We start from the raw sequence: 55216 nt of genomic DNA on the forward strand, positions 1-55216 counted from the left end.
GCGCCGACCCGCCAAACTCCGCGCGGACAAGGCGTACTTCTCCGCCGAACACCTGGCCTGGCTGCGCGAGCGCGGGCTCGTCGCGCGCATCGCGCGGCCCGGCATCGAGTCCGGCGAACGCCTCGGTCGGCACCGCTGGAAGATCGAACGGTCGATCGCATGGCTCTTCGGCTACCGCCGCCTCACCGTCCGATACGAACGAAAGGGCTCTCACTTCCTCGCCTTCCTCGGCCTCGCCGCCGCCCCGACCTGCTACAAGAAGCTCGCGAAACTTGCCACGTGAGACACCCTCTAAGACGGGAATCCGTCGTCCGCTGAAGATCAAACCGCCAGATGATCGAATTCCCCGTTACGGGCACCGTCCAACAGGGCAGAGATCTCGGCGCGAGTGAAAACCAGGGCCGGACCCCCCTGGTGCCGGCTGTTTCGGACCGCCACCTCACCGTTGTCCAGCGAGCGCAACTCCACGCAGGACCCGTTGCTCACGCTGCGCCTGGCCTTCTGCCATGGACTCTTGGCCTTGATGGTGTCCGCCGCCATGCCGTTGAAGATCTCCATCGTGAGCCCTATTTCATGATCGAACGACACCCCACTCCCATTGATCGCATTAATGAGAAGCCCCTGTCGGGAGGCCCGCGAAATCCCGCACGGGATTTCGCGGGCCGAGCGAGAAGAATCATTCCTCGTTGCTGGCGGAAAACGCCACTACACGATCGAGTGAATGCCGGTGAAGTTTGCACATCTATGACGGAACTATGATCGCATCCATCGGCGCTTCATCGTGGAACCCGTATGAAGGCGGCGAATCGCTAAGGCGCCCCGGCCGGCCCGCCCGGTCAGCACCACCGTCCAACCCCGGGCGGCGCACTCGCGCATCAGCGCGGCCCCACCGGGCAGCCCGGGCCGCCAGTCGGTAGAACGGAGCCGCCGAGATCACCGTCATGGCCACCGCTTCCGTCGACGGCCCACGGGCACACCGGCCCGCAGGCCCGCACCGTACGCGCCCTTCCAGATTAGGCCGCTCCCCGTCCCACCGCGCAGCCTGTCACCGGCCGGCTCGGCGGCGGGCGTAGTCCGCGATCCGCACCACCTCCGGACGGGCGCCGAGCGGGGTGCGTCCCGGGCGGTGACCGGTGTCCGCACTTACGCTGTGGTGAGACGTTGCCACACGATGGAGGCGGCCGTTGTCGGCCGCGGGTGGTCGACCACCTGCCTCCGTGGCGCGCCGCCTGGCGTCGGGGTGAAGGAACTCGCCAGAGCCTGTCGATCCACGTGACCACGACGAGCCGTGCGGGAGAAACCGATGGACGAGACCCTGTGGCCGGTCGGGCCGCCCCGGCCGAAGGGGACGGCACCGCGCGTCGCGCTCGTCAACATGCCCTTCACGTCCGCGCGCAGTCCCTCGATCCAGCTCGGGCTGCTGACAGCGGTGCTGCGACGGCACGGTGTCCCCGCGACGTCGCTTTACTTCAACCTGGACCTGGCCGCGTCGCTCGGTTGGGACCTCTACGAGGTCCTGTGCAACGACCGCACCCTCCTGCTCGGCGAGTGGCTCTTCTCCCGCGCCGCCTTCCGCGCGGACGCGCACGACGCCTCCGGCTACGTGGAGGCGCTGCGGGGTGATCTCGGCGAGCACCTGCGGGCGATGGACCGCGACGTCAACTTCCTGCTGGACCTGCGGGAGCGGGTGCTGCCGGGGTTCGTCGAGGAGTGCGTTCGGCGAGTCGACTGGTCCGCCTTCGACGTGGTCGGCTTCTCCTCGATCTTCGAGCAGAACTGCGCCGCGCTCGCGCTGGCACGGCGCCTCAAGGAGGAATTCCCCTCCCTGGTCACGGTGTTCGGCGGCGCCAACTTCGAGGACGAGATGGGCCTGGAATACGTACGGGCCCTGCCCTGGATCGACTACGCCGTCATCGGCGAGGGCGACGAGGCACTGCCCGCACTCGTCCGGGCACTCGCCGACGACGGCGACCCGACGACCGTACCCGGCGTCGCCACCCGAGACCCGGACGGCACCGTCCGCTTCGCCGGACGAGCACCACAGGTCACCAACCTCGACGTCCTGCCCGAACCCGACTACGACACCTACTTCACCACCGCCCAGCAACTCGGACTGCCCGCCGGCACGAACGGCCACCGGGTCAGCCTGCCCTTCGAGACGGCGCGAGGCTGCTGGTGGGGGGCCAAGCACCACTGCACCTTCTGCGGACTCAACGGCCTCGGCATGGCCTTCCGCAGCAAATCCCCCGAACGGGCCCTGCGCGGCATCGACGAACTCGCCGAACGCTACGCGGTCTACCAACTCGTCGCCGTGGACAACATCGTCGACCTGCACTACATCGAGGGGGTCTTCGACCGGCTCGCCGAACTCCGGCGCGACTACACCTTCTTCTACGAGACCAAGGCGAACCTCTCCCACGAGCAGATCCGGCGACTGGCCCGGGGCGGCGTCCGCCACCTGCAGCCCGGCATCGAGAGCCTGAGCACGCACGTGTTGCAGCTGATGCGCAAGGGCACCACGGCCGTCCAGAACGTGCGCGCCCTCAAGTGGGGCCGCTATCACGGGGTCAGCATGCACTGGAACATCCTGGTGGGGTTCCCGGGCGAGCGGCCCGAGGACTACGAACAGCAGCTGGCGACGGCCCGGTTGGTCCCGCACCTGCAGCCACCCGAGTCGCTCGGCAGGATCTGGCTGGAGCGGTTCAGCCCCAACTTCACGCAGCGAGCCGAGCTGGGCATCGTCAACGTCCGGCCCGAGCAGGCTTACGCCTTCGTCTATCCGGACGCCGTCGAGCTCGACCGCATCGCCTACTTCTTCTCCTACGACGCGGTCGAAACCGTGCCAGCGGCTGCGCACGAGGAGTTGGCGAGCTACCTTGAAGATTGGCAGCAGCGGTGGGCGAGCGACCAGCCGCCCTACCTGGTCTACCAGCGAGGTGCCGGCCGGCTGACCGTCACCGACGGTCGCGGATCCGGTCCCGCGCAGGTCCTCTCGTTCGATGAACTCGCGGCCGCGGTCTACGAGTGCTGCACGCCCGCCGAACACAGCGCGTCCCGGATCGTCGACCTGGTCGGCGAGGCGTCGGACGTCGAGGCCGACCGGGGCGCCGTGCAGGCGGCACTGGACGAGTTCACCGCACTCGGCCTGATGCTGCGCGAGAACGACCGGTACCTGAGTCTGGCGCTGCCGATCAATCCCAACTGGTGAACGGACCGGCGTCCGCTCGGTACCGACCCCCAGCCGGAACCGAACAACCCATCACCCACCTACATCGTCCGTAGAGAGGCCCGTCGAAGGAGGAACCCGTGTCCGATCCGAATGTCCGCCAAGTCAAGGTCACGGCGGAAGACATCGACGCCGTCAGCCAGAAGCTCGAGTCCTTTGCGAAGGGGCTGCCGCCGGGCGAGCAGAACGTCCTGCAGTGGCTCCTCGGCCGGGCCGCGTCCGCCGGTACGCAGAGCGCGAACGCGGACCCGGCGGAACTCACACCGGCGGCGCAGCCGGGATTCCGCGCGCAGCTCGACGACTCGCTCGGCATCGCGCAGTTCGACCGGCTGAGGCCCGGCTCGGCCTTCGCCGGCAGCACCATCGGCGTGACCGGCACCGTGATGTTCTGACAATCGACCGGCCTTGCCCCGTGCGGTCCGTCGACCGGCGCGCCGCACGGGGCAGGGTTGCGCGCGACCACCGACCCCGGCCCCTCGCCCAGGCCCGGGCCGGACGGGCGGGAGAGGAGTCCCGATGGCCCAACTGACGCATTCCGGCCTCGCGATGACCGACATCGGCCGGGTTCTCGGCAAGCTGCGCGCCCTGCAGACCGACCTTCCGGCGGGCGAACGGCAGGCGATCGAGTCGCTGCTGCGGGCCGCCGGGGTGGTCGAGCGGACACCACTGCAGTACAACCCGTTCCTGCCCGGGGTCCACGAGGATCCGTACCCGCACTACCACCGGCTGCAGGCCGAGCATCCGGTGCACTGGAGCGAGACCATGCAGTCCTGGGTGGTCTGTCGGTACGCGGACATCGTGACCGCGCTGCGCGACCCGCGGTTGTCCCACCGGACCGGCTACCGAACCGTCCTGGCCAACGTCCCGCCGGCCGAGCACGCCGGCATCGCGCAGGTCACCCGGTTCCTCGGCCGGCTGCTGAACGAGATCGATCCGCCCGAGCACACCCGCCTGCGCCGCGCGATGATGCGGGCGTTGGCCACCGCCGGTCACCAGTTGCCGCCCGCCCGGCTGGAATCGATCGCCCACGGGCTGATCGACCCGGTCGTGGCCCGGCACCGCATGGACCTCGTCGCGGACCTGGCCCACCCGCTGCCGGCCGTCGTCGGCGCCGAGCTGCTGGCTATCCCGGCGGCGGACCGCTCGCACTTCGGCCACGACGTCCACGACATCGTCCACACCTTCAGCGAAGGATTCAGCGGCACTGCGGCCATGGCCGACGGCGAAGCCGCCGTCGACAGCCTGATCAGCTGTCTCGCGCACCTCCTCGCTCGGCGGCGCGCGCGGCCCGGACCGGATGCCCTCAGCGCGCTGCTCGCCGTCGACGGGCTCACCGACGACGAGCGGGTGCTCGTCGCCGCGAACCTGATCCTGGGCCTGCACGAGAACGTGACCCACGCCATCACGCTCGGGCTGAACACCCTGCTGCGGCAACCGCTGCCAGCGCAGCGCCTGCTCCGCGGGCCGGACCGGCTCCCGACCGCCGTCGAGGAGATGCTGCGGCACGAAGGCACGGCGCCCATCCTGTCGCGGGTCGTCCGGGAGGACACCGTCATCGGCGGCGTCGACCTGCCGCAGGGCGCCCCCGTCATCCTGCTCATCGCCGCCGCGAACCGCGACGCGGACCGCTTCCCCGCGCCGGACCGGTTCATCCCCGGCCGGTCGCCGAACCCCCACATCGCGTTCGGACTCGGCAAGCGCGCCTGCCCGGGCGCCACGCTGGCCCGCCGGATCGTGCACGCCGCGATCGGGGCCACACTCACCAGGCTCCCGGGCCTGCAACTCGACACCGCCGCACCACTGGTGTGGCGGGAGGAGATCAACATCCACGGTCTCTCGACGCTGCCCGTGGCGTTCTGACCCGGAGGGACGGTGCCAGATGACAGCAGGGCCGCTTCCGCCGACGACCCCGGCCCCCTCCGGCCGCACGGCCGCGCAGAAGGCGATGGTGGCCGACGGCTACCGGGACGTCGCCCGCGGATGGCACCGCTGGCGACGCGAGTTCAGCACCGCCGGCGCCGCCGTCACCCGCGCCGTCGTCGAGTCCGCCCGGCCACGGCCCGGCATGCGGGTGCTCGACCTCGCCTGCGGCGTGGGGGAGCCGGCGCTCACCCTGGCCCCGCTGGTCGGGCCGTCCGGCCGCGTCGTCGCGACGGACCTGGTCCCGGAGATGGTCGGCTACGCCGGGGAGGCCGCGGCGAAGGCCGGCGCGGCGATCGTCTTCGGCGTCGCCGACGCGGAGAGGCTGCCGTTCGCCGACGCGTCGTTCGACCTCGTCACCTGCCGGAACGCCGTCATGCACTTCCCCGATCCGGGCCGGGCCCTCGCCGAGGCGCACCGGGTGCTGCGGATCGGCGGCCGGATCGTCCTCACCGCGCTCGGACCGCCGCGCGCGACCCCGGCCGTCCGAGCCACCATCGCCGTCATCCTTCGGCACACCCCGCCTGGACCACCGGCACCGGCACTGCCCGACCCTTACGGATTCGCCGTCCCCGACACCCTCGGCGCCCTGCTCACCGCGACCGGATTCCGCGACGTCCGGGCGCGGACCCTCGCGGCGCCGTGCCCGTGGCCTGGCACCGCGGAGGACTTCTGGCAGGCCCTGCCCGACCACGCCTGGAACCTGCGGCCGATGCTCGACCGTCTGGCACCGGAGGCCCGCCGACAGGTCGCCGAGGAAGCCGTGGCCGCCCTGCGACGGTACGAGCACGACGGCGTCCTCCGCCTCACCGCGCCGACCGTCATCGCCCACGCGACCCGTTGAATCGGAGCCCATCCATGGCACACGTCCACCCGGAGCAGGTCCGCCTCGACCCACCGGCCGCCAGGCGCCAGATCCGGCTCGCCCTCGTCAACATGCCCTTCGCGTCCTCGCGCCGCCCTTCGATCCAGCTCGGCCTGCTGCGGGCCGTCCTCGGCCTGGACGGCGTCCGGGCCGAGTCGTTCTACTTTAACCTCGAACTCGGCGCGGCCATCGGCTGGGAGCGCTACGAGGCCCTCTGCCACACCCGGGACGTGCTCCTCGGTGAATGGCTGTTCGCCCCGGCCGCCTTCCGGGAGCTGGCCCCGGCCCACGCGCGGTACACCGCCCACCATCCGTCCGAGATCCGCGAGGTGTGCGCCGAACTGGGGTGCGACGTCGACTTCCTGCTGGACCTGCGGGAGCGGGTGCTGCCGGGGTTCGTCGAGGAGTGCGTTCGGCGAGTCGACTGGTCCGCCTTCGACGTGGTCGGCTTCTCCTCGATCTTCGAGCAGAACTGCGCCGCGCTCGCGCTGGCACGGCGCCTCAAGGAGGAATTCCCCTCCCTGGTCACGGTGTTCGGCGGCGCCAACTTCGAGGACGAGATGGGCCTGGAATACGTACGGGCCCTGCCCTGGATCGACTACGCCGTCATCGGCGAGGGCGACGAGGCACTGCCCGCACTCGTCCGGGCACTCGCCGACGACGGCGACCCGACGACCGTACCCGGCGTCGCCACCCGAGACCCGGACGGCACCGTCCGCTTCGCCGGACGAGCACCACAGGTCACCAACCTCGACGTCCTGCCCGAACCCGACTACGACACCTACTTCACCACCGCCCAGCAACTCGGACTGCCCCGAGTGGTCCGCGGGCAGGTCGTGGGCCTGCCGTTCGAGACGGCGCGGGGCTGCTGGTGGGGGGCCAAGCACCACTGCACCTTCTGCGGACTCAACGGCCTCGGCATGGCCTTCCGTAGCAAAACCCCCGAACGGGCCCTGCGCGGCATTGACGAACTCGCCCGCCGGCACCGCACGTACGCGTTCCTGTCCGTCGACAACATCCTCGACCAGCGCTACATCGGCGAGGTGTTCGGGCCGCTCGCCCGGCAGCGCAAGGACTACACGTTCTTCTTCGAGGTCAAGGCGAACCTCTCCCGCGAACAGATCCGAACGCTCGCCCAGGGCGGAGCCCGCATCGTCCAACCAGGGATCGAAAGCCTCAGCACGCGGCTGCTGCACCTCATGCGCAAGGGCACGACCGCCCTCCAGAACGTCTGCTTCCTCAAGTGGGGCCGCTACTACGGTCTCACCGTCGCCTGGAACCTGCTGCTCGGCTTCCCCGGCGAACAACCGGACGACTACCGACGACAGATCGAGGTCATACGGCTCATCCCGCACCTGTGCCCGCCGGGCTACGTTGGCCGGATCCGGCTGGACCGTTTCAGCCCGTACTTCACCGACCCGCAAGCCGTCGACATCCGCGCCGTTCGGCCTATCCCCGCCTACGGCGACACCTATCCGGACACCGTCAACCACGACGCCATCGCCTACTTCTTCGCCTACGACGCCCCCACCGCCCTGGACGAGCGGGCCTACGGAGAGGTGAAGGAGACCGTCCTGGCCTGGCAACGCCGGTGGGAGGGCTCGTCGGTGCCGTCCCTCGTGTACCAGCGGGGCGCCGACCGGCTCGTCGTGACCGACTGCCGGTACGGCACGCCGCCGCGCACCACCTCCCTGCGCGGGATGGAAGCCCAGGTGTACGAGGCCTGCACCTCGGCGCCCCGTTCGGCAACGGGAGTTCTTCGGCTGCTGCTCGAACAGCACCCGGAACCGCCGCATCCGGAGCCGTACCCGACACCGGACGCCGTGCAGCGCGTGCTCACCGGGCTCACCGAGCAAGGGCTGATGCTGGAGGACGAGGGCCGGTACCTCGGCCTGGCCCTACCGATCAATCCGAACTGGTAGCTCTCCGGCCGCACGCGGGAGCCTCGCCCTCCACCGACGCCCGCGCCGACGGGAGTTCGAGTCGGGTGCGGTCAGCGCGGGCGGGGTCTACCGGCCCGCCGCTCTGCGCCCCACCTTCTCCGGGACGGCGGCGCCGTCCTGCGCCCGCGCTGTCACCGGCCGGGGGCGATCCACTCGACCAGGTGGAGCAGCCGGTTGAGGGCGTCCTTGGAGTGGGCTCGGTGAGGTTGACCATGAGCTGGAAGACGACCTTCAGCAGGGCCGGGTTGCCGAGCCCGGCGGCGCCGGCCGCGCCGAGCAGCCGGGGGCGGCCGAGCAGGTCGGCGGCGAGCCGGCCGAGCGCGAAGTAGCCAGCGCAGGCGGAGCGCAGGCGGAGCGCAGGCGGAGCGCAGGGCGAGTTCGCGGCCGCGGTCGGTGCGGCGGGCGAGTGCCTGGACGGCGGTCTCGGCGGCGAAGCGGCCGGATTCCATGGCGTAGGCGATACCCTCGCCGACACCGGGGCTGACGGTGCCGCCCGCGTCGCCGACCAGCAACAGGCCGTCCGCGTAGTGGGGTTCGCAGTTGAGGCCCATGGGCAGGACGGAGCCGCGGATGGGTTCGGTGACGGCCTCGGGGGTGTAGCCGTACTCGGGCGGGAGCCGGTCGCACCAGCGGCGCAGCAGGTCGCGCCGGTCGAGGTCGACGCCGGCGGTGTCGAGGACGCCGAGGCCGACGTTGGCGGTGCCGTCGCCCATGTCGAACACCCAGGCGTAACCGGGCAGGTGGAGGGCCTACGAGCTGCGCCTGGGACGTGGCCTTGGCTGGCGTCATCGACCAGCGGGAGGTCTCCGGGGAGTTCGCGGCGGCCGTCAGGCGCCGCCAGTTGGATCAGCTACGGGACGCCTCCGAGGTAGTCTCCAAGCGGATCACCAGCGGCACCGCTCACGCAGCCCGCGGGTCGGTCTTCGTGACCTCTCAGGAATTCCGAGCAGCGTACGCCGCTGCCGACGATACATGAGCCGAGAGCGAACTGCCGCACCACTGCCTGAATACTTCCGGCCGCCCGAGTGGGTTCAGTGGGGGTAACGGGCGGCCCGGAAGAACAAGACGGACAGGTCACCACAGATGGTCCAGAACGCGAAGAACGACGACGTGTCCGGCGGCGGCGCAAGCTCCGTCTGAAGGCCGCACTGCTTGGACGCTCCAGAGGCGGGCGGACCAGCAAGATCCATGTCGCCGGTGAGCGGAAGTGCCGACCGCTGGTGTTGATGATGACCGAGGGGCAGGCCGCCGACAGCCCGCAGTTCGTCCCCGTGCTCAAGAAATTGCGAGTCCGCGGGCCGGTCGGCCGTCCCCGCACGCGGCCCGACGCGGTCGCCGGGGACAAGGCCTACTCGTCCCGCGGCAACCGCGCCCACCTGCGTCAACACGCGATCAAGGCCGTCATCCCGGAGAAGAGGGACCAGGCCGTCAACCGGGCGAGGAAGGGCAGCCGTGGCGGCCGGCCCGTCAGCCACGACGCCGACCTCTACAAAGAGCGCAACACCGTCGAGCGCCTGATCGACAAGCTGAAGGCCTGGCGAGGCATCGGTGAGGTCGACTCGGGGCACCCTGCTGGTCTCTCCACCAGTGGGTTTCCCCGAGCCGCCTCCCGAACCCGGCGTGCCCGTCTCCGGGCACCGGGCTCTCCACAAGCCCCGTTGGTGTGGTCAGATCCTCATGCCGCAGTGGGCCACGGGCTCGGAATGACTGTCCCCCGGTATCGGTATCTGGTCGTGCTCACCTTCGCCGGGTTGAACAGTTCTCTCTCCTCCGTGGCGGGCCACCAGCCGCCTCCGCAGTAGCGGCGGCGAAGCTGCTTCCACGTGATCCCGGGGTGTTTGCGCCGTATCCACCGGACTACCCGCATCCACACGTAGTGGCTGAGGTAGCAGAAGGCGACGTTCGAAACCCCGGGACGGAAGTACGCGCGACAGCCCCGCAGCACCGAGTTCAGTCGGTTCAGCAGGACTGTCAGCGCCAAGCCGACGTTCTGCCGTCCGGTCAATTCCTTCACCCTGGCCATCACGGAACGCAACGACTTCCGCGCCGGGTAGGTGTAGACGTACTGCCGATCAGTGCCTTTCTTCCGGTGACGCTGGATGCGCCATCCGAGAAAGTCGAGGCCCTCGTCGATGTGGGTGATCCTCGTCTTCTCCGAGCAATGCTCAAGACTTGTGGATCGGCTCCGGGAGGGCACGCGGAGGGCGTACCTTCCCGAATGATCCTTAAGGTCTCCGAGTAGGCCCGCGTTGCAGCGCGGGTCGGGAAGGTACGCCCGTGCTCAGCGTAGTCACCGACGACGGCTCCACCCAGTCCGGCTCCCTGATCGACGAGATTGTCCGCGAGGGCGCCCGTCGGATGCTGGCCGCCGCTCTGGAGGCGGAAGTCAGTCAGTACATAGCCGAGTTGGCTGCCGAGACCGACGAGCAGGGGCGTCGCCTGGTGGTCCGCAACGGGCACCACCGACCCCGGACCGTGGCCACGGCAGCCGGGGCGATCGAGGTCACCGCGCCGCGGGTGAACGACCGTCGCGTCGACGAGTCCACGGGCGAGCGCAAGCGGTTCTCCTCGAAGATCCTGGCGCCGTGGTGCCGCAAGTCGCCCAAGGTCAGCGAGGTGCTGCCGCTGCTCTACCTGCACGGGCTCTCGTCCGGGGACTTCGTGCCCGCACTGGAGCAGTTCCTCGGCTCGGCCGCCGGGCTCTCGCCGGCCACGGTGACCCGGCTGACGAAGCAGTGGGGCGAGGACCACGCCGCCTTCCAGGCCCGGGACCTGTCCGACCGCGACTTCGTCTACGTGTGGGCCGACGGGGTGCACCCCAAGGTCCGCCTCGGCCAGGCGCACTCGTGCGTCCTGGTCCTGCTCGGGGTGCGCGTCGACGGCACCAAGGAACTGATCGCACTCGCCGAGGGACTGCGCGAGTCCACGGAGTCGTGGGCCGACCTGCTGCGCGACTGCCACCGACGCGGCATGCGCGACCCGGAGCTGGTCGTCGGCGATGGCGCGATGAGCCTGTGGAAGGCCCTGGCCGAGGTCTTCCCCGCGGCCCGCCATCAGCGCTGCTGGGTTCACAAAGCCCGAAATGTCACTAATGCCCTGCCGAAGTCCGCACAGCCGGGCGCGACGAAGGCGATGCAGGAGATCTACAACGCCGAGGACCGCACGCACGCCGAGAGGGCGATCAGGGCGTTCGCGAAGACCTACGGCACCAAGTGGCCCAAGGCCGTCTCGAAGATCACCGACGACCGGGAGGAACTGCTGGCGTTCTACGACTTCCCGGCCGAACACTGGATCCACCTGCGCACCACGAACCCGATCGAGTCCACCTTCTCCACCGTCAAGCTCCGGACCAAGGTCACCCGTGGCGCCGGCAGCCCGGCCGCGGCCCTGGCCATGGTCTTCAAGCTCGTCGAGTCCGCCCAGGACCGATGGCGCGCGATCACCGGCGCCCACCTGGTCGCCGTGGTCCGCGCCGGCGGCAGATTCGAGAACGGCGTCCTGGTCGAGCGCACCGAGGTGGCGGCATGACCGAGCCCCTCAACCCCGGCAGCCACACAGCCGAGGTGGAACTGCAGATCGACCATGTCACCATCGTGAACTCGGCTGAGGCCACCGCCACGGTGCGCTGCATCCTCGGCCCGGTCCGTCGCGGCGCCCGCTTCGACCACATCCGCGACTCGGCAGAAGCCATCGCCCTGGAGCTGACGCAGATCCTCGCCTACTTCGGGCGATCCGTCGACGAACTCGACCCCGTCCACACCGCGCTGGTGACTCTCCGGGGCACAGGAGTCCAACTCCTGACCTCAGCTGCCCCGCACTCCGGCTGGCAGGCCATCCGGGGAACCAACCCGCCGCCATGACCAAGCCAACCACCGGTCTTGACTATTGCTCACTTCAAGTTCACGCGTCGGCATCGGTTGGAGCCGCTCACTATCGAGCCCGTGAGAACGGTGACCGAGATCGCCGTGCCGACAGGGCAGCTGGTGGTTTGCGACCCCTCGTACCTGCCCAACGGCACGGAGGGTGATCCGCTGGCGATCGAAGTTCCGCCTGGTGTCTACCCGGTGCAGGAGACCGGCGCCAGCTACGAGGGCGAGATGTTCGGCGACCGCTTCTCCGCCCGTGACACGTATGCCGTGCGTCTGCTGGTGAGCGAGAAGCCGACCGCCCGCTGGACGATGGCGGTCCCGCCAGGCGAGGACGTGAGGCTGCTGCGTGATGGCCAGTACTTCGGCTTCGGCGTCGACTCTGCCACGGGCTGCTTCGCCGACTCCATCGCTCGGACCGAACTGGGCCGCCGCTACTGCTCTGACCGCATAGGTTCACCGGGTTTCTGCCCGGGCGGAGGCTGGGGCCGATTGGATGGGGGCTGACATCCATTCAATGTGTGGAGGCGTGGTGGCAGAGCCGGTCAGGGTCCGCAGACTGACTGATCAGGAGGGGCAGCGGCTGCAGCAGATCGTGCGTCGGGGTAGCACCAGTTCAGTGCGGTACCGGCGGGCGATGATGCTGCTGGCCTCGGCCGGCGGTAACCACGTCCCGGTGATCGCCCAGCTGGTGGCGGCCGACGAGGACACGGTGCGCGACGTCATTCACCGCTTCAACCAGATCGGCCTGGCCTGTCTGGACCCTCCGTGGGCGGGAGGCCGTCCCCGCCAACTCAGTCCTGACGACGAGCACTTCGTCGTCCAGACGGCCACCACCCGCCCGACCAAGATCGCCCAGCCCTTCACCCGCCGGTCCATCCGCAAGCTCGCCGCCTACCTCCGCAGAGTCCACGGCCGGGTGATCCGCATCGGCCGCGAGGCCCTGCGCTGCCTGCTCGCCCGACGCGGCGTCACCTTCCAGCGCACCAAGACCTGGAAGGAGTCCACCGACCCCGACCGCGACGCCAAGCTCGACCGGATCGAGCACGTCCTGGACCGCTTCCCCGACCGCGCTTTCGCGTTCGACGAGTTCGGGCCGCTCGGCATACGCCCGACCGGCGGATCCTGCTGGGCCGAGCAAGGCAGGCCCGACCGGGTCCCGGCGACCTACCACCGCACCCACGGCGTCACCTACTTCCACGGCTGCTACTCCATCGGCGACGACACCCTCTGGGGCGTCAACCACCGCCGCAAGGGCACCGCCAACAGCCTGGCCGCACTCAAGTCGATCCGCGCCGCCCGCCCCGACGGCGCCCCGATCTACGTGATCACGGACAACCTCTCCGCCCACAAGGGCGCCAAGATCCGCCAATGGGCCCGGAAGAACAAGGTGGAGCTCTGCTTCACCCCGACCAACGCCTCCTGGGCCAACCCCATCGAGGCGCACTTCGGACCGCTGCGGCAGTTCACCCTCGCCAACTCCGACCACCCCAACCACACCGTCCAGACCCGTGAACTGCACCGATACCTCCGTTGGCGCAACGCCAACGCCCGCCACCCCGACGTCCTGGCCGCCCAACGCCGCGAACGTGCACGCCTACGCAGCGAAAAGGGCATCCGCTGGGGCGGGCGTCCCATCCCCGCCGGACGGCTTCAGATCCTCAAGTCGAGGACTGCTTGACGACCTGCTCACCCTCTCCCTTCGGTTCCTCGAAGTTGGCCAGGTAGCGGTTGAACAGCGCCTCATCCACGGTGACGGCGTTGGCACCCTCTACACCGCTCCGTACTTCGAGGCGGCGCTCCAGCGTCGTCCGGTCAGCCTTGAGGTGGACCAGTTCCCAGTGGCAACCGTGGCTCTCAATCAGAGCCTTGTAGTCGTCGCGAGCGGCGCGACTCCAGAAGCTGTAGTCCACCACCACGTCGCGCCCGGCCAGCATCAGCTCGACCAGTTCCTGCCGCTGCTCGCGGCGGATCACTTCCTTGAGCCGGTCGAACGCCTCAGCTTCCAGCACTAGGCCGGCGTCGCGCTGCCCGAGTCGTTGCCAGACCACTTCGTCGATCGACAGCCGGGCGAAACCGCGTCGCACCAGATCCATCGCGTAGGTGGTCTTGCCCGCTCCGGGAAGACCGCACATCAGCACCACCGTGCTCAATTGCTCCTTCACGGAACCAGGTTAGACCGACCAACCCGGCGAACCTATGCGGTCAGAGCACTACATGCGGGCCCTCACCTCGGGCGGTGGCGAAGGCGTCGACGACATCGATGGCGGCTACAGCAAGGTGGTCGATGACGCGACTGGGGCCGCGCTGGTCACCTTCCTGTTGGGCGGAGACGGTGTCTACCCGGTCTGTGTGGGACGTGACGACGCGGGTGAGGTCACTGCGGTCGTAGTGGCGGACCGTTTCGAAGTCGGCTATCTGGAACCGTTGACCCCATGAGCTGGGGCATCAAGCGGCGAGTGGGTGGGCTCGATGCGACCAGGCGGTCGCCTCGTCGTACCTCGTGCCGGTCTTGAGACAGCCGTGCAGGATGCCGACGAGCCGGTTGGCGAGCTGGCGCAGGGCGGCGTTGAATTCAATGCCACGGGCCTGTTGCTTCTCGTAGTAGGCCCTGGCGCCAGGGGAGACCCGCGGTGCGGAGAATGCCTGGGCGATCAGGGCGTCGATGAGCCGGTCGTTGCGGACATATCGCGCGGTCACGACCTTCTTCCTGCCGGATGCGCGGGTGATCGGGCTGGTGCCGGCGTAGTTCTTGCGGGCCTTGGCGCTGGCGTAGCGGTGAGGGTCGTCGCCGAATTCTGCGAGTACCCGGAAGCTGAGATTATCCGGTCCCAGCCCGGGCTGGGACCGGATAATCTCAGCTTCCGGGTGTCGGCCAAAGTACGCCTCGACCTGCCCGTGCATGAAGTTGACCTGCTCGTTCAAGGTGACCAGCAGCGCGACAAGGGCGCGTGTCGAGTCAGCGTAGGCCGCAGTCACAGCGGCTGGCTGCCCCAGATGCTTGGCGCGCAGTACGGCTTGGATCTTGATGGCCTTGTCGGGGATGTTCCGTCGGCGGGCGCGCTTGAGAGCCGCGCCGATCTGCGTGGTCGTCAGCTTCGCCGCAGCTACCGGATCAGGTGCCTTGGCCAGTAGTTCCAGGGCGTCGGGGGCATCCAGGTCGTCGAACGCCTCCACGGCGGCGGGGAAGTAGTCGAGCAGGGCATGCCGCTGCGTGGTGCGGGTGCGTTCCCAGATCAGGGTCTTATGGGCGCGCGAGCAAGGTCGGACGCGCCAACGACCAGAGCGTCGATGTCCTCACCGAGGACCCGGCAGGACGGCGCTGGGCCGTGCAGTGCAAGCACAAGCAGGACCCCGCCGGCGGCAAGCCCGGCGGCGTCGGCGTCCTGTATGCCCTCGCCAGCGCCTACCAGCGCGCCCACGACGCGCACCTCGCCGTCGTCGTCACCAACAGCCGCTTCTCCCGCGACGCCCTGAGGTGGGGCGCCGAACAAGGAGTCCTCCTCGTCGACCGGACCGTCCTCGCCCGATGGGCCGCCGGCGGCCAGCCCCTGTGGGACGTCCTGCCCCGCATCCCCGCACCCCGCAACGGCCTGCAGAACGAACCTCACCGCCCGCAGCGCCACCGGCCGCCGTCGGGCAGGCCTACCCTTCGACGGTGCTCGCCTGCTCGAACATGGTGTCGGCGCTGACCGTGTAGTTGGACCAACTGCCGTCGCCCATGAAGGTGTACGGCGCGTCGTAGGGCTCGTTGGTCCAGCGGATCGGCGTGGTGGGGGCCATCTGGCGCAGGCAGCTGCCGGTGCGGCCTCCGCCGCAGGCGACGGTCTGGAAGGCGCCGTTCATGTCGGTGAAGTACTTGGGCGAGGTGGTGGTGGCCGGCGTCTCGAAGCCGTCCGCGTAGGGCAGCTTGAGCGGTGCGGCAGCCGGCGCGGTGGCGGTGCCCTTGCCCTGACCGGGATGAGGTCGGCAGCACAATCAGCCGTGGGCTGATGTCTAGACAATTGCCGGGAGCTGGATACCCATCTCTGAACCGTCCGAACAAAAACGCTCATGCCATTTGACATGGTGCTAGTGCGTGGATGGGACAGCCGCACGGCGCGGTCGTCCAGTCCCTGACCGTCTGCTCGACGCCGAAGCGCTGTTCCTCAGCCGTTGCCCTTCCGAGGTCGGGCCAGCGCGGACGCTGTCCGAGGTCGCGCGGTCGAGCGGTGCGACGCCGATGCCGCGGGCCCCCTGCTGGTCGGCTGCGTCTACTCCTGCCGGTAGGCGTGGGCGGGCGGGGCAGCGGCGGCGACCGGAGCGCGGAGCACGGATCCGTCCGGGCCGGCCGGGTGGTCGAGGCCGTGGCAGGCGGTGGTGATCAGCAGGTGGCCGCCGGTCGGGGTGAGGCAGACGGAGGTGGGCTGGCGGGCGGGGAGGCGCAGGGTCGTCAGGTGGGTGCCGTCGGGGTGGTACTGGTGGACCGCGCCGAGGCCCCAGATCGCCACCCAGAGGCAGCCGTCGGTGTCCACGGTCATGCCGTCCGGGGAGCCGCCGGCCGCAGTGCGGACGAACTCCTCGTGGTCGGTCGGATTGCCCTCGGGGTCGAGGGTGTAGCGGTGGATGGTGCCGGCCGCGCTGTCGGCGACGTAGAGGAGGTCGCCCGTGCTGTTGAAGGCAGGGCCGTTGACGATCGTCATGCCGTCGAGGACGCGGTGCACGGAGCTGTCGTGGTCGGTGCGGTAGAGCGACCCGGCGCCGGCGGTGCCGTCGTAGGGCATGCTGCCGGCCCAGAAGCGGCCCTGCGGGTCGCAGACACCGTCGTTCATCCTGGTGCGGACGGGGGACCGGTCTTCGGGGCGGGCGAGCCATTCCAGGCCGCCGTCAGGGCCGAGCAGCGCGATGCCGGTGCCGGCGGCGGCGATCCAGTGTCCGGGGCGGCCGCCGACCGGCGCGACGGCGCCGAGCGGGACGTCGAGGCGAGCGATCTCGCGCGGAGTTCGCGGCCCTGTGAGGTCGGGGACTTCGAGGAGGCGGCCGGCGAGGATGTCGACGTAGACGAGCCGTCCGTTGATCCAGCGGGCGCCTTCGGCGAGTTCGTGTTCCCCGGCGGCCCAGACTTCGACCTGGCCGGGCAGGTTGCTTGAGAAGGACATCGGGCTCTCCGGGAGGGCTAGCGCAGGGTGGTGCCGGCGGGCTGGTCGAGGAGCGTGAGGTCCCGTCGGGTGGGCAGGCCCTCCCAGTCGCCGCGCGAGGTGACGGCGAAGGCGCCGGTGGTGGTGGCCCGGTGGAGGCGGCGTTCGACGTCGAGTCCGTCGAGCAGGCCGGAGAGGTAGCCCGCGACGAACGCGTCGCCGGCGCCGACGACATCGACGACGGGGACCCGGCGTGCGGGCATGCTGACGGTGCCCTGGGCGGTGCTGGCGCTCGCGCCGTCGCCGCCGCGGGTGATCACCACCTCTCCGCGCCCCTGGGCGAGCAGCGCGTCGATCGCGTCGCCCTCGGGCAGGTCCGGGTCCTCGGAGACCAGGTGCAGTTCGTCGGCGGAGGCGACCAGTACGTCGGCGAGCCGGGCCAGTGGGAGCAGGGCGTCGCGGGCCTCGGCCGGCGACCACAGGCGGGCACGGTAGTTGACGTCGAGGCAGACGGTGATGCCGAGTTCGCCGGCCCTGGCGGCCGCCGCGTGGACGGCTTCGGCCGCCTCGGAACTCAGGGCGGGGGTGATCCCGGTCAGGTGCAGGATGCGAACACCGGGGCTCAGGGCGGGCAGGACGTCCGAGGACCGGAGGGCCGAGCCGGCCGATCCCGAGCGGTAGTAGGTGACGCTGACCAGATCAGCGATGCGGTCCTCGCGGGCCAACAGACCGGTGGGCCGGCCCTCGGTGTCGAACCGAACGTGGCTGACGTCGACCTGCTCCGCGCGCAGTGTGCGCAGGACGAGCGCGCCGAACTCGTCGTCGCCGACCCGTCCGACCCAGCCGGTGCGGTGTCCGAGCCTGGCCAGGCCGATGGCGACGTTGGCCTCGGCGCCGGCGATGGAGAGCTGCATCGGGGCGCCGAGCCTGACCGGGCCGGTGGCCCGTAGGGCGGCCATGGTCTCGCCGATGGTGACGACTTCGAGCGGTGGCGAGCCGGTCATGCCGCTATCTCCTCGGTCAGGGCGGTGCGCCAGCCGGCGGCGCGCGCACGAAGGGCGTTCAGGTCTCCGCCGCTGGCGGCGTCGCCGACCAGCGGTGAGCCGACGCCCACGGCGACCGCGCCGGCCGCGAGGTAGGTGAGCGCCAGGGCGGCGTCAACACCGCCGACGGGGACGAACGGCACGCCGGGGAAGGGGTCCCGAAGGGCCTTCAGGTAGCCGGGGCCGCCCAGGGAGGCAGGGAAGAGCTTGACGGCGAGCGCTCCGTTCTCCTTCGCGGCGATCACCTCGCTTGGCGTCAGCGCGCCGATCAGCAAGGGCAGTTCCGAAGTGGTGCGGCGCAGGTCGTCGCCGAGGCCGGGAGTGACGAGGAAGCTCGCGCCGGCGTCGGCGGCGCGGGCGGCGTCCTCGCCGGTCAGCACGGTGCCGGCGCCGAGCGTGGCGTGCGGGCCGAGTTCGCGGCGGGCCTGCTCGATCACCCACAGTGCGTCGGGGGTCGTCAGCGACACTTCGGCGGCGGTGATGCCCTCTTCGGCGAGGACGAGCACGGTGCGCAGCGCCGCGTCGCGGTTGGTGCCGCGCACGATGGCCAGGGTCCGGTACGGCAGTTCGGTCAGGTGCATGGGGGAGGCCCTTGTCGGTCAGTCGGTGCGGGTGCTGGTCGCGGTGATGTCGAGGTGCCAGCGCAGCACCCCGCCGGGCGGCACCTGTGCGGCGTCTCCCGGCCCGGCCTCGGCGAGGTCGAAGACGGAGCCGAGCATCGGCTCGACCCCGATGCTGCGATAGGGGGCCGACGCGGGGAAGCCGCGCAGGTTGCGCCAGAGGGCGACGGAGACCGGGACGTCGGCGTCGGCGTGCAGGGAGAAGGTGAGCGTGTCGGGGCCGTCGGTGACCGTCACGCTCGCGCAGTCGGTGAGGATCGCGCCGACCGCGGTGCCGTCGTCGGGGCCGAGCCGGTCCAGGCGCAGGCCGCGCGGCGCCGGCCACGGTCCGGTGAGGTGGTGGGCGCCGTCCGGCCAGGGCTGGGCCAGCAGCTCGGCCGCCTCGGGGAAGAGCCGGGTCGGCGTGGCGTCGGGTGCGGCCAGCCGGGCGTCCGGGGTGACGTCGAGCAGGGCGTGGGCTGCCCACAGGAACCGGTAGCCCGGGTCGGCGTGCAGCTCGTAGTCGATGCGCAGCACCACCGGTCCGCTGTCGATGCGTCGGCTCAGGACGAAGTCGGGGCAGTCCAGGGTGTCTGCGTCGCCGTCGCGTTGCCAGGGCCGGGACCAGGCGTCGCCGTGGTCGGGGGTGCCGCGCACGGTCGGGATGCACTCCTCCAGGCCGCCGGCGTCGATGAAGGCGTCCCCGGGGCGGACGGTGGCGCGGGCCGGGTCGGGGCGGTGCCAGAGCCAGTCGCGTTCGCCGGCTCGCAGCGAGGTCCACCGGCCGCCGTGGGCCAGGTCGGTGCGGATGGTGATGGGCAGGTCGGTCACCATTCCGCGAAGGACCCGTCAGTGTGGTGCCAGACGGGGTTACGCCAGCGGTGTCCGGTCTCGGCGGCGCGGCGCACGGCGGCCTCGTCGATCTCGATGCCCAGGCCGGGGCCGGTGGGCCGGGCGGCGTGGCCGTCGGTGAAGCGGAACGGCTCGGGGTCCAGCAGGTAGTCCAGCAGGTCGTTGCCGCGGTTGTAGTGGATCCCGAGGCTCTGTTCCTGGATAAGGAAGTTCGGTATGGAGAAAGCGAGTTGGAGGCTGGCGGCGAGGGCGATCGGGCCGAGCGGGCAGTGCGGGGCCATCGCGACGTCGTGGACCTCGGCCAGGGCCGCGATGCGCCGGACCTCGGAGATGCCGCCGGCGTGCGACGGGTCGGGCTGGGCGACGGCGATGCCGGTGGCGAGCACGTCGCGGAAGTCCGAGCGGGAGTAGAGCCGTTCGCCCGCAGCCAGTGGAACGGACGTCGAGTCCACCAGGCGGCGCAGGTCGCGGGAGTGTTCGGGGAGGACGGGCTCCTCGACGAACAGCGGGTGCAGGGGTTCCAGCAGGGGCAGCACCCGCCGGGACATGGCGGTGGACATCCGGCCGTGGAAGTCGATCGCCACGTCGCGCTCGTCGCCGAGGACCTCGCGCACGGCAGCGACGCGGTCGATGACGGCCCGGGTCTGGGCGGGGGTGTCGATGGGGCGCAACTGCGCTGAGCCGTTCATCTTGACGGCGGTGAAGCCGGCGTCGATCTGGGCCTGGGCGAGTTCGGCGACATGGGCCGGGCTGTCGCCGCCGATCCAGGCGTACACTCGCACCCGGTCGCGGACGTGGCCGCCGAGCAGTTGGTGGACGGGGACGCCGTGGGTCTTGCCGGCGATGTCCCACAGGGCCTGGTCGATGCCGGCGACCGCGCTGGAGAGCACCGGGCCGCCGCGGTAGAAGCCGCCCTTGGTGAGGATCTGCCAGTGGTGCTCGATGCGCAGCGGGTCCTGTCCGACGAGGTAGTCGGCGAGTTCGTGGACGGCGGCCTGGACGGTCTCGGCGCGGCCCTCCACGACGGGTTCGCCCCAGCCGGTGATCCCCTCGTCGGTGGCGATGCGCAGGAACAGCCAGCGCGGAGCGACCAGGAATGTCTCCAGTGATGTGATCTTCATCCGGTCTCTCCCCGTTCGGCGTCGACGGTCAGCTGGTGGAGGTCGGCGGCTGCCTGGGCGAGCAGTTCCTCGACGGCGCGGGCGGCCGCTTCGGCGTCCCGGGCGCGGACGGCGTCCAGGACGGCCCGGTGGGCGGGGACGGCGTCGGCGCTGTGGTCGGCGCCGTGCACGATGTGGTCGCGCACCCGCAGGCCGGCCTCGATCACGACCTCCATGCGGGTGAGGAGTTCGTTGTGGGCGGCGGCCAGCAGCGCGCGGTGGAAGGCGAGGTCGGCCTCGACCGCGGCGTGGGCGTCGCTGCCAGCGGCGGCCATCAGGTCGAGGGCGTCCTCCAGCGCGGCGAGGTCGGCCTCGTCGCGGCGTTCGGCGGCCAGCCGCGCCCCGGCCGGTTCGACGATGCCGCGGACCTCGCCGAGGTTGTCGAGGAAGGCCTCGTCGGGGATGCCCCGGCCCTGCCAGCGCAGTAGGTCGCTGTCCAGCAGGTTCCAGTCGGAGCGCGGTCGCACGAAGGTGCCGCGCTTCTGGCGGGAGTCGATCAGTCCCTTGGACGCCAGGACCCGTAGTGCCTCACGCACGACGGTCTTGCTGACGCCGAGTTCCTGCTCGATCCGGTCGGGGTGGAGCGAGTCGCCCGGGGCGTACGTGCCGCGGACGATCTGCTCGCCGATGACCTCGACGGCTTGCCTGTGCAGGCCTCGTACCGGGTTGTTCACGGCGGTCCCCCTTCCGTTGTTCTGCGCGGGCCGGTGGCCCGCGCGCCGATCAGGTGAGTGTTCACGACGATGCTTTGACGACGGACCAGCCGCCGTCCACCACCAGGTTCGCACCGGTGACGTAGGAGGCGTCCGAGGAGGCGAGGAAGGCCACGGCCGCCGCCACCTCCTCGGGCCGGCCGAAGCGCTTGGCGACCGTCTCGGCAACGCTGTCGGCCCGCCCGGCCTCGTCCACCCGGTCCCAGGCCGCAGTCATGATCGGCCCGGGCACGATGGTGTTGACCCGCACCTGCGGGCCGTACTCGACGGCGAGTTGACGGCCCATCGCGCACAGGGCGCCCTTGGCGGCGGCGTACGCGGGGTGCCCCGGCAGGCCGACCAGCGCGTGCACCGAGGAGGTGAGCACCACCGAGCCCTCGCTGTCCCGCAGGGTCCCGGCGAAGGCGCGGATCGCCAGCCAGGTCGCCTTGAGGGTGACCGCGAGCTGGGTGTCCCACTCGACTTCGGTCAGCTCGTGGGCGGGTTTGACCACCACGGCGTAGGCGTTGCTGTGTAGCACGTCCAGCCGTCCGTAGCGGCTGCGCACGTGCGCGGCCAGCTCGTCCCACACCGCGGCGCGGGTCACGTCGCCGTGCCGGTACTCGGCCTGGCCGCCCTCGGCGGTGATGGCCTCGACCACGGCCCGGCCGGCCGGGTCGGCGATGTCGACGGCGATGACGGCCGCGCCCTCGGCGGCCAGCCGCCGCGCGGTGGCGGCGCCGATGCCGCTGGCGGCACCGGTGATCAGGGCGACACGGCCCTGGAATCTTCGACAGGTCTGCTCAGTCACGGCGCCACCGTAGCGCTTCTGATTAATTATGCAAATATCTTGACAGTCCTGGTCGCCCGGTCCCAGGATTCGAGCCCAGGACGACAGGCAAGCAGGCAGCGCGAGGCGGAAGCCGCCGCAGCTCCCGGACCACACACCCGTAAGGCCAGTCGGCTTCCTGAACACCCCCACCCTGGTAGGAGCTCGAAATGATCACTACGCGCACCCGTGGTGCGGCCGCCGTCCTGGGCGCGGCTGTCGTCCTTGGTCTGACGGCCTGTTCGACCGGTCAGACCTCGTCGAGCGGCGCCGGCCCCGCCTCGGTCGCTCCGGTCACCGGGAAGGTCTCCCTCACCTACCTGCAGAAGCAGGGCGACCAGCAGTACTTCATCGACGAGGCCAACGGTGCCAAGGCCAAGGCCGCCGAACTCGGCATCGACCTGAAGGTGGTCAACCTGGGCAACGACGCGAACAAGACGGTCGGCGAGGTCCAGTCCGCGATCGCGCAGAAGACCAACGGCCTGATCGTCGTGGTTCCCGACCCCGCGGTGGGTCCGCAGGTGGTGCAGACCGCGCGGGACGCCAAGGTGGCCCTGCTCACCTCCGACGACCAGGTCTGCACCAACAGCCCCACCCCGGCCAACTGCGACAAGGCCAACCTGGTCCCGCGGATCGGCTTCTCCGGCCAGCAGATGGGCGCCGAGGTCGGCAAGCGCGCCGCCGAGGACTTCAAGAAGGCCGGCTGGAACGCCGCCGACACCCGCGTCATCTCCGCCTCGAAGCAGGACGTCACCGTCTGCGGCGACCGCGTGAAGGCCGCCAAGGACGCCTTCAACAGCGGCGCCGGCGCGAGCGTGCAGAACATCGACGTGGCCACCGACAACACCCCGACCGGTGCGCAGGACAAGGTCGCGGCGACCATCACCGCCAACCCGGGCGTCAAGCACTGGGTGGTCTGGGGCTGCAACGACGAGAACGTGCAGGGCGGCGTGACGGCCCTGCAGAACGCGGGCGTCGGCCCCGACAACATCATCGGCGTCGGCCTCGGCGCCTACCTCGCCTGCAAGGACTGGGGCCCGGGCGCACCGTCGGGCATGAAGGCCTCGCTGTTCATCAACGGCAGCGACATCGGCGCCCTCGCCGTGCAGACCATGTACGACAACCTCAAGAACGGCAAGCCGATGCCCGCCGAGGCGTTCGCCCCGACCACGATGGTCGACGCCTCCACCTGGCAGTCCGCCGGCGCGAAGTGCAGCTGAGCCGGATGAACACCCCCAGCACCGCAACGGCTGGGCCCGGGCTGGCGGCCGAATCGATCACCAAGCGGTTCGGCCCCGTCCAGGCCCTGCGAGACGTCACCCTGTACTTCCCCCCCGGTCAGGTGACCGCCCTCATGGGCGAGAACGGCGCCGGAAAGTCCACCCTTCTGCGCATCCTCACCGGTGACCACCAGCCCACCGAGGGCCGGATCAGGCTGGACGGCCAGGTCCTCGACCTCGACTCGCCGACCGACGCGAGGCGCGCCGGCATCCGGATCATCCCGCAGGAACCGGAGATCATCCCGCACGTCTCCGTCGCCGAGAACGTCTACGCCGGCTCCCTACCGCGACGCACGGGCCGACGGCTCGACCGGGCCGAACTGCGCCGCCGGATCACCTCCGACCTCGAACGCCTCGGCTTCGACAAGGTCCTCGGCCCCGACCTTCTCGGCTCCGAACTCACTGCGGCCCAAAGGCAGTTGGTCGAGATCATGCGGGCCCTGACCGGCGACACCGCGCCACGGGCCATCGCCTTCGATGAGCCCACCTCCTCGCTCTCCGACCACGAGGTCGACGCCCTGTTCGCCCTCATCGGCCGGCTGCGCGACGCGGGCATCGCCGTCATCTACGTCTCCCACCGCATGAAGGAGATCTTCCGGCTCGCCGACCGGATCGCCGTCCTGCGCGACGGCACCGTCGCAGGCACCGTCGACGCCAGGACCACCAGCGAGGGCGAACTCGTGCGCCTCATGGTCGGCCGTGACCTGTCCAGCCTCTTCGCGCGCCAGCACGTGGCCGGTGACCGCGTGGTGCTGGAGGTCGACGGCCTCAGCACCAATGACGTGCACGACATCAACCTCCAGGTCCGCGCCGGCGAGGTGGTCGCCCTGGCCGGCCTCATCGGCGCCGGCCGCTCCGAACTCGCCCTCGCCCTGGCCGGCGACCTCCCCCTACGATCCGGAACCGTCCGAATCGATGGCGACCGCATCCGCCTGCGCGGCCCGGCCGACGCGATCCGCGCCGGGATCGGCCTCGCTCCGGAGGAGCGCAAGGCCCAGGCCCTGTTCCTCCAGCGCACCATCCGCGACAACACCTCGCTCGTCAGCCTCGGCAGGCTGCGCCGCTGGCGGTTCGTCAACCGGACGCAGGAGAAGGCCCTCGCCCAGGAGTACGCGGACCGCCTGCGGGTGCGCGCCCCCTCCATCGAGGCGGAGGTCCGCACCCTGTCCGGCGGCAACCAGCAGAAGGTCGTCCTGGCCCGCTGGCTCGCCCGCAAGCCCGCCCTGCTGATCCTGGACGAACCGACCCGCGGCGTGGACATCGGCGCGAAGGCCGAGATCTACCGGATCATCGCCGACCTCGCCCGCGAGGGCACCGCGATCCTGGTGATCTCCTCCGAACTCCCCGAGGTCCTCGGCCTGGCCGACCGCATCCTCGTCATGCAGAACGGCCGCATCACCGGCCGGCTCGACCACACCGAGGCCACCGAAGAGGCCATCCTCGCCCTCGCCATGGCCGACGACCTCACCCCCGACCTTCCGCACGAGACCGCCACGGCACCTCGCACCGGAACCGACCCGGCCCCCGGAGGAACCCGATGACGACTGCCCTCTCCGTCGACCGAGAGCCCGACCAGAGCGGCGGCCGGCCGACGCCGGCCACCGACGCCCGCAACCTGCTGGCCCGGGCGGGCGGCCAGAACCTGGGCCTGATCGGCGCCATGGCCCTGGTGCTCGCCGTGTTCGGGTGGCTCAACCCCAACTACCTGAGCTGGGACAACATCCAGGTCATCGCCGAGGCCTCCACCATCTCCGGCCTGCTCGCGGTCGTCCAGACCGTCGTGATCATCTGCGGCGGCCTCGACATCTCCGTCGGCTCCCAGGCCGGCCTCGCGTCCGTCACCAGCGCCATGGTCTTCACCTCGACCGGCTCCAACTCCCTCCTCGGGATCGGCGCCGCCGTCGCCATCGGCGCCGGGATCGGCATCTTCAACGGTGTCGTCATCATCTACGGCCGGGTCAACCCGACCATCGCCACCCTCGCCGGCCTGGCGGCCTACAAGGGCGTCGCACAGCTCATCTCCAACGGCTCGGCGCAGGGCTACGTGCTCAACGACAGCCTGTTCGTCTTCCTGAGCCGGGGCAAGATCGCCGGCCTGCCGGTCATGGTCTGGCTGCTGCTGCTCGTCGCGGCAGCCGTTCACGTCCTGCTCAGGTACACCGACATCGGCCGCAACATCTACGCCCTCGGCGGCAACGACACCGCCGCCCGCCTGGCCGGCATCAACCTCAACAAGTACCTGATCGCCGTCTACGCACTCAGCGGCATGGTCGCCGCCCTCGCCGGCGTCCTGCTCACCGCCCGCACCGGCTCCGGCCAGCCCGTCTCCGGCAGCGAAGGCCTTGAACTCCAGGCCATCACCGCCGCCGCCCTCGGTGGCTGCGCCCTCAAGGGCGGCAAGGGCGGCGTCGGCGGCACCCTGCTGGCGGTCGCTCTGCTGGGAGCTCTCCAGAACGGTCTCACCGTGCAGGGCATCAACGCCTTCTGGCAGAACGTCGCCCAGGGCGCCCTGCTGGTCGCCGCCGTCGTGATCCAGCAGCGCCGCGCCCGCGAACGCGCCGTCGGCCTGCCCGCGTAGCCCCCGAAGCGCCCCCAGAAGCGGCCCGCCCTTCGTTCGAAGGGCGGGCCCACAGCACCATCGCTCACCTCCCCCCACCCCGCGTGATCTCCCCATCTAGGAGCTCTCGATGTCCCTCGCTTCCGCACCGTCGGGCCTTCCCGACCCGACGGCGGTCGGTTCCGCGCACTCGTCCGTACTGCCCGCCCGCCCGCGCCGGCGGCGCCTCGCCACCGCAGCGCTGAGCGCCACGGTGATCATCGCCGGAACACTGACAGTGACGGCTGTCAGCGCCCCGACCCCTGCCGAGGCGATGGTCCCGCCCGGCGCGAACGGCGCGACGACGCCGCCGATGGGCTGGAACTCCTGGTACTTCTACAACAACGACTACTCCGCACAGGACATCGCCGACCAGGCGGCCGGACTTGCGACGCCGAACGCGAACCTCGGACTCAACGGCTCCGGCCGGCACAAGAGCCTCGCCGACCTCGGCTACCGTGACGTCAGCCTCGACGGCGGCTGGTGGACCCAGAGCGGCACCGGGCGCGACGCCAACGGCGTCATGGTCCCCAGGCCCGGCTTCCTGACCGGCGCCCAGACCAAGGCGGTCACGCTGTCCAACGGCACCACCGTCCCCGCGCGCGCGTTGAACACCATGAAGGACCTCACCGACTACGTGCACGCCCTCGGCATGCAGGCGGGCATGTACACCGACACCGGCGCCACCGGCTGCGGTGGCCAGCACGGCAGCGGCGGCAACGAGGCCAAGGACGTGACCACGTTCGCGGACTGGGGCTTCGACTGGGTGAAGGTAGACCACTGCGGCGGCATCCCGTCCGGCTACAGCACGGTCATGGCGGACTACAAGGCCTGGGGCGGCCTGACGGCCAACGCGAAGACCTCCACCGGGGTGGCGCACCCGCTGGCGCTGGAGATCTGCGAGTGGGGCTCGGGCGCTCCGGACGGCCCGTGGGTGTGGGGTGGTTCGGCGGCCCGCACCTGGCGGAACGGGCGCGACATCACGGGCAACGCCGGTTACGGGACGACGTCCAACGGCGGCTCGACGTGGATCAACTGGGATCAGGTCTCCGAGAGTTTCGACCTGAACGACCACCCCAGCAACGAAGCCGCCGGCCAGTACAACGACCCGGACTACCTGCTGATCGGGCCCGGCTTCGGCGACAACCCGAGCACCGGGCAGCAGCAGACCCATGGCACCTCCGGCACCCTCTGGGGTCTCACCCCGGACGAGCAGCAGTCCTACTTCGGGATGTGGGCCATCCAGGGCGCGCCGCTCGTGCTGGCCACCGACACCACCAACCTGAGCGCGGCGACCGCGGCCATCGTCGGCAACGAGTCCGTGATCGCCGTCGACCAGGACAGCGCCGTCCACCAGGGGCAGAAGGTCCTGGACAACGGCAGCGTCCAGGTCTGGTCCAAGCAGCTGGCGGCCTCCGGCACCCGGGCCGTCCTGCTGGTGAACCGCAGCAGCACCTCGCAGAACTACTCGTTCACCACGCAGAACCTCGGCCTGAACGGCACCGCCTCGGTGCAGAACCTCTACACCGGCGCGAGCCTGGGCCCCGTCAGCTCGACCGGCTCGCAGAGCTTCACCCTGGCCCCCCACCAGTCCGTGATGCTCAAGCTCACCGGCGCCACCGAGCAGAAGCCGGAGACGGTCCTCGTGCCGACCGCATCGGGTGTGAGCCAGAAGACCTGGAACGGCAGCACCTGGTCGGCCTGGCAGACCCTGGCGCTGGGCACCGCCGGCTCCACCGGCCCCGGCTCGATCCAGGGCCAGCCAGCCGTCGTCTCCAGCCCGGGCGGCACCGACGTGTTCGTCTGGGGCGCGGACAACGCGCTGTGGCAGAACACCTACAAGAACGGCGCCTGGGGCAGCTGGACCAGCCTCGGCGGCGCCATCACCGCCAGCCCCACCGCGGCGAGCCTCGGACGTGACCGCATCGACGTGTTCGTCCGCGGCACCGACGGCAAGGTGTACCAGAAGACCTTCCAGCAGACGCCCGGCGCGAACGACCTTCCGGCCTACTACTACGGCGTCAACTGGACCAGCAGCTGGGCGTACCTGGACGCACCCGACTCGACCACCATCGTCGGCGCCCCCACGGCGGTAGCCTCGCTCAACCGGATCGACGTCTTCGCCCGCGGCACCGACAACGCACTGTGGCAGAAGAGCTACGTCAACGGTGAGTGGACGGGCTGGACCAGCCACGGCGGCACGCTCTCCTCGTCACCGACAGCGGTCAGCGGCGGCCCCGGCCAGATCGAGGTGTTCGCCGGGCTGGCGCCCAACAACAGTGTCGGCCAGCTCAGCTGGACCGCCGCAGGCGGTTGGTCGTCCTCCTGGTACGACCTCGGCCGCGCCGTCACCGGTGCGCCGACCGCGACGCAGGTGGGTACCCGGGTCAACGTCTACGCCCGCGCCACCGACAACACCCTGTGGCAGTGGTACCGGATCGGCACCGGACCGTCCGGGACCTGGCAGCAACTGGACAGCACCCTGGCACTGACCGGTAGCCCGGCAGCGGCCGGCCACCTCTAGGCAGGACCGTCACCTCCTGGCATGGTCGGCTCGGTGGCCCGTCGCGCTCCTCGGAGCTCGACGGGCCACCGGCCCGCCTCCCGTCGACCAGCCAGCCTCGCTGAGGGACCGCCTCCCAGTCGGTCAGTATCGCTTCGAAAACGGCAGGCTCAGGATCGAGAAACGCAACTCCTGCCGTCAGCACCAGGTGCACTTCACCGAGGAGATCCACCGCTCGACTCACGTTGCATCTAACGCAACATCGTTGCACCGGTTACGCGCCCCGGCCCTGGTGCCGGGCGAGGGGACCGACCCAGAGTCGGCCCCCTCGGAAATCAGCAGGTCAGCGGCCTGTACCGGTCACGTCGAATGTTGCATCCGATGCAACACCGCCCGTTAGTTGAAGTAGATCCCCGCGAGGGAGCAGGCGGCGCGGTTTAGGGCGAAGCGGTTGGTGGAGCGGGGCTGGTTGACCGAGGGGCGACCGGGCCTGTTCAGGCTGCGGACCGCTTGACGCGGCGGGGTGCCGGTCGACCGGAGCGGGCCGGGCGGCGGGTGGCGGGTGGCGGGGATGCTCGCGGCCCACCAGGCCATCGCTTCGGCGCTGTCGATGCGGGTCTCGTAGTCCCGGGCCAGGCGACGGGCCCGGATCAGCCGGGAGAAACTGCGCTCCACGACCCAGCGACGCGCAAGCACTACGAACCCCTTGGTGTCGTCGCTGCGCTTGACGACGGTCAGCGTGAGGGCCAGGACGGCGTGGGCGAAGGCGACCAGCCAGCCGGTGTAGTCGCCGTCGGCCCAGAGCAGGGTGATGCGGTGGTGTTCGGCGCGCAGTTGTTCGAGGAGATCGCGGCCGGCGTCGTTGTTGACCGAAGCGGCGGTAACCAGCACGGTCAGCAGTAGGCCCGGGGTGTCCACCGCGATGTGACGCTTGCGGCCGTTGATTTTCTTCCCGGCGTCATAGCCGCGGGTGGCCGCACCGACGGTGGCGTCGGCCTTCACCGACTGCGAGTCGATGATCGCGGCGGTAGACTCCTGCTTCTTCCCGGCCAGGGCGCGCAGCATCTGTCGAAGCAGAGATCTCATCCGGGCAGCCGGGCGAGGCCTGTCGCGAATGGGTCTTCGGGCAGTTCTTCGGCGTTGGGAGGATGTACCTGGTCAAAGGCCTGGCCGAGTCCTCCCCCACCGCAGGCCAGCAGGCACTGACGGCGTTGGAGCTGGTGTTCTCCCTCGACGCCATCAACAGCGTCCTCGCCACAACGGACTCGGACGGGCACGAGACGATGCGCCGCCTCGCCCCGCCGTTCCTGCTCAAGCTGGCCGCCGTGGAGACATCGCGAGCCCGACCGAGCGAGGTGTGACCCGAATCCACTGCTGATCCACGACGCTGCGCGCTTCGCCGTAGTCGAGGCCGTAGAAGTACTCGCCCTTGCTCTCGCCCGGGTGCCGACGTCGAAGTTCTCCGAGCACCACCTGCTCCCAGGGGTGTGCGTCGGCGACCAGCTCGGAGGCCCAGGAATCGAGCAGCACGTACCCGCCGCGCTCCGCCTTAGCGCGGTGTGTGCGCAGCCGAACCGCAAAGTCGGTGGTACGCCCGACCTTCACGAAGGAACTCGTCGCCCCGGCGAACGACAGCACGTAGAGCTGGTCCGTGCCCGGAATCCCAGGGCCGTTCAGCGACGGACCCCAGCCGCCACAACGCCAACCACTCCACCAAGCCCACCGGATCGGCTACTTCTTCGGACTCGCGGTCCGTTCCAACTGCGCGGAGCTTGTCTAGTGCTCTGACCGCATAGGTTCGCCGGTTGACCGTGGTGGCGGTTGGACGTGCGCTGACGTCCGATCCGACTGCTGGAGGTGCTGCGGTGGACGAGCCTGTCCGTGTGCGCCGACTGACTGACCAGGAGGGGCAGAAGCTGCAGCAGATCGTGCGCCGGGGCAGCACCAGTTCGGTGCGTCATCTTGGCGCGATGATGCTGCTGGCCTCCGCTGGCGGGAACCGGGTGCCGGTGATCGCCCAGCTGGTCCAGGCTGACGAGGGCACCGACCGGGAGCGGTCGACAGCCCCGCCGACTGTGCAGCGCGGCGACAGCCATCTGGAACACCTCGCAGAGGCAATGGGTTCAGTTGACCGGCAGTTCGTCGTTCTCCCGTCGGGAGGCTGTGCCGAGCACTGTACGTGCGACGTCTTCCAGCGATCCGAGCAGCGGGTTGGGGTCGTCAGCGCGCGTGACGAGCACGACCTCGCAGGGATCGATGTCGATGACGGGCACCAGGGCGATGTCCTCGCGCACAGCAGCGCGTCGATCGCCGGCAGGGAAGATCGCGACACAGTGGCCGGTGGCGATGAGTTCCAGCTTGTCCTCAAAGCTGTCGTCGATCGCGGGCGGGGGTGGTGCCGGGCGGTTGCCGACGGGCTTGGGTGTGCTCCAGAGGACCGGAGTGCTGACGCAGGCGACCAGTTCCTCGTCCGACAGAGCCCGCAGGCTGACGGTTTTCTCGTTCGCCAGATGATGACTTGCCGATGTGACCAGTACCCGCGACTCCTCATGGAGTTTGGTCACCCGGAAGCCGTCCGTGGGCAAGGGCAGGGGCCCGTACGCGACGAGGGCGTCGACCCGCCCCTCGGCGAGGGCGCGTGTGTCCCGCCAGTCGAGGTGCCTGGTGCGGACCTGGCCGTCAGGGTGCCGGCGGCGCAGTTCCTGCACACAGACGGTGATAACCAGTCCTTCGGAGTAGCCGACGGTGATGGTACGGGGCTGGACGGCGGCTCTGGCCGTGTGAGCGGCTAGCTCGGCCTCTTGGAGCAGTATCCGGGCCCTGGAGAGGAAGGCCTGACCGGCGTCGGTGAGGCTGCTGCCTTGCGGCGAGCGGTCGAATAGCCGGACACCGAGCTGATCCTCCAGTCGCTGGATCTGACGGCTCAGCGACGGCTGCGCCAGGTGGAGCCTGGTGGCGGCCCGGCCGAAGTTGCCGTAGTCCGCCACGACCGTGAAGTAGCGCACGAGTCGCAGGTCGAGGTCCATTCGCCCAGGGTACGTCGCGCGCCGTCATGCGCCTGGGACATGACGGCATGCGGAACAGGTCTTGGACAGGGTGTGCGGGTGGGTATTTGGCTTGAGGGCATGACCACTTATGACGGCAAGAAGATCGTGATCACGGGCGGGAGCAGCGGTATTGGCCTGGCTACGGCCCGGTTGTTCGCGGACGGTGGGGCGCGCGTACTGATCACCGGCCGTAGCCGATCCACCCTGGACGCCGCGCTGGAGCAGTTGGGGGACGAGGCGATCGCCGTCTGCAGCGATGCCGCGTCCCTGAAGGACATCAAGGAGCTGGCCGGCACGGTCCAGGAGCGGTTCGGCGTGGTGGACGCGCTGTTCGTCAACGCCGGCGTCACTGCGTCCGCGCCGTTCGACTCGACGACGGAGGAGATCTACGACGCGCTGTTCGGCGTCAACGCCAAGGGCCCGTACTTCACGGTGCAGGCGTTGGCGCCGCTGTTGCGCGAGGGAAGCGGCGTGGTCCTCACCACGTCGGTGGTGAACGTCCTGGGCCTCGACGCGCTCAGTGTCTACTCGGCGAGCAAGGCAGCCCTGCGGTCGATGACGCGCACCCTGGCCCGCGAACTGCTGCCGCGCAAGGTGCGCGTCAATGCCGTGAGCCCCGGGCCGATCGACTCGGGCATCCTGGACCGCTCCTTGCCTGCCGACGTCGTCGAGATGATGAAGGACACCTACCGGAGCACGATCCCGATGCAGCGGCTGGGGGCGTCCGAGGAAGTGGCCGCCGCGGTGGCGTACTTGGCGTTCGGTGCGACCTTCTCGACGGGAGCGGAGTTCCCTGTCGACGGAGGGGCTTCGCAACTCTAGGTGCTCTGACCGCATAGGTTCGCCGGGTCGTTCAGGCCGCGGTGGCGAGGGGGCGTCCGCCCCGGCGGATGCTCTTCTCGCTGCGGATGCGGGCGCGTTCCTTGCGTTCGGCGGCCAGGACGTCGCGGTGGCGGGCGTTGGCGTTGCGCGGCGCAGGTAGGCGTGCAGGGCCCGGGTCTGCGTCGTGTGGTTGGGGTGGTTCGAGTCGGCGATGGTGAATTGCCGCAGCGGTCCGAAGTGGGCCTCGATCGGGTTGGCCCAGGAGGATCATGATCGGAACGGTCTTCCGGCGGGATCACGGGGCGAAGAAAACTCCACGATCTTGGAAGTCCATGCCTGCCTTACGTCCGGGTCGACCAACCCGCCGCAGACGGTGACCAGTCAGACGAGCCGTCACTTTTCCACGCCCGGCTGGGTTCTGAGCAGAAATCATCAATACTGTGCGCACCGCTATTAGCCCTTGAGCATTGCCCCCTCCCGCGCTGCCAATACCCGATTGGCCTACTTGGATTGTCGCCGCCAGCGGAATGCGTCGATCATAATCGTGCAACGCTCCCGGCCAGAATGCTTCGCCTGCTACCCCGAGAGGGAGCGTCCTCGCGCACGACAGCCAGCGTGTCAGCGCGCCTCAGTCGACTCTCAGTGAACGGTCAAAGCGTCGACGACGGCGGGACCAACACCCTGAAAGGATGCACTCGGCATGGCGAATGCGGAACTTAGGAAGGTCCTTATCACGGGAGCGGTCACGGCTTCGGGTCCGAATCCGCTATGCGCCTGGCGGAGAAGGGCTTCGACGTGATTGCGGGGGTGGAGATATACGCCCAGGTGCAAACGCTGAAGTGGCAGGCAGCCGAGCGTGGGGTAAAGCTTCAGGTCGAGAAGCTCGACGTCACGAACGACGGTGACCGTAACAAGGCTCTCAACTGGGGTGTGGACATCCTCGTGAACAACGCCGGAGTCGGCGAAGGCGGCTCCACAGTTGACATTCCCGAGTCGAACATTCGGCACCAGTTCGAGGTCAACGCCACCGGGCCCCTGGTCCTCACTCAGGGGATCGCCAAGCAGACGGTCAAGCGCGGGGCGGGCCGCATCGTGCCCGAGGATGGCCGGGTTGTGGAAAGCAACAGCAGTCATTTCGTGGAAACCAACGGTGGACCGGGCTGTCACACTCCGAGCCATGCACTGCCACGAGCGCACAACACTCACGAAACGCCGAAAGGACATCAATGCCTGTCAAGCCGACCGTACTGCAGGATCGCTATCGCAATCGCGGCACCGCGTACACCCTGGAGGAGCGGGCGAGGCTTGGGATCACCGGGCGACTGCCAGCAGCTGTCGAGAGTCTCGACGAGCAGGCCGACCGGGCCTATACACAGCTCCAGCAGCAGCCTTCCGACCTGCACAAGTACATCTACCTTAATGAGGTCCACGACCGCAATCAGGTGCTGTACTTCAAGTTGCTCGCCGACCACCTGCACGAGTTGCTGCCCGTGGTCTACGACCCCACCGTCGGCGAAGCGATCGAGAAGTGGTCCGTCGACTACCGCGACTCGCGCGCGGTGTACCTATCGATCGACCGTCCTGAGGACGTGAGAGCTTCGTTCGAGTCGCTCGGCCTTGGTGCGGACGACGTCGATCTGGTCGTCGTATCTGACGCCCAGGAGATTTTGGGTATCGGGGACTGGGGCGTCAACGGGACCGACATCTCCATCGGCAAGCTTGCCGTCTACACCGCCGCGGCTGGCATTCACCCGAACCGGGTCATCGCCGTCAACCTTGACGTGGGGACAGATAACGAGCAGTTGCTCAACAGCCCCTCCTACCTGGGAAACCGGCACGCACGGGTGACCGGAAAGCGGTACGACGACTTCATCGCGCTCTACCTCAAGACAGCGTCCGAGTTGTTCCCGAACGCGCTCCTGCACTTTGAAGACTTCGGGCCGTCGAACGCCCGGAGGATCCTAGTGGAAAACGCCGACAAGTATCGGATCTTCAACGACGACATGCAGGGCACCGGCGCGATCGTCATGGCATCGGTCTTCTCGGCTCTGAAGGTGACTGGGGGACGCTGGTGCGAGCAGCGCCTAGTGGTCTTCGGCGCAGGAACCGCTGGGACCGGTATGGCCGACCAGATCTACGCAGCCATGTTGCGTGACGGCGCATCGCCCGAACAGGCGAAGAGCAACATCTGGCTCGTGGACATCGACGGCTTGGTGACCGACGACATGCAGGACCTGCCTGACTATCAGCAGGTGTACGCACGGCCGAAGTCCGAGGTCGGCGAGTGGTCTGACGGTGAGATCGATCTGCTCACCACCGTCAAGCACGTAAAGCCAACCATCCTCATCGGTACTTCTACCGCTCACAACGCGTTCACTGAGGAGGTCGTGAGGGCGCTGGCCGCCGGTGTCGAGCGCCCCATCCTCCTGCCGCTGTCCAACCCGACGAGTCGCATCGAGGTCATGCCGTCGGACGCGTTGCCCTGGTCCGAGGGCAGGGCTCTGATCGCAGTCGGCATCCCCGTCGAACCGGTGGAGTACAACGGCGTCTCCTACGAGATCGGGCAGGCCAACAACGCCCTCCTCTACCCCGGACTCGGCCTCGGCACGATCGTGTCCGGTGCCCGCCACGTGACGGACAACATGCTGCTCGCTGCCGCCGAAGCGGTGGCAAGCCAGGTCGATGTGTCACGGCCTGGGGCATCACTCCTGCCGCCGGTCTCAAACCTCAGGGCCTCGTCCGCGACGGTCGCGCTCGCCGTCGCCCGCGCCGCAGCGAAGGACGGTGTCGCAACGAGGTCCCCCGCCAACCTCACTCAGGCCGTCCAGGACGCGATGTGGGAGCCGGTCTACCCCACGAGCGATCCGGAGGACCGGCGATGAGCGACAACCAGTCACCTCCCGCGATGAGAGACCTGCCGATCAGGATCCAGGCCAGCGGAAAGCGACAGGAATTCGACAGCATGGGCACGGTCGAGGTGCCGGCGGACCGGTACTGGGGGGCACAGACGCAGCGGTCGCTCATCCACTTCTCCATCGGCGATGACCGAATGCCGAAGGAGGTCTACCACGCCTACGGCTACGTGAAGAAAGCGGCAGCACTTGTCAACGCCGGCGCCGGACGGCTGCCCGAGTGGAAGAAGCTGGCCATCGTGCGGGCCGCGGAGGAGACCATCGCGGGAGAGCTTGACGAGCACTTTCCCCTCTTCGTGTGGCAGACGGGGTCCGGCACCCAGAGCAACATGAACGTCAACGAGGTCATCTCCAACCGTGCGTCGTATCTGCTCGGCGGCACGCTCGGGACCCAACAGCCGGTTGCCCCGAACGACGACGTCAACATGGGGCAGTCCAGCAACGACAGTTTTCCGACCGCCATGCACATTGCCTCCGTGCAGGAGGTCGACGACCATCTCCTTCCCCAGGCCCGTGAGCTTGCCGCTTCCATCGAGGCAAAGGCCGAGGAGTGGGCCGAGGTCGTCAAGATCGGCCGTACGCACCTCGAGGATGCAGTACCGCTTACGGTCGGGCAGGAGTGGTCCGGTTATGCCGCGCAATTGCGCGCCTGCATCGCGGAGATCGAGCACGGTCGCCATGGCCTGCTCGAACTGGCCCTAGGCGGAACGGCCGTCGGCACGGGACTGAACGCGCCCAAGGGGTTCAGCCGTGACGTAGCAGCGCAGATTGCCAAGCTTACCGGCAAACCGTTTGTCACGGCCGAGAACAAGTTCATGGCACAGGGGTCGCTGGACCCGATGGTACGGGCGCACGGGGCACTGCGCGGACTTGCCGTGGCCTTGATGAAGATCGCCAACGACATGCGATGGCTGGCCTCGGGTCCGCGCACCGGGCTCGCCGAACTGCTGCTTCCCCAGAACGAGCCCGGCTCCTCGATCATGCCCGGCAAGGTCAATCCGACCCAGTGCGAAGCCATCGTGATGATCGCGATTCAGGTACTCGGCAACGACTCCACGGTGGCCTTCGCCGGCAGTCAGGGCAACTTCGAGCTGAACGCGATGCGCCCGGTGATCATTAAAAACTTCCTCCACTCCGCGCGCATCCTCGCCGACGGGATGCAGAAGTTCCGGACGTTCTCCGTCAATGACACGAAGCTCAACAAGGAAAAAATCGCGCAGTACGTGAACGAGAGCCTGATGTTGGTCACGGCGCTAAGCCCTGTCATCGGCTACCAGAACGCCGCACACATCGCCGAGTCCGCGCTGGCCAATGACCAGACGCTGAAAGAGGCCGCTCTGGCAAGCGGTCACGTCGACGAGAAAACATTCGACTCCATTGTCGATCCGCTCTCCATGGTTGGCCAGGGCCCTTCCGGTGCCTGATTCCAGCGTGCCCCGGGTGGAGGCTGAACTGTTCCGGGGTCTCTGGAGGCTTTGACCTCGTTGTTTCATCACCGCGGTCGCTGTGGGCGGGACAGGGCTCCGGCAAATTGACAGATCGTGCGATCGGTCACGGTCCGCGGTGGGTGAGTCAGCCCGCACATGAGGCAAGCACGGACTCCCAGGATCACGGAGTTCTCGACGCCCCGTGCTCCTGCTGGAAGACCATGCCTGCCGCCACCTCATCACCGATCCCACCTGCTCTTGACCAACTCCGCGGCCGAGTCCCTCCGGATCGCGACCTGAACCGCTCTCGCGGGCATCAGATTCCTCCAACCTTCAAAGGCGTGCTCTCATGGCCGAGATCCTTTTCGTGATGACCGGAGCAAGCTACTGGACGCTCAAGGACGGTCACCGACACCCCACCGGGTACTGGGCTGAGGAGTTCGCAAGTCCGTACAGAGTGTTCACCGGTGCCGGCCACGAGGTCACCATCGCCACCCCAGGCGGTGTCGTACCCGTCTGCGACACCATGAGCCTGCGCCCCCGCTTCACAGGCGGAGAAGACGCATCCGTCAAACAGGAAGGCATCATCGAAGAGGCCGAGCAGCTTCGCCACGCCCTCCCGATCAAGGACGTGGACCTCCATGACTACGACGCGGTCTACTACCCAGGAGGTCACGGCCCCATGGAGGACCTCTGGTGCGATGCTGATTCCGGGCTGTTGCTGAGGAGAGCCCTCGCGTCCGGCAAACCACTCGGCCTCGTCTGCCACGCCCCGGCGGCACTGCTCGCCACCCGGGACGAGAAGGGTGACACACCGTTTGCCAACTACCGCGTCACCGGCTTCACGAACGACGAGGAGGAGGGCGTCGGCTTCGCCGACAAGGCCAAGTGGCTCATGGAGGACGAGGTCAGAAACCTTCCCACAGACTACTCGCGCGGCCCGATGTGGGAGTCATACACGATGGTTGACCGCAACCTGTACACCGGGCAGAATCCGGCGTCCTCTGGCCCCCTGGCCACGATCATGCTCAAAAGTCTCTCGTAGGCATGGCACCAATCGCGTCGCCGCGCTCCAACTCGCCGGGCCCGACCCCGCTCCGCTGGGCCTCATCGTATTCAGCATGGCGAACCTCATCCAGAGCTTCTTCAATGCCGGCGTCGACCAGGCCGTCAACCCAGCCGCGTTCCCGCTCGAGCTCTTCGTGGGGGGTGAGGTTTCCCCTCGCCGTCGTCTCCAGGGCCCCTCGGCACTCCACCGTGGCCATCACCATCAACCTCCACGGCCATCTCCTCAAGGACTCCGCCGACGAGGCCGTCAAGGCACTCGCCTCTGCCCTCGACCACGCGGACGGCCGGTTGACCTACCCGGCGGATCCCGCCGGTGACGACGCCCAGCGGGCAGCGTGAGCGAGCCGGTTCGGCTTGCTACCTCAGGCCTTCGTACTCGGCTGCTGATCGGCCGCTTCCGAGCCGCCGGTACGAGTGCCCTCGGTCTCCTCTCCGTCGGTGGTCGCGCCCGGCTACACCCGGACCGCCATGTGCGACCGGTTCACCGGCGACGACACGGCGCGTGAAGCGGTCGATTCGGTGCTGCCCATGCACCCGGCGGGCACCCCGGAGGAGATCGCCCAGGCCGTCCAGTTCCTGGGGTCGGACGAGGCGAGCTGCGTCACCGGGCACATCCTCCTGGCCGACGGCGGCCTGAGGGCGGGCGGTCCCCTGTTCCCGGGCTCGTGAACCGCGAGGCCGGCCACGGCGTGTGTGCGGCCATCAGGGGCACGGACGGCCGGTCTCGGCTCCTCCTACAGCCAAGGTATGGCGTTGGGCGAATCCGCTGTGAACGGAGGCTTCGGGGTCAATGCTTCTCAGGTATCCGAAGCGACCTGCGGCGCGGGCGAGCGATCCTCACGTCGCCCTCGCCGGGCCGCCTCGCCCGGCCCGAGATGGACGGGATGAGACGAATGAGCGCGCGACCGATCGGTGACCACGCCCTGCTCTCCGACTGCGGTTCGGTCGCCCTGGTGACCTCCGACGGCTCGGTGGACTGGCTGTGCCTTCCCCGATTCGACAGCCCGGCGATCTTCACCCGGCTCCTCGACGAGAGTGCCGGCCACTGGTCCACCCGCTCCTGGCACCCCTGCGGGACGGACTCGCCGCGCACGGGGGCGCCCACATCCTGCTCCTGTCGAGCCCCGTGGACCTGCGGGTGAGCGGCTCCACGGCGCACGGTCGGATCCCGCTGCGGGCAGGGCACCGCCTGGGATTCGCCCTGCACGTCGAGCCGGCCTGGGAGCGCGAGCCGATGCGCTGGCGTGCCGGGCGTATCCGACGCCGCCTCGGCGACACCGTCACCGGCTGGCGCTCGTGGTCGCGACTCCACCGCGGGTATGTCGGCCCCTGGCAGGACGAGGTGAGCCACAGCGGACGGGTGCTGCGCGCCCTGACCTCCGCGCCGACCGGCGCCATCGTCGCGGCGGCCACCACCTCCCTGCCCGAGCGAGTGGGCGGAACACGCAACGGGGACTACCGGTACACCTGGGTCCGCGACGCGAGCTTCACCCTTCAGGCACTGGCCACGGCCGCCTGCCACAAGGAGAAGGAGAAGTTCTTCGACTTCCCGCGCCATCCGCGATGCCGAGAGGCAACCCACGCGCATGCAGCCTCGATCGACCGGTTGACGGCCCCGGTCCCGGCCGCCGGCGGTTGCCTGACCGGGCGGGACGGCCCCGTGGCACCGCCCGCTCGTATCCTGTGCCGCGCCGTCGGCCGGCCTCAGCGTGGATAGCCCGAGGGTGGGCCCTGGCGGCCGAGGGCGAGGAAGCATCGGCGGCCGCTCCGCCACTGGTCGGTGATGCTGAGGGCCAAGTCCCGGGCGATCCTGCGGAGCGCCGGCGCTCCCAGCCGCACCCAGGGAACGTCGGTCGTCACGGTGCGTCGTTACCTGGTGCGGGTCGTTCCTCGTCTACTCGGGCGGCCCGCCGGACGCGGCGGAGCTTGAGAGCGAAGGTGATCGCTGCCGCGCCGAACAGCACGGCGGTGATCGCCAGCCAGCGGCCGAGGTAGACGTCCTCCGGCAGCCGCGTGTCGCCCTGGTAGGGGATCGACAGATTGAGGATCAGGGGAAACCACACGAGCAGCAGGACACCGGACAGGAAGGCGGGCACGCGCAGATAGTTGATCCACGGCACCGCAGGAGTGCGTTCCGGGCGGTGGCGCAGCACCGACTGGGCCGAGAGGTCCGCGAGCGAGTAGAGGGGCAGCAGGATCAGGTCGTGGCCGATGGCCGCGCCGACGAACCAGATCGCCACCCCGAGCGGGCGCTCGGCGAACAGGCGCACCAGGGCGTAGCCGGTGAGGGCGAAGGAGCAGATCAGGACGAGGAGGTGGAGGGGGCCGGAACCGTACCAGCGGACGAAGCGTGCCATGGTCAGGTCCTGAAGGTCAGTCGGTGCACCCACTTGGTGTTGTTCACGCCGGGGTTGGCCGGGACGATGATGCGGGCCGGGTAGCCGTGGTCGAGTGAGAGATCCGCGCCGTTGACGTGCAGGGCGAGCAGTGATCGGGGGTCGTGGATCTGGTTGCCCCGCAGTACCACCGAGCTGTAGGGGCCGGGTGGTTGGACGGATTCCACCAGGACACTTGCGGCGCCCGGCAGGCCCGCCAGGGCAGCGAGGTCGGCCAGCCGCAGGCCGCTCCAGTGCTGGTCGGGGGTGGACCAGCCCTCCACGCAGGCGATCGGCAGCAAGGCCGTCCGCTGCCGCATCGCGAGCAGTTGCTCACGCGTGAAGACCTGAGCCGGGCCGTGGCCGTGGACCTCCAGCCGCCAGTCCGGGCCGACATGCGCCGGGTCGATGCCGACGGACGCCGCCGTCTTGTTGATCTGGAAGCCGTTCGGGCCACTGCCCGGTTCCCGGTTGTGCGGCGCGAGCAGGGCCGTGCCGCGCAGCCAACCGCCGATGCTCTGTCCCGCGGTGACCACGAGAAGCAGCAGGGAGCCCGCCCCCACCATGCCCACCGCTCCGCGGCGGGTCATCGTCGGCGGCGCGGGGGCGGTCGGCACCAGGCCGTCGGGGTCGGGTGGCTCGGGCCGAGTGTGGGCGAGGTCGGTGCGCAGTTCGGCGGCCAGGCCGCGGGAGCGCAGGGCGTGGGTCATCCGGCCGAGTTTGAGGGACACGTGGACGACGAAGGCGGCGATGAACACCCAGGCGCCGTAGAAGTGGAGGGTGTAGAAGGAGCCTGGGAAGACGTAGTAGAGCTGGATGTTGAGGATGCCGGTGACGAATTCGAAGACGACGCCGCCGACCAGCGCCAGCAGCGACAGCCGTTCCAGCGCGTGGGCGGCGCTGCGGGCCGGCGGCCACTCGAACAGCTTCGGGATCACCGACCACAGTTTGGCCAGCACCACCGGCACCAGGACCACGCCGAGCGTCACGTGCACGCCCTGGGTCAGCCGGTACAGCCAGTACGGATGCGTGGGCCAGTCGAAGAGGTAGAAACCCAGCAGGCCCTTGTCCGGGGTCTGGTCGTTGAGTACGCCGAGGCCTGGGTTGTAGGCGGCGTAGGAGAGCGCCCCGGTCACGAAGAGCAGCGGGATACCGATCAGCAGCACCAGACCGAACACCGAGGTCAGCCACGGCCCGCGGATCGGGCTACGCCAGAAGCCGGACCGGAACGGCCCCGGGGGCGGAGGAATCTGCTCGACCCGCCGCACGAGGGCCCGGATACGAGCGGCCGCCTCGGCCGCCCGAGCCGCCGCGGCGGCGCGAACGCGTTCGAGGCGCCGCGGCGCGTGCTTCTCGTCCGGTCTCGGGCGTTGCGGGCCGGGGCCCGGGGCCGGCGGCCGTCCGCCACTGTCCATCGGCTGCCTCCGCTGTCCCCGGGCCGACTCTCAGACGGCGGATCGAACCCCGTCGTGCCGCCAGCGCCTGCCAAGTCGTCAGCTACAAACTGGCACAGACCGGGTCGGCTTTCCGACGCTGGCGTGCATACGAGTGTCCGTCACCAGCCGAACGGCCGAACCGGCACTCCGCACGACTCGACGGATCCCCGCACGGTGGCCTCGTGCTGGTGGGGTGCGACGCCTCAGCGCACGGCGCCCGCACCGCGCTGACCAGGCAAGTGTCTGGTTCGCCGTGATCGGCGTCGCCTCCACGGTGGCCAGGCCCTGCCGTACTGGGTTCTGCGTCACTGGCCACCGCCCGTCCTGGCCAACTTCGCCCCCCTGAGTGGGGAAGCTCACGGGGCAGCGTGCGCAGCGTGCTCCCGGTGTGACCGTCTGACTGCGCGACTACAACCTCTGGCTGGTCCCGGGCCCCCTGCGCGCGGCCCGGCCCGACCTGCCCATCGGGCCATTCCACCACCGCCTTCCGTCCTCCTGGCATCTTCGGCCACCCCGCTGGTCGCCGATACCGTTGCTCCGTCCTCTTCCCAGGACGGCTTCACCGCTCTCGGCGGACGGCGAGCAGGGCCGCATCGTCGGTCAGGCCACAACCGACGTAGGCCCGCACGTCGGCGAGGAGATCGTCCAGCAGGGAGTCCGGCTCCCCGTGCGGCATCGCCGCCAGGCGCTGGGCGAGCGGATAGAACCGGTCGGCCGCGTCCCGGGCCTCTGCCACGCCATCCGTGTAGAGCAAAAGGAGGTCGCCGCGTTCGAAGATGAGCGACCGGGCGTGATAGGTCCCGCCGACCAGGTCGAGCAGGGCAAGCGGCGGTGCGTCGACGGGCGGCTCCACCTCGCTGACCTCACCGGCGTGGCACAGCAACGGCGGCGGGTGCCCGCAGTTGACCACGACCGCCGGTCCCGGCGCATCGGGGACACCGACCAGCACCGCCGTGACGAACTCCTCGCTCGCCGGCCGACGGGCGAGCGCCGAGTCCAGCCGCCTGGCGACCTCCGCCAGATCCGGCTCGGCCCGGGCAGCCTCACGAAACACCCCGAGCACGTCGGCAGCGGTCTCCACCGCGCCCAGACCCTTGCCGCACACGTCACCCAGCAAGAGCCGCACCCCGTACGGAGTACGCATCACCTCGTACAGATCCCCACCGATCCGTGCCTCGGCCTCCGCCGCCACATAGCGCACCGCGACCACGAGCGGCCCCACCCGCCGGGGCACCAGCCGCAGCAGCGCCCGCTGCGCCGCCTCGGCGACCGTGCGCACCCTGGCCAGATCGCGCTCCTGGGTCGCCACCACGATGACATTGGCGCAGCTGAAGAAGGTGATCACGATCACCGTGGCCGCAGCGGTCACGTGGACGACCAGAGGAACTTCGCTGTCGTAAAGTGCCAGACCGGCAACGACGACACCGGCGACCATCCCGGCCGTCAGTGGGATCGCGACCCGGCGAGTACCCGTGCCCGCCACCACCGGCACAGCGGCCAGGATCGGGGAGAACGTGACATCGGGCCCCGTCACGACATCGGCCAGCACAGCCATCGTGACCAATGCGTAGCCGGCGAAAGCGAGCCTGCGCGACCACCTGGGCAGGAACGGTGGCGGACGCCATGCTCCCCCGTTCAAGACAGCAGACACCGGACTGCCCTCCATAGTCGAGCTCTCCCTCTCTCCAGGGTCAATCGCTGTCGGCTCTCCCGCGACAGCGTTCCCGAGGGAGCCGCCACGCGCCTGACACCGGTGACGCCGCCGAGGTGCTGTCAGCCCCTACGCCACGGCCCAGCGACCGAATGCGCGGCCGAGGAACGCGGCGGTGCCTCCACGACTGCGGACCGTCACTGACAGTCGCGCGTACGACCAGCCCGTCAGAGCCGCCACGACACCGCCGACGACGAAGGAGAAACAGGCGCCGGCGCCTGCGACCTCCACGGTAAGCCCGAGCACCGAGAAGATGCCGCCGCCGACCATCCCCCAATGGCATGCTCGTCCTCGGCCTCATCGAGGCGGCGTCACCCCGCACAACGCCGTCTCGACGCAGTACCGCGTCACCGGTTCTGCGGGCGCCATTCGAAGAGCAGGATGGTCGCGTCGTCCCGCAGTTGGTTGCGCTGGTGGTCGAGGATGGCGTGGATGAGCAGCCGCAGCACCTCGGCCGGGCGTTGGCCGGCGGCGGAGGAACGGATGACGAAGTCGGTGAACCGGTCGAGGCCGAACTCCGCACCGTCCGCGTCGCGCGCCTCCACGACGCCGTCGGTGTAGAGCAGGACGCAGTCGCCCGGTTCCAGTGTCGTCTCGTGGACCTGCCGGGCTGCCGGGGTGAGGTGGCCGGCCAGGCCGATCGGCGGCTGCGGGGGGCTGTTCAGCGCCCCGTCGAGCACCCGCTCGGCACGGATCAGCAGCGGCGGAGGGTGACCGCAGTTGACCCAGCGCAGCACCCCGGTGTTCGCCTCGAGGGTGTCGCGATCCGGGTCGCCCAGCGAGTCCTCGCCCTGGCAACCGGCATCTGGCACAACAACCGCATCGGTGCACCAGTCACCCGGTCTCTGATCGCCTACGACCACTGATCACATCGGACTTACTCGTCTAGTGATCGTGCGGTGCACCTCGTGAAGCGTTCGACGCGCTGAAGGCCGCTCCCCGTCACGCGAAATTCACAGACCGGGGTCTACTCGCATAGACAACGGTGGGGCATCCTGGTGCGATGCCGGCGCTCGAAGCCCGTCGTCCCCCGTCACCCGGGAACCGCGGGCGGTGGCGCCGGAGGGATCGGTCGGCCCTCGCGCCGGAGCACTGCCGCGTCACAGCACTGCGTATGACCCCTTCATCCGGGCCGGTTCCGTCGGCCCGGCGCCGGACATCCCGCCCTCCCACCGAGGCGCGGCAGGAGGGCGGGGTCGAGTCGGATGCACACCATCCTCACCGGGAGATGCAGATGAAGCCACGCACCGCAGCCACCGTCGTCGCCCTGGCCCTGGCCGGCCTCGCCCTCTCGGCGCCCACGGCCGGCGCCAGCGGCACCAAGCTGTCGCAGTCCGCGGCCGCCGGTCAGTTCAGCAGCGCCGGCATCACGTGGAGTTCCAGCGGGGGCTGCACCACCAGGTCCAACTCCACCTGCACCTCGTTCGACCAGATCAACTCGGGCACGGTCAGCGCCATCATCACCCTCAAGCAGGCCAGCGGCTGCGCCATCAACATCACGGGCGGCACCGAGGTCGGCCACGCCTCCGGCACCTACAGCCACTACAACGGCTACAAGGTCGACATCGCCCGCAGCTCCTGCATCGACGGCTACATCCAGAACAGCTTCACCTACATCGGCCTCCGGGGCGACGGCTACCCGCAGTGGAAGGCCGCATCGGGCAACCTGTACTGCAACGAGGGCAGCCACTGGGACATCCTCATCTACTGACGCCGACCCCGGGCGTCTCCTCGGGATCTTGTCGGATCAGGGCGCGGCGCCGTGACGGGGATCGAGGGCCCGTCGCGGCGCCGGACGATACCGAGGAACGCGCCCTTGGCCTCACCATCGCCCCCTGCACCGTGGACGAGGAACGGCTTCAGCTCCTCGGGCTGGGGAGGGGTGTACGGCACCACCAGGCCGCCCCCGCCTGCCGACACCTCGTGGTGTGCCGGCCTCGGCCATGATGACAAGTACCCCAGGCGCTCCGATCAGGCGGTAGCAGACGAGACGCCAGCACGCAGCGGTTCAGCGGTGCTCGGGGTTCTCGAAGTCGAAGCGGCAGCCGGCGTCCCATTCGGAGCGCTGGTTGCCGTGGGCCGGGATGCCGCCGGCGTCCTTGAGCATCCGGGCCAGGTGGAGCTGGTTCCAGGTCATGAAGGTGGTGTTGCGGCTGGTGAAATCGTTCACGGGCCCGCCGGAGCCGGGGTCGAGGTAGGACGGCCCCGGCCCCGCCTCCCCGACCCTGTAGGTGCCAAGAACCACGTCCGTGCTGGTCAGTTGACGTGTGGGCACTGTCGCGAGACCGGCCGGTCGAGTGACAGTGGAGGTCTCGCTCGGTGATTGCCAGCTCGCTCTGGCTGGCTCTGGCTGGCTCCAGGATGGTCCGGTGCTGCTGCGACTGCCCTACCTGGCCTTGACAAGTGTTCGCCTTGATACGGCTCCTGTCGATGAGCGACCGCGACAAGGACGTCGAGATCTTGGCGCTACGCCACCAACTGGCTTTGCTGCAGCGGCAGGCCGACAAACCGAAGCTCACCTGGCCCGACCGCGCGCTGCTCGCCGCACTCCTGCACCGCCTCCCCCGGGCACACCTTCGGCACCTTCAGTTGATCGTGTCCCCCGACACGCTGCTGCGCTGGCACCGCGACCTGCTGCGCCGACGCCACGCCAAGGCCTCCCGCCCCAAACGTCCCGGCCGTCCGCGCACCGTGCGCTCCGTCCGCGCCCTGGTGCTACGGCTCGCCGACGAGAACCGCAACTGGGGCTACAGACGCATCCACAGCGAGCTCGCCGCGCTCGGAATCGAGGTCGCAGCCTCCACCGTGTGGAACATCCTCGAGGAGCACGGCATCGACCCCGCTCCTGAGCGCGACCACACCACCTGGGCAGCGTTCCTGCGCTCCCAAGCCCCCGCGATCCTCGCCGCCGACTTCTTCGAGACCAAGACTCTGAACGGGGCGACCGCGACCGTCCTGGCGGTGATCGAGCACGCCACCCGGCGCGTGCGGGTCCTCGGGACGACCGCGCACCCGACCGCGGCCTGGATGACCCAGCTCGCCCGGAACATGGTCATGGGCCTTCAGGACACGGGCGCCAGGGTGAAGTTCTTGATCCGCCGGGACATCCGCTACCCGGCCGCCTTCGACGCCGTCCTGCAGGCCGAGGGCATCGAGGTCGTCCAGACCGGCGTCCGGATGCCGCGCATGAACGCCATCATGGAGCGCTGGGTGCGCTCATGCCGAACCGAACTCCTCGACCGCGCCCTCATCTGGAACCAGGCCCACCTACTCCACGCGCTACGCGAGTACGAGCAGTTCTACAACACGCACCGGCCCCACCGCAGCCTCGCCGGCGCCGCGCCCCTATGCCCACTGCCCGAACCGATCACCGAACCCGACCGGCTCACCCACCTCGACGTCCGCCGACGCGACCGCCTCGGCGGCATCCTGCACGAATACCAACATGCAGCGTGACCAGCACGGACGTGGTTCTTGACACCTACAACCTCCCCACCGCCAGGGACCGCCCCTGGTTCCTCACCTCCCCGGGAGCTCTCCCATGGCTACGCCCCAGGTGATCGTCGTCTCCCTGCGCGGCAGCGGCACACCACTGCTGGCACAGGTCACCACCGCGCTCGGCTACACCCCCTACGGCACGATGAGCGGCACGGCATGCGCGGGGCCCGCCGCTGCCGGTGGCTGCTCCACCACCCCGCCGTGTGCGTCCTCACCCACGAAGAACTCGCCGGCCCCGCCCACGGCGGAACCGCCGAAGCCCGCGACGGGGCCCTTCGACGCCTCCTGGCCGCTACCGGTCGCCACGACCCGGTCACCGCCCTCGCCGCACGGCGCTCACCCTCTGGTCGCGCCGACGACGACGATCCGACCGTGGGCACCTGGCGCACGATGCCGACGAGGGAGTAGCAGCGGAGCTGCGGCGACCGAGGAGAAGCCGTCCAGGCGACAGCCTGGGCGTCGCGACGCCGCCCACCATGTGCCGGTCGGTCTTATTCGATCAAGACCCGGACGAGCCCACTCGTGAAAGCGAGAGGCTAGAAGAACGTGGGCCGGCGCGTGACGTAGGGCTCTTCGAGGGAGTCGATCTCCTCAGCGGTGAGCATCATGTCGAGCGCGGCGACGGCGTCGGCGAGGTGGTGCGGCTTGGTCGCGCCCACGATCGGGGCGGAGACCACCGGGTTCTTCAACACCCAGGCCATCGCGACCTGCGCCATCGACACACCGCGGGCCAGGGCGATGCGCTGGACAGCCTCGACGATGGCCCGGTCGCTGTCCAGGAAGATCGGCCGGTCCTGCTGATCGACCGTGCGGTTGAGCTCCGCACGCGGCGTGGAGCGTTCGCCCCAGGGCCGGGTGACCAGTCCCCCGCCCAGGGGGCTCCACGGAATGCTTCCCACGCCCTGGTCGGCGAGCAGGCCGAACATCTCGCGTTCCTCTTCGCGATGGATCAGGCTGTACTGGTCCTGCATGGAGACGAACCGGGTCCACCCGTGGGCCTGCGCGGCATGCTGCATCTTGGCGAACTGCCAGGCCCACATCGACGAGGCGCCGATATAGCGGGCCTTGCCCGCCTTGACCACATCGTGCAGCGCCTCCATCGTCTCCTCGACCGGCGTCTGCGGGTCGAAGCGGTGGATCTGGTAGACGTCGACGTAGTCGGTGTCCAGGCGCCGCAGCGAGGCGTCGATCTGCTCCATGACGGCCTTTCGGGACAGCCCCGACCCGCCCGGCCCCTGGTGCATCGGCGCCCACAGCTTGGTGGCCACAACGATGTCCTCACGCTGGGTGTACTTGCGCAGCGCCCGCCCGACGATCTCCTCCGAGGTGCCCAGACCGTAGATGTTCGCGGTGTCCCAGAAGGTGATGCCGAGCTCGACGGCCTGGCGGAAGACCGGCTCGGCCGCGTCGTCGTCGAGCGCCCAGGTCGTCCTTGTGGCGGGGTCGCCGAAGCTCATGCAGCCCAGGGCGATCCGGCTGATCCTGAGCCCCGACGTTCCCAAGCGCGTGTACTCCATGGCGTACTCCTCCTCGGCGATGTGGACGTGTGCACCTGATCCGGAAGGCTGCCGCCCTCGCTCCCCCACCGTGGCACGAACTGCCGCGCATGGCCTCCCACCAGAGGGTTCCTGCTGTTACAGGTACTGCCAGGGCCTCTCACCCGCGCAGAGACGGACCTATCGTGGTACGCATGGATGCCCGCAGCGAGTTCCGCGACTTCCTCACCTCCCGCCGCGCCAGAATCACTCCCGGACAAGTCGGCCTGCCCGCCAACGGCGGAAACCGCCGAGTGACCGGTCTGCGCCGCGAGGAGGTCGCGCTGCTGGCCGGCGTCAGCGCCGACTACTACATCAAGCTCGAACGCGGCAACGCGCGCGGCGTCTCCGACAGCGTCCTGGAGTCCCTCTCACGCGCCCTTCACCTCGACGGGGCCGAACGCGCCCACCTGTTCGCCCTGGCCGCCGCCGCCAATTCCGGCACACGGACCCCCACGCGCACCCCCAAGCCCCACGTGCGCCCCAGCATCCAGCGCATCCTGGACTCCATGGCCATCGCCCCGGCCTATGTACGCAACCGCCGCCTGGACATCCTGGCCACCAACCAACTCGGAAAGGCCCTCCTCGCCCCGATCCTCGCGGCCCCGCACCAGCAGCCCAACGTAGCCCGCTTCATGTTCCTGGACCCCGCGGCCACCGACTACTACCCCGACTGGGAACGCATGGCTGCGGGCACCGTCGCGATCCTGCGCGCGGAAGCCGGACGCGACCCCCACGACAAGGCCCTGCTCGACCTGGTCGGAGAACTCTCCACCCAGAGCGACCTGTTCCGCACCCGCTGGGCCACCCACAACGTCCTCCAGCACCGCGGCGGCGTCAAACGGATCCACCACCCCGTCGTCGGTGAACTCACCCTCAGCTACGAAGCCCTGGAACTCACCGCCGACACCGGACTGACCATCATGGCCTACAGTGCCGAACCCGCCACACCCGCGTGCGACGCCCTGAACCTGCTGGCCAGCTGGGCTGCGACCACGGACCGGAACAACCGCTCCGGCTCGGCCCCCCATCCCACGCCCACCCCATGGCCTGGCACCTCCGCCTGACCTCGCGCTCTCATCACGCGGCCTCCCTGACGAATGGCGCCGGCCGAGATCACTGCGACTGCTGCCCGCCACGCTCGCCGCACGCGACCTCCGAGCAGGCAGAGCATCAAGATCCTGCTGAAGTACCAGCCCGCAGCTCGACGCCGTCGAGCAACAGGCGCAGGCCCAGCTCGAAGCCGCGTCCGTCCAGGCCCGTTCCGCCACCGCCGCGCACGAATGACTCCGCCAGCGCGTCCGCGAGCGCCGGATACGCGGACCGGTAGGCCACCGGTTCGCGGGTGAAGCCGGCGGTGAAGGTCTCCAGGGCCGAGCCGAGCACCAGGTAGTCCAGCGCCGCCGCCGTCTCCGCCGCGTCGGCGGCGGGCAGGCCGGCCCGGCCCAGCAGCGCCAGCAGCGCGTCGTAGCCGCGCAGCGCCCGGTCGCCCTCGACGCGGCGGCGGGCCAGCAGGGCAATGGCGTTCGGGTGCCGCAGGAAGACCGCTCGGTAGCCGCGGGCGTAGGCGGTCAGGCCCGCGCGCCAGTCGGGGTCGTCCAGCGGGGCGTGGTCGATCTCCACGTTGACCAGCTCGGAGACCGCGTCGACCAGGGCCTCCTTGCTGGCGACGTGGTTGTAGAGCGACGCGGCCTTGACGCCCAGCCGCTCCGCCAGGGCGCGCATGGTCAGGCCTTCCGCACCCAGTTCGTCCACCACGTCGAGCGCGACCAGCGCGATCCGCTCAGCCGGTGACCACCGCAGTGACGCACGCCTTCGGCGGCTGGGCCGACAAGCCCTTCGTCGTGGTCGTACTGATCAGCTTCACGGCCTGCCTGATGGCCTCCCAGGGCGGCGCGGCGCGCGGGCTCTACTCGCTCGCCCGCGACGACGTCTTCCCCTTCTCCCGGCAGGTGCGCAAGGTCAACCGGCACAAGGCCCCGATCGGTGGCCTGGTCGCGGCGACCGTGGTCAGCTGCGCGGCACTGCCGCTCGGACTGAGCACCTCGGCCATGGGCAGCCTGATCACCTTCGGGAGCGCGGCCACCTTCGTCCCGTTCTTCCTGCTCTGCGCGGTCGCCCTGGTCGCCCGGCTGCGCCGCAGCTGGACGCCCTCCGGCGCGGTCCGCTACGGCCGTCTCGGGACGCCGCTCAACGCGCTGGCGGTGCTGTGGACAGGGCTCGAGGTGGTCAACATCTGCTGGCCCCGCAGCATCCTGTCGCCGGCCGGTGCCCCCTGGTACCAGATCTGGGCAGCGTTGCTGGGCGTCGGCACGGTGACCCTGGCCGGCCTCGGCTACCTCCTGGTCCGTCGCCCGCACCTGCGGATGAGGAGCGCGGACCAGGACCGTCCGATCGGCGACGAGCTCGCGCCTGCCGTCATCTGACGGAGTGCCGCCGCCGGCCCGGCCTGTGCACCCTGACGTCGGGACCGGCCCGACCGTCCGCCTCGCCACCGCGCCCACCACCGAGCTCGCCACCGGTCCTACCGTGTGGTCCGCCACAGGCTTCCGCCCGGGTGCGGTTGAGAGCCTGTCGGGTGGCCGGTTGATTACGCTGCGATGAGGTCCTCGACGGTGTTGGCTTGGGCGGTCTTGCGGTGGGATTCATGGCTCCACCGCGATGGTTGCCCGGCGAGCCGGACGAGCATCAGGCGGATCATCGCCACCTTGATCAGGGCCTCGGAGGTCGCGGTCAGCCGTTCGTAGTCGCGGGCCAGGCGACGGTTTCGGACCAGCCAGCCGAAACTTCGCTCCACCACCCAGCGGCGGGGCAGGACCTTGAAGCCTTGACGTCGTCGGTCCGCTTCACGATCTCCACGACGATGCCCAACGCGTCGCGGGCCCATGAAAGCAGCGTGGAATCAACGGAGTTGGCGTATCCGCCGTCGGCCCACGCCAGACTGATCGTGCGGAAGTCGGCGGCGAGCCGGGCCAGGATGGCGCGGCCTCCGGCCCGGTCCTGCACGGACGCGGAGGTGACGGCGACGACCAGCAGCAGGCCCATCGTGTCAACGATCACGTGTCTCTTCCGCCCTGTCGTTCGCTGGCCCGCATCGAATCCCCGTGCCTCGCCACCCTCGCTGGTCTTGATCGACTGGGCGTCGATCACGGCGGCCGACGGCTCGGGATCGCGTCCGGCCCCGATCCGGACCTGGCGGCGGAGCTCGTCGTGGACGCGGTCCCAGGTGCCGTCCCGGCGCCACTTGGTGAACCAGCGGTGGGCCGCTGACGGCCTCGGAGTTGTCACACTGGCACACACCACGTGATCATTCCGGGGCCGTCACCATGCCCGGAGGACAGACCCCGACCGCTACGAGATTCCGTCGCGCACCCGGTCCACCTCGTACGTGATCGGGTTGCTCGGGTCGCCGGGGCGGAGGAAGTAGCTGTGCAGGGAGTGCACCAGACGCTTGGAACCGAGGGTCCGCCCGGCTGCGGTGAGGGCCTGCGCGGCGACCTGACCTCCGAAGGTGCGCATCGCCGCCCCGGCATGGCATCGGCCACGGAACAGGTTCTTGTCCAGCTCCTCGATCCGGAGCAGGTCGATGAACGAGTCGCGTTCGGCTCGGCCGGAAGAGTCCGGTCTGATGGTTCGGTCACCTGCCCATGCTGGCCGAAGGCGGGCGGGCGTCGTGTGATCTGGATTACGGAGAGCGGAGGAACAGGTTACAGAAATCGGATCTGTCGGTATCACGTCCTATCGTCCTGGCTATGACGCAAGCCGTACAGACGTACGCCTTTCTCCGCTCCTCCGCCGTGCATGAGAGCAGCGCCGGGCACGCGCTCGCCCTGCGGGTGTACGGGCCACCTGGCGGTCCGTCGGCCATGGCCGCCGCCTGGGAGGTGGTGCTGCCCGGCATGCGGCTGACGCTCACTCTGTCGCCGGACGCCTCGCGCGGCTTCTCGGGCGAGGGCGGCGTGCTGGACGCGCTCGCGGGAGCGGACGCGGCGGCAGACGCCGAGCTGGTGTCGGTGCTGCTCGCCTGGGAGCCCCGGGTCGACCCGGCCGAACTCGCCGAGCAGGCCGGGCTGAGCGTCGAGCGGGTCCGCGCGGTGCTCACCCGGCTCGGCACGTCCGGGCAGATCGACTACGACACGGCCGAGGCCGCGTACTTCCACCGGCAGCTGCCGTACGACTCCGGCCGCGCCGAGGCGCAGAACCCGCGCCTGAAGGCAGCGCACGCCCTGGTCGCGGCCGGTGCGGTGGCCCTGGAGGAGGGTGGCGGCGCGCTGGTGACGGTGGACGACCACGTCCAGCGGGTGCGGCGGGCAGCGGACGGGAAGCTGAGCTGCACCTGCCTGTGGTGGGCCAAGTACCGGGGCGGGCGCGGGCCGTGCAAGCATGCGCTGGCCGTGGGCCTGGCGCGGGACGAGAACGCGGACGGGAACCGGGAGGGGGCGCGATGAACCTGATCGAGCTGGTACGGGCGGAGAACATCGACGGGATCGTCCGGGAGCTGGTCGGGCTGACGCCAGATCAGCGACGCGCTTTCCTGCCGGAGTTGAAGGTGATCCGCAAGGAGATCCGCGACGCCGAGTGGCCAGCGCCCGATGGCAAGCCGGTGCTGATCGCCGGGCTGGGGTGCCACACCTCGCCCTCGGGTGCGGCGGACTGGATCGGCGGCCCCGGCCTGGGCTGGAGCGAGGTCTCGCGCCACCCCGCCCTGCTGGCCGTCATTGAGAGCCAGCCGCTGGAGTGGCAGCACGACGTCGTCGCCCGGCTCGCCGAGCGGCGGCCCGGGCGCTGGTGGGGGGAGTACCGGCTGCTGGAGCACCTTGTGCGCACGACCGGGTGTCCGGTGCCGACCTCGGACGAGTTCGTCCTGAGCTGGGTGCACGAGCGGTCGGCCAAGCACTACGACCTACCCGCCCACCTGACCGGCAGGATGCCCGGTGACAACCTGTGGGACCGGCTGTCCGGTGACTCCTTCGTCCCGCTGCTGGTGCCTCGGCTGTTCGAGATCGCCGACATCGGGACCAGCCTCGACCGCTCCTGGTACGTGACCGAGCCCGGCGGCGGGTGGCCGGTCTGCCTGGCGCGGCTGACCGAGCAGGGCGTCCTGGATCGCGCCGAGATGCTCGACGGCTGCCTGGCCCGCCTGGTGCGTGGAGGCAGGGTGGGCGATCAGCGGGTCTTCCTGAAGGTGCTTCAGGCACTCGCGCCGTCCACGGACGAGAACGCGGCCCGCGTCAGGAGCTATCTCGCGCTGCTCGACGCCGTGTCCACCGTCGCGGTCCATGCCCAACAGGTGCTCGGCGAGCTGGACGACGCCGGGCTGCTGGCGGCCGACCTGCTCGTCGAAGCGTCCGGGACGGTGCTGTTCCGGACCGAGAAGAAACTAGTCCGCACCCAGTTGGTCCGGCTGGACAAGGCCGCCGGCCGTGACCCGGCGTTGGCCGGACAGGTGGTGTTGGCGGCCTCGGAGGCCTTCGGGCACCCCGATCCGGAGGTGCAGGAGCACACGCTCAAGCTGATCGCCCGTCATCTGGCGGCGGCGGGCGAAGGGGTGCTGCCACGGCTGCGGGAGGCCGCCGAAGCGCTCCACCCGGCACACACAGCGTCGGCCGGTGAGCTGCTCGGAGCCCAGTTGCCCAGTGGCACGTACGAGGAACTGCTGCCGCCCGTACCGCAACCCGCGCCGGTCCCCGGACCGCTGGGCAGCCCGGCCGAAGTGGCCGAGGAGCTCAGCGCGATCCTCCTGGGCGACCCGGACGTGGTCGCCTTCGAACGGGCCCTGGACGGGTTGGTACGGCAGGCCCACCTGAGCCGGCCGGCGCTCACTGAGGCGCTGCTGCCGGTACTCGCGGGCCACAACCACGCCCGACGCGACTGGGAGGACTGCACCGCCCGCGACCTGCTCTACGTCGCCAGGGCGGCGACCTCCGGGTACGCGCCGACCGGTGCCCTGCGCAGTCGCGACCACACCTCGCCGTTCGGCCACCAGCTCGCGGGCCGCCTGGAGGAGGCGGCTCGGCTGATCATCGCCCGCCGGACCCCGTACCTGCTGGCCACGCCGACCTCGGGCACGGGCGCGCTGGACGCGGCCGTCCTGGTGGAGCGGCTGGCCGGGTACGAGGCGGTGGACGCCAAGGACGGGGATGCCGATCTCTCGCAGGCGCTGCTCCGTGTCGTGCCGACCGACGACCCCGACGTCCTGGCCGCCGCCGAGCGCCTCACCTCCACTGCCGGGCAGCGGACGGCACGCTGGCTCAAGGCCGGTGGCCTGCCGACCCGACTGTCCGGGCCCGGCTATCTCGGGACGGCAGCGGAGCCCGGACTCGCGCCGTGGGAGGTGATCCGGCGGCTGGATGCCGTGTCGCAGCAGGTCGAACAGTCCCTGGCTGTTCCCGACGAGCCTCTCGCGGCCGACTGCCGGTGGCTGCTTCAGCCGCAGGCCCCTGCTGCTCGGACGTACGTGAGCCGCTCGCCCGAGTCGGCCCAGTGGCTCTCGGTGTTCCCCAACCACCGGGAGCTGCTGGCCGCGAAGATGCTGACCTGGTCCGGTGGCGTCGCCAACCCGGAGGTCAAGGGGTGCACGCGGTTGCTGCCACACCTCGCCGAGGCGGCCGGACCCGCCGGGCCGGCCGTGCATCTCGCGGTTGGGTACGGGCTGGGTGCCCGGCTTCCCGAGGACCGGCTGGCCGCCGTGGACGGCCTGCTGGTGCTCGCGGCCCGGGGCGATCTGGACGGCGCGCTGCTCGGGGGAATGCTGGCCGACATGGCGTCATGCGGGTTGGCCGAGCCCGCCCGGCTCGCCAAGTCCTTCCGCACGGCAGCCGACACCGGGGCGTACGGGACGGTGTGGTCGGTATTGGCGGGGGCGTTGCCCGGCCTGCTCTCGCGTACGTCGGC

At 69.9% G+C, this 55216-nt stretch carries 54 protein-coding genes and 9 pseudogenes (2 of these 63 cut by a window edge); 35 read left to right on the forward strand and 28 right to left on the reverse strand.

Annotated elements, in window-relative coordinates; genetic code table 11:
- Nucleotides 1-283 (forward strand): IS5 family transposase gene (locus tag ACIO5E_RS24515; RefSeq protein WP_400671476.1); it begins 535 nt to the left of the window's first position. Within the gene, nt 1-283 belong to an annotated coding region that runs on past the window's edge; the region does not span the whole gene.
- 38 nt (nt 284-321) lie between these two features.
- Here ACIO5E_RS24515 and ACIO5E_RS24520 read toward each other — a convergent pair.
- Nucleotides 322-558, reverse strand: a complete 237-nt coding sequence (locus ACIO5E_RS24520) for a DUF397 domain-containing protein (protein WP_280683838.1) — start codon at nt 556-558, stop codon at nt 322-324.
- Nucleotides 559-1303: 745 nt separating this feature from the next.
- On the opposite strand from ACIO5E_RS24520, the gene ACIO5E_RS24525 reads away from it, so the two are divergent.
- From ACIO5E_RS24525 to ACIO5E_RS24545, 5 genes are all read left to right on the forward strand, one after another.
- Nucleotides 1304-3208 (forward strand): RiPP maturation radical SAM C-methyltransferase, encoded by a 1905-nt coding sequence (locus ACIO5E_RS24525; protein ID WP_400671479.1) that lies wholly within the window; start codon nt 1304-1306, stop codon nt 3206-3208.
- A 98-nt stretch (nt 3209-3306) separates the two neighbouring features.
- Nucleotides 3307-3618, forward strand: coding sequence for a hypothetical protein (locus ACIO5E_RS24530; protein ID WP_280683834.1), 312 nt, complete (start codon nt 3307-3309; stop codon nt 3616-3618).
- 124 nt (nt 3619-3742) lie between these two features.
- On the forward strand, nt 3743-5086 hold the full coding sequence (locus ACIO5E_RS24535) for a cytochrome P450 (RefSeq protein ID WP_400671483.1): 1344 nt from the start codon (nt 3743-3745) through the stop codon (nt 5084-5086).
- Nucleotides 5087-5105: 19 nt separating this feature from the next.
- Complete coding sequence (locus tag ACIO5E_RS24540) at nt 5106-5990, forward strand: class I SAM-dependent methyltransferase (protein ID WP_400671485.1); 885 nt, start codon at nt 5106-5108, stop codon at nt 5988-5990.
- A gap of 14 nt (nt 5991-6004) precedes the next feature.
- Entirely contained in the window at nt 6005-7933 is a 1929-nt protein-coding gene (locus tag ACIO5E_RS24545) for a RiPP maturation radical SAM C-methyltransferase (protein WP_400671487.1), read from the forward strand.
- A gap of 152 nt (nt 7934-8085) precedes the next feature.
- On the opposite strand, the gene ACIO5E_RS24550 is transcribed toward ACIO5E_RS24545, so the two are convergent.
- Nucleotides 8086-8667 (reverse strand): hypothetical protein, encoded by a 582-nt coding sequence (locus ACIO5E_RS24550; RefSeq protein ID WP_400671490.1) that lies wholly within the window; start codon nt 8665-8667, stop codon nt 8086-8088.
- A gap of 333 nt (nt 8668-9000) precedes the next feature.
- Between ACIO5E_RS24550 and ACIO5E_RS24555 the strand changes: the two are divergent.
- Nucleotides 9001-9501: pseudogene (locus tag ACIO5E_RS24555) on the forward strand (transposase); the annotation flags it as partial.
- A 128-nt stretch (nt 9502-9629) separates the two neighbouring features.
- Here ACIO5E_RS24555 and ACIO5E_RS24560 read toward each other — a convergent pair.
- Nucleotides 9630-9977 (reverse strand): group II intron maturase-specific domain-containing protein, encoded by a 348-nt coding sequence (locus tag ACIO5E_RS24560; protein ID WP_400671750.1) that lies wholly within the window; start codon nt 9975-9977, stop codon nt 9630-9632.
- A 254-nt stretch (nt 9978-10231) separates the two neighbouring features.
- Here ACIO5E_RS24560 and ACIO5E_RS24565 point away from each other — a divergent pair, with 254 nt between their 5' ends.
- The 4 genes from ACIO5E_RS24565 to ACIO5E_RS24580 all read left to right on the forward strand — a co-directional run bounded on the left by ACIO5E_RS24565 (nt 10232) and on the right by ACIO5E_RS24580 (nt 13501).
- A complete protein-coding gene (locus ACIO5E_RS24565) occupies nt 10232-11482 on the forward strand; it encodes an IS256 family transposase (protein WP_400671491.1) in 1251 nt (416 codons plus the stop codon).
- Nucleotides 11479-11814 carry a hypothetical protein gene (locus ACIO5E_RS24570; RefSeq protein ID WP_400671493.1) on the forward strand — a complete coding sequence of 112 codons (336 nt, stop codon included), beginning with the start codon at nt 11479-11481 and terminating at the stop codon, nt 11812-11814. Before ACIO5E_RS24565 ends, ACIO5E_RS24570 begins: the two co-directional genes overlap by 4 nt.
- Before the next feature lie 90 nt (nt 11815-11904).
- Nucleotides 11905-12327: a DUF4241 domain-containing protein gene (locus tag ACIO5E_RS24575; RefSeq protein WP_400671495.1), complete on the forward strand. Its 423-nt coding sequence runs from the start codon at nt 11905-11907 to the stop codon at nt 12325-12327.
- A gap of 25 nt (nt 12328-12352) precedes the next feature.
- Complete coding sequence (locus tag ACIO5E_RS24580) at nt 12353-13501, forward strand: IS630 family transposase (RefSeq protein WP_400671498.1); 1149 nt, start codon at nt 12353-12355, stop codon at nt 13499-13501.
- Here the strand turns inward: ACIO5E_RS24580 and ACIO5E_RS24585 are convergent.
- Complete coding sequence (locus tag ACIO5E_RS24585; RefSeq protein WP_400671501.1) at nt 13482-13985, reverse strand: AAA family ATPase; 504 nt, start codon at nt 13983-13985, stop codon at nt 13482-13484. The two genes, ACIO5E_RS24580 and ACIO5E_RS24585, sit on opposite strands and share 20 nt — an antisense overlap.
- A gap of 52 nt (nt 13986-14037) precedes the next feature.
- On the opposite strand from ACIO5E_RS24585, the gene ACIO5E_RS24590 reads away from it, so the two are divergent.
- Nucleotides 14038-14259 carry a hypothetical protein gene (locus ACIO5E_RS24590; protein ID WP_400671504.1) on the forward strand — a complete coding sequence of 74 codons (222 nt, stop codon included), beginning with the start codon at nt 14038-14040 and terminating at the stop codon, nt 14257-14259.
- A 9-nt stretch (nt 14260-14268) separates the two neighbouring features.
- On the opposite strand, the gene ACIO5E_RS24595 is transcribed toward ACIO5E_RS24590, so the two are convergent.
- Nucleotides 14269-14997, reverse strand: coding sequence for a transposase (locus tag ACIO5E_RS24595; protein ID WP_400671506.1), 729 nt, complete (start codon nt 14995-14997; stop codon nt 14269-14271).
- On the opposite strand from ACIO5E_RS24595, the gene ACIO5E_RS24600 reads away from it, so the two are divergent.
- Entirely contained in the window at nt 14940-15512 is a 573-nt protein-coding gene (locus ACIO5E_RS24600) for a restriction endonuclease (RefSeq protein WP_400671509.1), read from the forward strand. The genes ACIO5E_RS24595 and ACIO5E_RS24600 overlap by 58 nt on opposite strands.
- Here the strand turns inward: ACIO5E_RS24600 and ACIO5E_RS24605 are convergent.
- The 8 genes from ACIO5E_RS24605 to ACIO5E_RS24640 form a co-directional block, all read right to left on the reverse strand.
- On the reverse strand, nt 15466-15798 hold the full coding sequence (locus tag ACIO5E_RS24605) for a hypothetical protein (protein ID WP_400671512.1): 333 nt from the start codon (nt 15796-15798) through the stop codon (nt 15466-15468). The genes ACIO5E_RS24600 and ACIO5E_RS24605 overlap by 47 nt on opposite strands.
- A 275-nt stretch (nt 15799-16073) precedes the next feature.
- Nucleotides 16074-16958 carry an SMP-30/gluconolactonase/LRE family protein gene (locus ACIO5E_RS24610; RefSeq protein WP_400671515.1) on the reverse strand — a complete coding sequence of 295 codons (885 nt, stop codon included), beginning with the start codon at nt 16956-16958 and terminating at the stop codon, nt 16074-16076.
- 17 nt (nt 16959-16975) lie between these two features.
- Complete coding sequence (locus tag ACIO5E_RS24615; RefSeq protein WP_400671518.1) at nt 16976-17941, reverse strand: sugar kinase; 966 nt, start codon at nt 17939-17941, stop codon at nt 16976-16978.
- Nucleotides 17938-18561, reverse strand: coding sequence for a bifunctional 4-hydroxy-2-oxoglutarate aldolase/2-dehydro-3-deoxy-phosphogluconate aldolase (locus ACIO5E_RS24620; protein WP_400671521.1), 624 nt, complete (start codon nt 18559-18561; stop codon nt 17938-17940). The genes ACIO5E_RS24615 and ACIO5E_RS24620 overlap by 4 nt, the downstream gene beginning before the upstream one ends.
- Nucleotides 18562-18579: 18 nt before the next feature.
- On the reverse strand, nt 18580-19413 hold the full coding sequence (locus tag ACIO5E_RS24625) for a hypothetical protein (RefSeq protein ID WP_400671524.1): 834 nt from the start codon (nt 19411-19413) through the stop codon (nt 18580-18582).
- Nucleotides 19407-20552: a galactonate dehydratase gene (dgoD, locus tag ACIO5E_RS24630; RefSeq protein ID WP_400671527.1), complete on the reverse strand. Its 1146-nt coding sequence runs from the start codon at nt 20550-20552 to the stop codon at nt 19407-19409. Before dgoD ends, ACIO5E_RS24625 begins: the two co-directional genes overlap by 7 nt.
- Nucleotides 20549-21265 (reverse strand): FadR/GntR family transcriptional regulator, encoded by a 717-nt coding sequence (locus ACIO5E_RS24635; protein ID WP_400671530.1) that lies wholly within the window; start codon nt 21263-21265, stop codon nt 20549-20551. Before ACIO5E_RS24635 ends, dgoD begins: the two co-directional genes overlap by 4 nt.
- Nucleotides 21266-21326: 61 nt before the next feature.
- On the reverse strand, nt 21327-22094 hold the full coding sequence (locus ACIO5E_RS24640) for an SDR family NAD(P)-dependent oxidoreductase (RefSeq protein WP_400671533.1): 768 nt from the start codon (nt 22092-22094) through the stop codon (nt 21327-21329).
- Nucleotides 22095-22282: 188 nt separating this feature from the next.
- Between ACIO5E_RS24640 and ACIO5E_RS24645 the strand changes: the two genes are divergently transcribed.
- The 4 genes from ACIO5E_RS24645 (at nt 22283) to ACIO5E_RS24660 (ending at nt 28512) form a co-directional block, all read left to right on the forward strand.
- Nucleotides 22283-23332, forward strand: a complete 1050-nt coding sequence (locus ACIO5E_RS24645; protein WP_400671536.1) for a substrate-binding domain-containing protein — start codon at nt 22283-22285, stop codon at nt 23330-23332.
- 5 nt (nt 23333-23337) lie between these two features.
- A complete protein-coding gene (locus tag ACIO5E_RS24650; protein WP_400671539.1) occupies nt 23338-24933 on the forward strand; it encodes a sugar ABC transporter ATP-binding protein in 1596 nt (531 codons plus the stop codon).
- A complete protein-coding gene (locus ACIO5E_RS24655) occupies nt 24930-25970 on the forward strand; it encodes an ABC transporter permease (RefSeq protein ID WP_400671542.1) in 1041 nt (346 codons plus the stop codon). Before ACIO5E_RS24650 ends, ACIO5E_RS24655 begins: the two co-directional genes overlap by 4 nt.
- Before the next feature lie 109 nt (nt 25971-26079).
- On the forward strand, nt 26080-28512 hold the full coding sequence (locus ACIO5E_RS24660) for a hypothetical protein (RefSeq protein ID WP_400671545.1): 2433 nt from the start codon (nt 26080-26082) through the stop codon (nt 28510-28512).
- Nucleotides 28513-28887: 375 nt separating this feature from the next.
- Here ACIO5E_RS24660 and ACIO5E_RS24665 read toward each other — a convergent pair whose 3' ends face one another.
- The gene (locus ACIO5E_RS24665; RefSeq protein ID WP_400671548.1) at nt 28888-29577 is read right to left on the reverse strand and encodes a transposase; all 690 of its coding nucleotides are present in this window, start codon (nt 29575-29577) and stop codon (nt 28888-28890) included.
- Nucleotides 29578-29639: 62 nt separating this feature from the next.
- On the opposite strand from ACIO5E_RS24665, the gene ACIO5E_RS24670 reads away from it, so the two are divergent.
- Nucleotides 29640-29852 carry a hypothetical protein gene (locus tag ACIO5E_RS24670; protein ID WP_400671551.1) on the forward strand — a complete coding sequence of 71 codons (213 nt, stop codon included), beginning with the start codon at nt 29640-29642 and terminating at the stop codon, nt 29850-29852.
- Here the strand turns inward: ACIO5E_RS24670 and ACIO5E_RS24675 are convergent.
- Nucleotides 29803-30129: a GIY-YIG nuclease family protein gene (locus tag ACIO5E_RS24675; protein ID WP_400671554.1), complete on the reverse strand. Its 327-nt coding sequence runs from the start codon at nt 30127-30129 to the stop codon at nt 29803-29805. The genes ACIO5E_RS24670 and ACIO5E_RS24675 overlap by 50 nt on opposite strands.
- A 227-nt stretch (nt 30130-30356) precedes the next feature.
- Here ACIO5E_RS24675 and ACIO5E_RS24680 point away from each other — a divergent pair.
- Nucleotides 30357-30545, forward strand: a pseudogene (locus ACIO5E_RS24680) (IS630 family transposase); the annotation flags it as partial.
- A 69-nt stretch (nt 30546-30614) separates the two neighbouring features.
- Here the strand turns inward: ACIO5E_RS24680 and ACIO5E_RS24685 are convergent.
- Complete coding sequence (locus ACIO5E_RS24685; protein ID WP_400671557.1) at nt 30615-31517, reverse strand: LysR family transcriptional regulator; 903 nt, start codon at nt 31515-31517, stop codon at nt 30615-30617.
- 99 nt (nt 31518-31616) lie between these two features.
- Between ACIO5E_RS24685 and ACIO5E_RS24690 the strand changes: the two genes are divergently transcribed.
- The gene (locus ACIO5E_RS24690; protein WP_400671559.1) at nt 31617-32360 is read left to right on the forward strand and encodes an SDR family oxidoreductase; all 744 of its coding nucleotides are present in this window, start codon (nt 31617-31619) and stop codon (nt 32358-32360) included.
- 31 nt (nt 32361-32391) lie between these two features.
- Here the strand turns inward: ACIO5E_RS24690 and ACIO5E_RS24695 are convergent.
- A pseudogene (locus tag ACIO5E_RS24695) lies at nt 32392-32627 on the reverse strand (IS630 family transposase); the annotation flags it as partial.
- Between the two features lie 501 nt (nt 32628-33128).
- On the opposite strand from ACIO5E_RS24695, the pseudogene ACIO5E_RS24700 reads away from it, so the two are divergent.
- From ACIO5E_RS24700 to ACIO5E_RS24735, 8 genes and pseudogenes are all read left to right on the forward strand, one after another.
- Nucleotides 33129-33395: pseudogene (locus ACIO5E_RS24700) on the forward strand (SDR family NAD(P)-dependent oxidoreductase); the annotation flags it as partial.
- Nucleotides 33396-33520: 125 nt separating this feature from the next.
- Nucleotides 33521-35242: an NAD-dependent malic enzyme gene (locus ACIO5E_RS24705; protein ID WP_400671752.1), complete on the forward strand. Its 1722-nt coding sequence runs from the start codon at nt 33521-33523 to the stop codon at nt 35240-35242.
- Nucleotides 35243-35265: 23 nt separating this feature from the next.
- Nucleotides 35266-36696 (forward strand): class II fumarate hydratase, encoded by a 1431-nt coding sequence (gene fumC / locus ACIO5E_RS24710; protein WP_400671754.1) that lies wholly within the window; start codon nt 35266-35268, stop codon nt 36694-36696.
- A 352-nt stretch (nt 36697-37048) separates the two neighbouring features.
- Nucleotides 37049-37744, forward strand: a complete 696-nt coding sequence (locus ACIO5E_RS24715) for a type 1 glutamine amidotransferase domain-containing protein (protein ID WP_400671562.1) — start codon at nt 37049-37051, stop codon at nt 37742-37744.
- 212 nt (nt 37745-37956) lie between these two features.
- Nucleotides 37957-38106, forward strand: coding sequence for a hypothetical protein (locus ACIO5E_RS24720; protein WP_400671565.1), 150 nt, complete (start codon nt 37957-37959; stop codon nt 38104-38106).
- 99 nt (nt 38107-38205) lie between these two features.
- Complete coding sequence (locus tag ACIO5E_RS24725; protein WP_400671567.1) at nt 38206-38436, forward strand: SDR family oxidoreductase; 231 nt, start codon at nt 38206-38208, stop codon at nt 38434-38436.
- A gap of 224 nt (nt 38437-38660) precedes the next feature.
- Nucleotides 38661-38909 carry a trehalase-like domain-containing protein gene (locus tag ACIO5E_RS24730; protein ID WP_400671570.1) on the forward strand — a complete coding sequence of 83 codons (249 nt, stop codon included), beginning with the start codon at nt 38661-38663 and terminating at the stop codon, nt 38907-38909.
- Nucleotides 38906-39484: a glycoside hydrolase family 15 protein gene (locus ACIO5E_RS24735; RefSeq protein ID WP_400671572.1), complete on the forward strand. Its 579-nt coding sequence runs from the start codon at nt 38906-38908 to the stop codon at nt 39482-39484. The genes ACIO5E_RS24730 and ACIO5E_RS24735 overlap by 4 nt, the downstream gene beginning before the upstream one ends.
- Before the next feature lie 139 nt (nt 39485-39623).
- Here ACIO5E_RS24735 and ACIO5E_RS24740 read toward each other — a convergent pair whose 3' ends face one another.
- The 4 genes and pseudogenes from ACIO5E_RS24740 to ACIO5E_RS24755 form a co-directional block, all read right to left on the reverse strand.
- Nucleotides 39624-40124: a hypothetical protein gene (locus tag ACIO5E_RS24740; protein ID WP_400671574.1), complete on the reverse strand. Its 501-nt coding sequence runs from the start codon at nt 40122-40124 to the stop codon at nt 39624-39626.
- Between the two features lie 2 nt (nt 40125-40126).
- On the reverse strand, nt 40127-41320 hold the full coding sequence (locus ACIO5E_RS24745) for a molybdopterin-dependent oxidoreductase (RefSeq protein WP_400671577.1): 1194 nt from the start codon (nt 41318-41320) through the stop codon (nt 40127-40129).
- 817 nt (nt 41321-42137) lie between these two features.
- On the reverse strand, nt 42138-43133 hold the full coding sequence (locus tag ACIO5E_RS24750) for a PP2C family protein-serine/threonine phosphatase (protein WP_400671580.1): 996 nt from the start codon (nt 43131-43133) through the stop codon (nt 42138-42140).
- Nucleotides 43134-43636: 503 nt separating this feature from the next.
- Nucleotides 43637-44044, reverse strand: a pseudogene (locus ACIO5E_RS24755) (PP2C family protein-serine/threonine phosphatase); the annotation flags it as partial.
- Here ACIO5E_RS24755 and ACIO5E_RS24760 point away from each other — a divergent pair.
- Nucleotides 44021-44155, forward strand: a pseudogene (locus tag ACIO5E_RS24760) (IS982 family transposase); the annotation flags it as partial. The pseudogenes ACIO5E_RS24755 and ACIO5E_RS24760 overlap by 24 nt on opposite strands.
- A 362-nt stretch (nt 44156-44517) precedes the next feature.
- A complete protein-coding gene (locus ACIO5E_RS24765) occupies nt 44518-45000 on the forward strand; it encodes a hypothetical protein (RefSeq protein WP_400671583.1) in 483 nt (160 codons plus the stop codon).
- 297 nt (nt 45001-45297) lie between these two features.
- Here the strand turns inward: ACIO5E_RS24765 and ACIO5E_RS24770 are convergent.
- Nucleotides 45298-45513 (reverse strand): annotated as a pseudogene (locus ACIO5E_RS24770) (flavodoxin family protein); the annotation flags it as partial.
- Between the two features lie 145 nt (nt 45514-45658).
- Here ACIO5E_RS24770 and ACIO5E_RS24775 point away from each other — a divergent pair.
- Nucleotides 45659-46745, forward strand: a pseudogene (locus ACIO5E_RS24775) (integrase core domain-containing protein).
- A 174-nt stretch (nt 46746-46919) separates the two neighbouring features.
- On the opposite strand, the gene ACIO5E_RS24780 reads toward ACIO5E_RS24775, so the two are convergent.
- Nucleotides 46920-47093 carry a hypothetical protein gene (locus ACIO5E_RS24780; RefSeq protein WP_400671586.1) on the reverse strand — a complete coding sequence of 58 codons (174 nt, stop codon included), beginning with the start codon at nt 47091-47093 and terminating at the stop codon, nt 46920-46922.
- A 230-nt stretch (nt 47094-47323) separates the two neighbouring features.
- On the reverse strand, nt 47324-48304 hold the full coding sequence (locus tag ACIO5E_RS24785; protein ID WP_400671588.1) for an aldo/keto reductase: 981 nt from the start codon (nt 48302-48304) through the stop codon (nt 47324-47326).
- 173 nt (nt 48305-48477) lie between these two features.
- Between ACIO5E_RS24785 and ACIO5E_RS24790 the strand changes: the two genes are divergently transcribed.
- On the forward strand, nt 48478-49389 hold the full coding sequence (locus ACIO5E_RS24790) for a helix-turn-helix domain-containing protein (RefSeq protein ID WP_400671590.1): 912 nt from the start codon (nt 48478-48480) through the stop codon (nt 49387-49389).
- A 106-nt stretch (nt 49390-49495) separates the two neighbouring features.
- Here the strand turns inward: ACIO5E_RS24790 and ACIO5E_RS24795 are convergent, their stop codons facing one another.
- Nucleotides 49496-50080 (reverse strand): TetR/AcrR family transcriptional regulator C-terminal domain-containing protein, encoded by a 585-nt coding sequence (locus ACIO5E_RS24795; RefSeq protein ID WP_400671592.1) that lies wholly within the window; start codon nt 50078-50080, stop codon nt 49496-49498.
- A gap of 32 nt (nt 50081-50112) precedes the next feature.
- Between ACIO5E_RS24795 and ACIO5E_RS24800 the strand changes: the two genes are divergently transcribed.
- Nucleotides 50113-50748: an amino acid permease gene (locus ACIO5E_RS24800; protein WP_400671594.1), complete on the forward strand. Its 636-nt coding sequence runs from the start codon at nt 50113-50115 to the stop codon at nt 50746-50748.
- Between the two features lie 164 nt (nt 50749-50912).
- Here the strand turns inward: ACIO5E_RS24800 and ACIO5E_RS24805 are convergent, their stop codons facing one another.
- From ACIO5E_RS24805 to ACIO5E_RS24815, 3 genes are read right to left on the reverse strand one after another with little or no spacing between them, the layout of a single operon-like run.
- Nucleotides 50913-51137, reverse strand: a complete 225-nt coding sequence (locus ACIO5E_RS24805; protein WP_400671756.1) for a transposase — start codon at nt 51135-51137, stop codon at nt 50913-50915.
- Nucleotides 51056-51625: a transposase gene (locus tag ACIO5E_RS24810; RefSeq protein WP_400671597.1), complete on the reverse strand. Its 570-nt coding sequence runs from the start codon at nt 51623-51625 to the stop codon at nt 51056-51058. Before ACIO5E_RS24810 ends, ACIO5E_RS24805 begins: the two co-directional genes overlap by 82 nt.
- A gap of 48 nt (nt 51626-51673) precedes the next feature.
- A complete protein-coding gene (locus ACIO5E_RS24815) occupies nt 51674-51841 on the reverse strand; it encodes an acyl-CoA thioesterase (protein WP_400671599.1) in 168 nt (55 codons plus the stop codon).
- Nucleotides 51842-52140: 299 nt separating this feature from the next.
- On the opposite strand from ACIO5E_RS24815, the pseudogene ACIO5E_RS24820 reads away from it, so the two are divergent.
- Both ACIO5E_RS24820 and ACIO5E_RS24825 read left to right on the forward strand, forming a co-directional pair.
- Nucleotides 52141-52770 (forward strand): annotated as a pseudogene (locus ACIO5E_RS24820) (SWIM zinc finger family protein); the annotation flags it as partial.
- Nucleotides 52767-55216: the 5' portion of a DUF6493 family protein gene (locus ACIO5E_RS24825; RefSeq protein WP_400671601.1), read on the forward strand. Its footprint extends 163 nt past the window's final position; 2450 of the gene's 2613 nt are visible here — the first part of the coding sequence; its start codon is at nt 52767-52769; its stop codon lies off the right edge, out of view. The pseudogene ACIO5E_RS24820 and the gene ACIO5E_RS24825, both read left to right, overlap by 4 nt.

The organism is Kitasatospora sp. NPDC087314 (assembly GCF_044744365.1).
Classification (GTDB): Bacteria; Actinomycetota; Actinomycetes; order Streptomycetales; family Streptomycetaceae; genus Kitasatospora.

Coding starts and splice junctions, on each gene's coding strand:
- ACIO5E_RS24520 (WP_280683838.1), bottom strand. CDS start 558: ATGGAGATCTTCAACGGCATGGCGGCGGACACCATCAAGGCCAAGAGT.
- ACIO5E_RS24525 (WP_400671479.1), top strand. CDS start 1,304: ATGGACGAGACCCTGTGGCCGGTCGGGCCGCCCCGGCCGAAGGGGACG.
- ACIO5E_RS24535 (WP_400671483.1), top strand. CDS start 3,743: ATGGCCCAACTGACGCATTCCGGCCTCGCGATGACCGACATCGGCCGG.
- ACIO5E_RS24540 (WP_400671485.1), top strand. CDS start 5,106: ATGACAGCAGGGCCGCTTCCGCCGACGACCCCGGCCCCCTCCGGCCGC.
- ACIO5E_RS24545 (WP_400671487.1), top strand. CDS start 6,005: ATGGCACACGTCCACCCGGAGCAGGTCCGCCTCGACCCACCGGCCGCC.
- ACIO5E_RS24550 (WP_400671490.1), bottom strand. CDS start 8,667: ATGGGCGACGGCACCGCCAACGTCGGCCTCGGCGTCCTCGACACCGCC.
- ACIO5E_RS24560 (WP_400671750.1), bottom strand. CDS start 9,977: ATGGCCAGGGTGAAGGAATTGACCGGACGGCAGAACGTCGGCTTGGCG.
- ACIO5E_RS24570 (WP_400671493.1), top strand. CDS start 11,479: ATGACCGAGCCCCTCAACCCCGGCAGCCACACAGCCGAGGTGGAACTG.
- ACIO5E_RS24590 (WP_400671504.1), top strand. CDS start 14,038: ATGCGGGCCCTCACCTCGGGCGGTGGCGAAGGCGTCGACGACATCGAT.
- ACIO5E_RS24610 (WP_400671515.1), bottom strand. CDS start 16,958: ATGTCCTTCTCAAGCAACCTGCCCGGCCAGGTCGAAGTCTGGGCCGCC.
- ACIO5E_RS24615 (WP_400671518.1), bottom strand. CDS start 17,941: ATGACCGGCTCGCCACCGCTCGAAGTCGTCACCATCGGCGAGACCATG.
- ACIO5E_RS24620 (WP_400671521.1), bottom strand. CDS start 18,561: ATGCACCTGACCGAACTGCCGTACCGGACCCTGGCCATCGTGCGCGGC.
- ACIO5E_RS24625 (WP_400671524.1), bottom strand. CDS start 19,413: ATGGTGACCGACCTGCCCATCACCATCCGCACCGACCTGGCCCACGGC.
- dgoD (WP_400671527.1), bottom strand. CDS start 20,552: ATGAAGATCACATCACTGGAGACATTCCTGGTCGCTCCGCGCTGGCTG.
- ACIO5E_RS24645 (WP_400671536.1), top strand. CDS start 22,283: ATGATCACTACGCGCACCCGTGGTGCGGCCGCCGTCCTGGGCGCGGCT.
- ACIO5E_RS24650 (WP_400671539.1), top strand. CDS start 23,338: ATGAACACCCCCAGCACCGCAACGGCTGGGCCCGGGCTGGCGGCCGAA.
- ACIO5E_RS24655 (WP_400671542.1), top strand. CDS start 24,930: ATGACGACTGCCCTCTCCGTCGACCGAGAGCCCGACCAGAGCGGCGGC.
- ACIO5E_RS24660 (WP_400671545.1), top strand. CDS start 26,080: ATGTCCCTCGCTTCCGCACCGTCGGGCCTTCCCGACCCGACGGCGGTC.
- ACIO5E_RS24665 (WP_400671548.1), bottom strand. CDS start 29,577: ATGAGATCTCTGCTTCGACAGATGCTGCGCGCCCTGGCCGGGAAGAAG.
- ACIO5E_RS24670 (WP_400671551.1), top strand. CDS start 29,640: ATGTACCTGGTCAAAGGCCTGGCCGAGTCCTCCCCCACCGCAGGCCAG.
- ACIO5E_RS24685 (WP_400671557.1), bottom strand. CDS start 31,517: ATGGACCTCGACCTGCGACTCGTGCGCTACTTCACGGTCGTGGCGGAC.
- ACIO5E_RS24690 (WP_400671559.1), top strand. CDS start 31,617: ATGACCACTTATGACGGCAAGAAGATCGTGATCACGGGCGGGAGCAGC.
- fumC (WP_400671754.1), top strand. CDS start 35,266: ATGAGAGACCTGCCGATCAGGATCCAGGCCAGCGGAAAGCGACAGGAA.
- ACIO5E_RS24715 (WP_400671562.1), top strand. CDS start 37,049: ATGGCCGAGATCCTTTTCGTGATGACCGGAGCAAGCTACTGGACGCTC.
- ACIO5E_RS24730 (WP_400671570.1), top strand. CDS start 38,661: ATGAGCGCGCGACCGATCGGTGACCACGCCCTGCTCTCCGACTGCGGT.
- ACIO5E_RS24740 (WP_400671574.1), bottom strand. CDS start 40,124: ATGGCACGCTTCGTCCGCTGGTACGGTTCCGGCCCCCTCCACCTCCTC.
- ACIO5E_RS24750 (WP_400671580.1), bottom strand. CDS start 43,133: ATGGCTGTGCTGGCCGATGTCGTGACGGGGCCCGATGTCACGTTCTCC.
- ACIO5E_RS24765 (WP_400671583.1), top strand. CDS start 44,518: ATGCAGATGAAGCCACGCACCGCAGCCACCGTCGTCGCCCTGGCCCTG.
- ACIO5E_RS24785 (WP_400671588.1), bottom strand. CDS start 48,304: ATGGAGTACACGCGCTTGGGAACGTCGGGGCTCAGGATCAGCCGGATC.
- ACIO5E_RS24790 (WP_400671590.1), top strand. CDS start 48,478: ATGGATGCCCGCAGCGAGTTCCGCGACTTCCTCACCTCCCGCCGCGCC.
- ACIO5E_RS24815 (WP_400671599.1), bottom strand. CDS start 51,841: ATGCGCACCTTCGGAGGTCAGGTCGCCGCGCAGGCCCTCACCGCAGCC.